The sequence below is a fragment of the Rhodococcus sp. 06-462-5 genome, from assembly GCF_002258315.1.
GTDB lineage: Bacteria > Actinomycetota > Actinomycetes > Mycobacteriales > Mycobacteriaceae > Rhodococcoides.
Genome location: NZ_NOYD01000013.1, coordinates 459,263 through 516,933, shown reverse-complemented (window position 1 = coordinate 516,933; position 57,671 = coordinate 459,263). Strand labels below are relative to the sequence as shown.

50 protein-coding genes, 2 tRNA genes and 1 pseudogene (2 of these 53 running past the window's edge) are annotated in these 57,671 nt (G+C 64.0%); 26 read left to right on the top strand and 27 right to left on the bottom strand.

Features of this window, described 5'->3' with window-relative positions; genetic code table 11:
* On the bottom strand, window positions 1-440 hold the 5' portion of the coding sequence (locus tag CH251_RS09730; protein WP_094612902.1) for a nicotinate phosphoribosyltransferase. It extends 910 nt beyond the left edge of the window; only the first 440 of its 1,350 coding nucleotides appear in the window; the start codon lies at window positions 438-440; the stop codon falls past the left edge of the window.
* 58 nt (window positions 441-498) lie between these two features.
* Here CH251_RS09730 and clpS point away from each other — a divergent pair, with 58 nt between their 5' ends.
* From clpS to CH251_RS09690, 8 genes are all read left to right on the top strand, one after another.
* Window positions 499-855: an ATP-dependent Clp protease adapter ClpS gene (clpS, locus tag CH251_RS09725; RefSeq protein WP_094612901.1), complete on the top strand. Its 357-nt coding sequence runs from the start codon at window positions 499-501 to the stop codon at window positions 853-855.
* A gap of 35 nt (window positions 856-890) precedes the next feature.
* A complete protein-coding gene (locus CH251_RS09720; protein ID WP_094612900.1) occupies window positions 891-1,460 on the top strand; it encodes a DUF2017 domain-containing protein in 570 nt (189 codons plus the stop codon).
* A 9-nt stretch (window positions 1,461-1,469) separates the two neighbouring features.
* A complete protein-coding gene (locus CH251_RS09715) occupies window positions 1,470-2,555 on the top strand; it encodes a P1 family peptidase (RefSeq protein WP_094612899.1) in 1,086 nt (361 codons plus the stop codon).
* A gap of 59 nt (window positions 2,556-2,614) precedes the next feature.
* A complete protein-coding gene (locus tag CH251_RS09710) occupies window positions 2,615-3,244 on the top strand; it encodes a rhomboid family intramembrane serine protease (RefSeq protein WP_094612898.1) in 630 nt (209 codons plus the stop codon).
* Between the two features lie 112 nt (window positions 3,245-3,356).
* Window positions 3,357-4,115, top strand: coding sequence for a cyclic nucleotide-degrading phosphodiesterase (locus CH251_RS09705; RefSeq protein ID WP_179273735.1), 759 nt, complete (start codon window positions 3,357-3,359; stop codon window positions 4,113-4,115).
* 21 nt (window positions 4,116-4,136) lie between these two features.
* Complete coding sequence (rph, locus tag CH251_RS09700) at window positions 4,137-4,922, top strand: ribonuclease PH (RefSeq protein ID WP_045194515.1); 786 nt, start codon at window positions 4,137-4,139, stop codon at window positions 4,920-4,922.
* Window positions 4,915-5,529: an RdgB/HAM1 family non-canonical purine NTP pyrophosphatase gene (gene rdgB, locus CH251_RS09695; protein ID WP_094612897.1), complete on the top strand. Its 615-nt coding sequence runs from the start codon at window positions 4,915-4,917 to the stop codon at window positions 5,527-5,529. Before rph ends, rdgB begins: the two co-directional genes overlap by 8 nt.
* Window positions 5,530-5,538: 9 nt before the next feature.
* Window positions 5,539-6,342 carry a triacylglycerol lipase gene (locus tag CH251_RS09690; protein WP_256978925.1) on the top strand — a complete coding sequence of 268 codons (804 nt, stop codon included), beginning with the start codon at window positions 5,539-5,541 and terminating at the stop codon, window positions 6,340-6,342.
* Between the two features lie 2 nt (window positions 6,343-6,344).
* On the opposite strand, the gene CH251_RS09685 is transcribed toward CH251_RS09690, so the two are convergent.
* From CH251_RS09685 to CH251_RS09670, 4 genes are all read right to left on the bottom strand, one after another.
* Complete coding sequence (locus CH251_RS09685; RefSeq protein WP_094612895.1) at window positions 6,345-6,698, bottom strand: DUF3817 domain-containing protein; 354 nt, start codon at window positions 6,696-6,698, stop codon at window positions 6,345-6,347.
* Window positions 6,695-7,096, bottom strand: a complete 402-nt coding sequence (locus CH251_RS09680; RefSeq protein ID WP_094612894.1) for a transcriptional regulator — start codon at window positions 7,094-7,096, stop codon at window positions 6,695-6,697. The genes CH251_RS09685 and CH251_RS09680 overlap by 4 nt, the downstream gene beginning before the upstream one ends.
* Before the next feature lie 89 nt (window positions 7,097-7,185).
* Window positions 7,186-7,845, bottom strand: a complete 660-nt coding sequence (locus CH251_RS09675; RefSeq protein WP_094612893.1) for a maleylpyruvate isomerase family mycothiol-dependent enzyme — start codon at window positions 7,843-7,845, stop codon at window positions 7,186-7,188.
* A gap of 63 nt (window positions 7,846-7,908) precedes the next feature.
* Window positions 7,909-7,993, bottom strand: a tRNA-Leu gene (locus CH251_RS09670).
* A gap of 92 nt (window positions 7,994-8,085) precedes the next feature.
* Between CH251_RS09670 and CH251_RS09665 the strand changes: the two genes are divergently transcribed.
* The gene (locus CH251_RS09665; RefSeq protein ID WP_094612892.1) at window positions 8,086-8,877 is read left to right on the top strand and encodes a TetR/AcrR family transcriptional regulator; all 792 of its coding nucleotides are present in this window, start codon (window positions 8,086-8,088) and stop codon (window positions 8,875-8,877) included.
* Here CH251_RS09665 and CH251_RS09660 read toward each other — a convergent pair.
* On the bottom strand, window positions 8,844-9,575 hold the full coding sequence (locus CH251_RS09660; protein ID WP_094612891.1) for a hypothetical protein: 732 nt from the start codon (window positions 9,573-9,575) through the stop codon (window positions 8,844-8,846). The genes CH251_RS09665 and CH251_RS09660 overlap by 34 nt on opposite strands.
* Window positions 9,576-10,011: 436 nt before the next feature.
* Here CH251_RS09660 and CH251_RS09655 point away from each other — a divergent pair, with 436 nt between their 5' ends.
* Complete coding sequence (locus CH251_RS09655; protein WP_094612890.1) at window positions 10,012-19,311, top strand: type I polyketide synthase; 9,300 nt, start codon at window positions 10,012-10,014, stop codon at window positions 19,309-19,311.
* Window positions 19,311-19,703: a holo-ACP synthase gene (locus CH251_RS09650; protein ID WP_008715184.1), complete on the top strand. Its 393-nt coding sequence runs from the start codon at window positions 19,311-19,313 to the stop codon at window positions 19,701-19,703. Before CH251_RS09655 ends, CH251_RS09650 begins: the two co-directional genes overlap by 1 nt.
* A gap of 76 nt (window positions 19,704-19,779) precedes the next feature.
* On the opposite strand, the gene CH251_RS09645 is transcribed toward CH251_RS09650, so the two are convergent.
* Window positions 19,780-20,421, bottom strand: a complete 642-nt coding sequence (locus CH251_RS09645) for a TetR/AcrR family transcriptional regulator (protein ID WP_373454935.1) — start codon at window positions 20,419-20,421, stop codon at window positions 19,780-19,782.
* 381 nt (window positions 20,422-20,802) lie between these two features.
* On the opposite strand from CH251_RS09645, the gene CH251_RS09640 reads away from it, so the two are divergent.
* Window positions 20,803-22,167 (top strand): hypothetical protein, encoded by a 1,365-nt coding sequence (locus CH251_RS09640; protein ID WP_143544963.1) that lies wholly within the window; start codon window positions 20,803-20,805, stop codon window positions 22,165-22,167.
* A gap of 74 nt (window positions 22,168-22,241) precedes the next feature.
* Window positions 22,242-23,606, top strand: a complete 1,365-nt coding sequence (locus tag CH251_RS09635) for a dipeptidase (RefSeq protein WP_094612887.1) — start codon at window positions 22,242-22,244, stop codon at window positions 23,604-23,606.
* Here the strand turns inward: CH251_RS09635 and bcp are convergent.
* Complete coding sequence (bcp, locus tag CH251_RS09630; RefSeq protein ID WP_032375973.1) at window positions 23,595-24,068, bottom strand: thioredoxin-dependent thiol peroxidase; 474 nt, start codon at window positions 24,066-24,068, stop codon at window positions 23,595-23,597. The two genes, CH251_RS09635 and bcp, sit on opposite strands and share 12 nt — an antisense overlap.
* A gap of 77 nt (window positions 24,069-24,145) precedes the next feature.
* Between bcp and CH251_RS09625 the strand changes: the two genes are divergently transcribed.
* On the top strand, window positions 24,146-24,367 hold the full coding sequence (locus tag CH251_RS09625; RefSeq protein ID WP_094612886.1) for a DUF3618 domain-containing protein: 222 nt from the start codon (window positions 24,146-24,148) through the stop codon (window positions 24,365-24,367).
* Window positions 24,368-24,460: 93 nt separating this feature from the next.
* Window positions 24,461-24,534: transfer RNA gene (locus CH251_RS09620), tRNA-Lys, on the top strand.
* A 686-nt stretch (window positions 24,535-25,220) separates the two neighbouring features.
* Here the strand turns inward: CH251_RS09620 and CH251_RS09615 are convergent.
* Window positions 25,221-25,575, bottom strand: a pseudogene (locus tag CH251_RS09615) (DDE-type integrase/transposase/recombinase); the annotation flags it as partial.
* Window positions 25,576-25,849: 274 nt separating this feature from the next.
* Between CH251_RS09615 and CH251_RS09610 the strand changes: the two are divergent.
* Together CH251_RS09610 and CH251_RS27200 are read left to right on the top strand one after the other, a co-directional pair.
* The gene (locus tag CH251_RS09610) at window positions 25,850-26,734 is read left to right on the top strand and encodes a hypothetical protein (protein ID WP_143537955.1); all 885 of its coding nucleotides are present in this window, start codon (window positions 25,850-25,852) and stop codon (window positions 26,732-26,734) included.
* Window positions 26,735-26,837: 103 nt separating this feature from the next.
* Window positions 26,838-28,418: a hypothetical protein gene (locus CH251_RS27200; RefSeq protein ID WP_143537954.1), complete on the top strand. Its 1,581-nt coding sequence runs from the start codon at window positions 26,838-26,840 to the stop codon at window positions 28,416-28,418.
* Between the two features lie 214 nt (window positions 28,419-28,632).
* On the opposite strand, the gene CH251_RS27195 is transcribed toward CH251_RS27200, so the two are convergent.
* Window positions 28,633-29,907: a pentapeptide repeat-containing protein gene (locus tag CH251_RS27195; protein WP_143537953.1), complete on the bottom strand. Its 1,275-nt coding sequence runs from the start codon at window positions 29,905-29,907 to the stop codon at window positions 28,633-28,635.
* A gap of 1,733 nt (window positions 29,908-31,640) precedes the next feature.
* Here CH251_RS27195 and CH251_RS09595 point away from each other — a divergent pair.
* The 6 genes from CH251_RS09595 to CH251_RS09570 all read left to right on the top strand — a co-directional run bounded on the left by CH251_RS09595 (window position 31,641) and on the right by CH251_RS09570 (window position 37,672).
* Window positions 31,641-32,132, top strand: coding sequence for a TIR domain-containing protein (locus tag CH251_RS09595; protein WP_094612882.1), 492 nt, complete (start codon window positions 31,641-31,643; stop codon window positions 32,130-32,132).
* Window positions 32,099-33,073, top strand: coding sequence for an HIT family protein (locus CH251_RS09590; RefSeq protein WP_094612881.1), 975 nt, complete (start codon window positions 32,099-32,101; stop codon window positions 33,071-33,073). The genes CH251_RS09595 and CH251_RS09590 overlap by 34 nt, the downstream gene beginning before the upstream one ends.
* A gap of 782 nt (window positions 33,074-33,855) precedes the next feature.
* Window positions 33,856-35,037, top strand: a complete 1,182-nt coding sequence (locus CH251_RS09585) for an alpha/beta fold hydrolase (RefSeq protein ID WP_094612979.1) — start codon at window positions 33,856-33,858, stop codon at window positions 35,035-35,037.
* A gap of 342 nt (window positions 35,038-35,379) precedes the next feature.
* A complete protein-coding gene (locus CH251_RS27440; RefSeq protein ID WP_179273722.1) occupies window positions 35,380-35,550 on the top strand; it encodes a hypothetical protein in 171 nt (56 codons plus the stop codon).
* 84 nt (window positions 35,551-35,634) lie between these two features.
* The gene (locus CH251_RS09575; protein WP_094612879.1) at window positions 35,635-36,663 is read left to right on the top strand and encodes an LLM class flavin-dependent oxidoreductase; all 1,029 of its coding nucleotides are present in this window, start codon (window positions 35,635-35,637) and stop codon (window positions 36,661-36,663) included.
* Window positions 36,664-36,778: 115 nt separating this feature from the next.
* Window positions 36,779-37,672 (top strand): universal stress protein, encoded by an 894-nt coding sequence (locus CH251_RS09570; RefSeq protein ID WP_094612878.1) that lies wholly within the window; start codon window positions 36,779-36,781, stop codon window positions 37,670-37,672.
* A gap of 9 nt (window positions 37,673-37,681) precedes the next feature.
* Here CH251_RS09570 and CH251_RS09565 read toward each other — a convergent pair whose 3' ends face one another.
* Window positions 37,682-38,389: an enoyl-CoA hydratase-related protein gene (locus CH251_RS09565; protein WP_179273733.1), complete on the bottom strand. Its 708-nt coding sequence runs from the start codon at window positions 38,387-38,389 to the stop codon at window positions 37,682-37,684.
* A 116-nt stretch (window positions 38,390-38,505) separates the two neighbouring features.
* Here CH251_RS09565 and CH251_RS09560 point away from each other — a divergent pair, with 116 nt between their 5' ends.
* The gene (locus CH251_RS09560; protein WP_032394647.1) at window positions 38,506-38,775 is read left to right on the top strand and encodes a Rho termination factor N-terminal domain-containing protein; all 270 of its coding nucleotides are present in this window, start codon (window positions 38,506-38,508) and stop codon (window positions 38,773-38,775) included.
* A gap of 1 nt (window position 38,776) precedes the next feature.
* Here the strand turns inward: CH251_RS09560 and CH251_RS09555 are convergent, their stop codons facing one another.
* The 5 genes from CH251_RS09555 to CH251_RS09535 all read right to left on the bottom strand — a co-directional run bounded on the left by CH251_RS09555 (window position 38,777) and on the right by CH251_RS09535 (window position 44,081).
* Window positions 38,777-39,265 (bottom strand): SRPBCC domain-containing protein, encoded by a 489-nt coding sequence (locus tag CH251_RS09555; protein WP_094612877.1) that lies wholly within the window; start codon window positions 39,263-39,265, stop codon window positions 38,777-38,779.
* A gap of 7 nt (window positions 39,266-39,272) precedes the next feature.
* Window positions 39,273-40,322, bottom strand: coding sequence for a helix-turn-helix domain-containing protein (locus tag CH251_RS09550; protein ID WP_256978924.1), 1,050 nt, complete (start codon window positions 40,320-40,322; stop codon window positions 39,273-39,275).
* A 9-nt stretch (window positions 40,323-40,331) separates the two neighbouring features.
* Window positions 40,332-41,303, bottom strand: a complete 972-nt coding sequence (locus CH251_RS09545) for an alpha/beta hydrolase (protein WP_094612875.1) — start codon at window positions 41,301-41,303, stop codon at window positions 40,332-40,334.
* A 94-nt stretch (window positions 41,304-41,397) separates the two neighbouring features.
* Window positions 41,398-42,351 (bottom strand): ABC transporter substrate-binding protein, encoded by a 954-nt coding sequence (locus CH251_RS09540; RefSeq protein WP_256978923.1) that lies wholly within the window; start codon window positions 42,349-42,351, stop codon window positions 41,398-41,400.
* Between the two features lie 41 nt (window positions 42,352-42,392).
* Entirely contained in the window at window positions 42,393-44,081 is a 1,689-nt protein-coding gene (locus CH251_RS09535) for a nitroreductase family deazaflavin-dependent oxidoreductase (RefSeq protein ID WP_094612874.1), read from the bottom strand.
* 119 nt (window positions 44,082-44,200) lie between these two features.
* On the opposite strand from CH251_RS09535, the gene CH251_RS09530 reads away from it, so the two are divergent.
* Window positions 44,201-44,788: a TetR/AcrR family transcriptional regulator gene (locus CH251_RS09530; protein ID WP_256978922.1), complete on the top strand. Its 588-nt coding sequence runs from the start codon at window positions 44,201-44,203 to the stop codon at window positions 44,786-44,788.
* A gap of 98 nt (window positions 44,789-44,886) precedes the next feature.
* Window positions 44,887-46,506, top strand: coding sequence for an MFS transporter (locus CH251_RS09525; RefSeq protein ID WP_094612872.1), 1,620 nt, complete (start codon window positions 44,887-44,889; stop codon window positions 46,504-46,506).
* On the opposite strand, the gene CH251_RS09520 is transcribed toward CH251_RS09525, so the two are convergent.
* The 11 genes from CH251_RS09520 to CH251_RS09470 all read right to left on the bottom strand — a co-directional run.
* Entirely contained in the window at window positions 46,499-47,395 is an 897-nt protein-coding gene (locus tag CH251_RS09520) for an SDR family oxidoreductase (protein ID WP_094612871.1), read from the bottom strand. The genes CH251_RS09525 and CH251_RS09520 overlap by 8 nt on opposite strands.
* Window positions 47,396-47,549: 154 nt before the next feature.
* Window positions 47,550-47,909 carry an STAS domain-containing protein gene (locus CH251_RS09515; RefSeq protein WP_094612870.1) on the bottom strand — a complete coding sequence of 120 codons (360 nt, stop codon included), beginning with the start codon at window positions 47,907-47,909 and terminating at the stop codon, window positions 47,550-47,552.
* Window positions 47,910-48,102: 193 nt separating this feature from the next.
* Entirely contained in the window at window positions 48,103-49,032 is a 930-nt protein-coding gene (locus CH251_RS09510) for an aldo/keto reductase family oxidoreductase (protein WP_094612869.1), read from the bottom strand.
* Between the two features lie 5 nt (window positions 49,033-49,037).
* The gene (locus tag CH251_RS09505) at window positions 49,038-49,622 is read right to left on the bottom strand and encodes a giguanylate cyclase (RefSeq protein WP_179273732.1); all 585 of its coding nucleotides are present in this window, start codon (window positions 49,620-49,622) and stop codon (window positions 49,038-49,040) included.
* A 107-nt stretch (window positions 49,623-49,729) separates the two neighbouring features.
* Entirely contained in the window at window positions 49,730-50,815 is a 1,086-nt protein-coding gene (locus CH251_RS09500; protein ID WP_094612868.1) for a glycosyltransferase family 4 protein, read from the bottom strand.
* Window positions 50,816-50,869: 54 nt separating this feature from the next.
* Window positions 50,870-52,129 (bottom strand): hypothetical protein, encoded by a 1,260-nt coding sequence (locus tag CH251_RS09495; protein ID WP_094612867.1) that lies wholly within the window; start codon window positions 52,127-52,129, stop codon window positions 50,870-50,872.
* A complete protein-coding gene (locus CH251_RS09490) occupies window positions 52,116-53,225 on the bottom strand; it encodes a glycosyltransferase (RefSeq protein ID WP_094612866.1) in 1,110 nt (369 codons plus the stop codon). Before CH251_RS09490 ends, CH251_RS09495 begins: the two co-directional genes overlap by 14 nt.
* Window positions 53,215-54,447, bottom strand: a complete 1,233-nt coding sequence (locus CH251_RS09485; RefSeq protein WP_143537952.1) for a hypothetical protein — start codon at window positions 54,445-54,447, stop codon at window positions 53,215-53,217. The genes CH251_RS09490 and CH251_RS09485 overlap by 11 nt, the downstream gene beginning before the upstream one ends.
* Before the next feature lie 276 nt (window positions 54,448-54,723).
* Window positions 54,724-56,250 (bottom strand): flippase, encoded by a 1,527-nt coding sequence (locus CH251_RS09480; RefSeq protein WP_094612864.1) that lies wholly within the window; start codon window positions 56,248-56,250, stop codon window positions 54,724-54,726.
* A complete protein-coding gene (locus tag CH251_RS09475; RefSeq protein ID WP_094612863.1) occupies window positions 56,250-57,302 on the bottom strand; it encodes a glycosyltransferase family 1 protein in 1,053 nt (350 codons plus the stop codon). The genes CH251_RS09480 and CH251_RS09475 overlap by 1 nt, the downstream gene beginning before the upstream one ends.
* Window positions 57,212-57,671: the 3' portion of an O-antigen ligase gene (locus CH251_RS09470; RefSeq protein ID WP_094612862.1), read on the bottom strand. 914 nt of this gene lie beyond the right edge of the window; 460 of the gene's 1,374 nt are visible here — the last part of the coding sequence; the start codon falls outside the window, past its right edge; the stop codon is at window positions 57,212-57,214. The genes CH251_RS09475 and CH251_RS09470 overlap by 91 nt, the downstream gene beginning before the upstream one ends.

The following is a 57,671-nucleotide window of genomic DNA, read 5'->3' as shown; positions in this document are numbered from 1 at the left end:
TCGTGATTGAGGATGGAGAGCACGAGCGTTTCGAGGACCACGCACTCGGCGAAGGTGCCGCGGACCGTCAGAACGGGGGAGCCGGGGAAGTACAGCTCGCCCTCGCGGTAGCCGTCGATGTCGCCGGTGAAGCGGTAGCCGCGCAGCCACTCGACGGTGGCGTCGTCGAGGAATTCGGAAACGATGCGCAGCTCGTCCGGCCCGAACCGGAAGCGCGCGATCGCGTCGAGAATGCGTCCGGTGCCCGCGAGGACGCCGTATCGCCGACCGCCGGGCAGCCTGCGCGCGAACACCTCGAAACTGCAGATTCGATCGGCGTAGCCGCTGGCCAGAGCCGCCGACAGCATCGTGTACTCGTACTGATCGGTCAGCAGTGCAGTGCTCACGCCGTCGCTGGAACTCGCGTGATCGGTGGTCGCGTCGTTGCTCACCTCGCCCACACTACGAGCGAAGGGGCGAGCGTGGGACGCTGGCCCGATACGCCGTACCCTGTTGGGCATGCCTTGGTTGACGGTGGATGGATCTCTGCCAGTGGACGGCTTCTCGGCAGGGGACGTCGTCGCCGCGTCACCGCAGGCGGTCCCGGCGCAGACCGAGGCCGTTGCGGCCGACGAATCTCACGACACCCCCTGGGTCACCATCGTGTGGGACGACCCGGTCAACCTGATGCACTACGTCACCTACGTCTTCCAGAAGCTCTTCGGCTACAGCAAGGCCAAGGCGACCGAGCTGATGATGCAGGTGCACTCCGAGGGCAAGGCCGTGGTGTCGAGCGGAGAGCGCGACGCGATGGAGAACGACGTTCGACGGCTGCACGCGGCGGGTCTGTGGGCCACCATGCAGCAGGACAAGTAGTAGTTCACCCCTTCCCAGACAGGACATCAGCAACAGTGCGCACGTGGACGAGACGGAATTCGCTGTCCGGGGTCAAGATCAAATCCGAGATCGATGCTCGTGAGGCCGCCGTACTCCGCTCGCTGGTCGGCTCGGTTCTCGGATTGCTGCGCGACCGTTCCGCCGCTGCCCCCACCGACGAACTCGCGGCGCTGACCGGTCTGCGTACCGGGCACAACAGCCCGCCCGAGGATGCCGCACTGGCGCGGCTGCTGCCGGACTTCCACCGCGCCGACCCCGGCCGCGACGAGGAAGACCCCGCAGATCTCAACGGTGCACTGCGCGGACTTCACGAGCCCGAGATCATCGACGAGAAGATGGCCGCCGGATCGATGATCCTGTCCACCCTTCCCGAGTCCGGTGGCAAGATCGTGCTCACCCAGGAGCAGGCGGATGCATGGTTGACTGGCCTCAACGACGTGAGGTTGGCGCTCGGCACCACGCTGGGGATCAGCGCGGATACACCCGATGTCCTCGACGAAGGCGATCCCCGCGCTCCGCATCTCGACGTGTACCACTGGCTGACCTGGATGCAGGATTCACTCGTACAGGTCCTCATTCCCTAGGACGCACGCGTGACCGCTGCATTCCAGACTCCCGGACCGCGGGATTCCCTGACCGACGTGGCAGGTCTGCTCGTCGGTCACCATCACGAACGCGACGACGACGCCACCATGGGTTCCGGCTCGGCGACCGGCTGCACGGTGGTGCGTGCCCTCGGCGGTGCGACGGCGGCCGTCGATGTTCGCGGCGGCGGGCCGGGGACTCGCGAGACCGACCTGCTCGATCCCAGCCATTCCGTCCAGCACGTCAACGCGATCCTGTTGACCGCGGGCAGTGCGTACGGGCTCGCCGCAGCCGACGGCGTCATGCGATGGCTCGAAGAACACGGCCAGGGCATCCCGATGGGGAGCCCCGACCACGTCGTCCCGATCGTGCCTGCTGCGGTGATCTTCGATCTTCCGGTCGGCGACTGGGCGGCGCGTCCGACGGCGGAATTCGGTTACCTCGCTGCTGCCTCGGCAGCAACCGAATTCGCGACCGGATCGGTCGGAGCAGGTGTCGGTGCCCGAGCCGGAGTGCTCAAGGGCGGCGTCGGCACCGCCAGCACGGTGATCGCGGGCGGCCCTGCCGACGGGGTCACCGTCGCAGCGTTGATGGTCGCCAATCCGGTGGGCGCGGTGTTCGATCCGCGTACCGGCCTGCTGTGGGGAGTCGGCACGCTGGGGCCCGCAGCATTCGGCATGCGCAAGCCCGACGTGAACCAGCTGTGGGCCGCTCTCGCCCTCGAACCCAAGGGCACAGCGCTGAACACCACGATTGGGGTCGTCGCCACCGACGCAGCGATGTCGGCGGCGTCGTGCAAGCGGATTGCCGTCGCCGGCCACGACGGTCTGGCGCGGGCCGTTCGACCGGCACACTCGCCGCTCGACGGCGACACGATCTTCGCCGTGTCCACCGGCACCAGACCCGTCACCGCAGAGTCCTCGGTGCCCGCCGCGTTCTCGGCCGAACTCCCGGTACTGGCCGCCGTCACCGAGGCTGCGGCGATCGTCGTCGAGCGGGCCATCGTCGCGGCCCTGCTCGACGCCACCTCGGTGGCCGGCATCCCCACGTACCGGCAGATCTTCCCGTCCGCGTTCGGCGGATCGGGAGCCTGAGCGCAGCTCGCGCGATACCTCTGCCCGGTACCGTGGAGGGACCGAATTCGGAGGCGATCATGAGCGAGATCAGTAACCGTCCCGCCGAGCGTGAGCGGCCGGTCTGGATGCAGGCCGCCATGCTGGTGGGAGCATTCACCGTGCTGCTGTGGGTCATCGAGTTCATCGATGTGGCCAGCGGGTCGAGGCTCGAACGCAACGGGATTCAGGCCCGCTCGGTCGAGGGGCTGTGGGGCATTCTGTTCGCGCCCGTGCTGCACGACGACTGGCAGCATCTGATCGCGAACACCGTGCCGATCGTCGTGCTCGGGTTTCTGGTGTTGCTCTCCGGCCTGGCGCGTGGTCTGGCTGCCACTGGGATCATCTGGATGGTCGGCGGGTTCGGTACCTGGCTCACCGCCGGTTCGTACACGAACACGATCGGTGCGTCGATTCTGATCTTCGGCTTCATCGCCTACCTGTTGGTGCGCGGTTTCTTCACCCGCAAACTCGGTCAACTCGCGATCGGCGTGGTGGTGTTCGTGCTGTACGGCAGCGCACTGTGGGGAGTGCTGCCGAGCGAACCGAACGTCTCGTGGCAGGGGCATCTGTTCGGCGCGGTGGGCGGAGTGGTTGCCGCTCGCCTGTTGTCCGCCGACGCGCGAGCCGAGCGGGCACGGGCGAGATTGCTCGATCGCCCCACTCTGTAGCGCCGAGGTAACTGCAGACACACCTGTGCTCGGTGGTGAATTTCGCCGACTCGCGCTGTGAATACTGCCCGAACGTTTCGAGTGATGCGCTCGGCGTGGCAGCATGGCTTTCATGCGAATTACCGTCCTGGGATGTTCGGGCAGTGTGTCCGGACCCGATTCACCCGCGTCGGGCTACTTGTTGGAAGAAGTGGAGACCGCGCCGGTCGTCCTCGACTTCGGTCCCGGCATCCTCGGGGCGTTGCAGCGCTACGCCGATCCGGGCGATGTGAGCGTTCTGCTCTCGCATCTGCATGCCGACCACTGCCTCGACGTTCCGGGGCTGCTGGTGTGGCGTCGCTACCATCCCACTCCACCGGAGGGACGAGCGATCGTCTACGGCCCCAAGGACACGGCGTTCCGGCTCGGCGTCGCCTCGGCCGAGTGCGGTGGGCAGATCGACGACATGTCCGACACCATCGACCTGCGTCGTTGGCTGGACGGACGCACCGTCGAGTTCGGAAAGTTGTCGATTCTGGCTCGGCAGGTGTTCCATCCGCCGGAGTCGTACGGCATGCGCATCACCACGGCGGAAGGCCGCACGTTCGCCTACAGCGGAGACACGGGAATGTGCCAGGCGGTACGAGATCTGGCGCACGGAGCCGACATGTTCCTGTGCGAGGCGTCGTGGACCGACAGTCCCGAGCGGCCCGAGGGCGTGCACCTGTCCGGAACCGAGGCCGGCCGAATCGCGCGAGAGGCAGGGGTAGGGGAGCTGTTGCTGACCCATATCCCACCGTGGACCTCACGGGAGGATGTCATCGCCGAGGCGAAGGCAGAGTTCAGCGGACCGGTGCACGCGGTTCTGCCAGGGGACGTCTTCACCGTCTGACGACGCGCTAGGCTTCGAGTCGTGTCCAGACGAGAAGACGGCAGGGCGGACGACGAGCTCCGCACCATCAAGATCACCCGCGGATTCACCAGCCACCCGGCAGGGTCGGTGCTGGTCGAGTTCGGCAACACCAGGGTGATGTGTACGGCCAGCGTCGAGGAGGGCGTTCCGCGCTGGCGAAAGGGATCCGGTCTCGGTTGGCTCACCGCCGAGTACGCGATGCTCCCCGCTGCCACCCACACCCGCAACGGCCGCGAGTCCGTCAAGGGCAAGGTCGGTGGACGCACCCAGGAAATCTCTCGATTGGTCGGACGCTCACTGCGAGCATGCATCGACCTCGCTGCGATCGGCGAGAACACCATCGCCCTCGACTGCGATGTACTCCAGGCCGACGGTGGCACCCGCACTGCGGCCGTGACCGGCGCGTTCGTCGCTCTCAACGACGCGGTCACCTACCTGCGAGCGGCCGGGCGACTGGCCGATCCGCAGCCTATCTCGTGCATGATCGCCGCAGTCAGCGTCGGCGTCGTCGACGGCCGTGTGCGCCTCGATTTGCCCTACGAAGAAGATTCGCGCGCCGAGGTCGACATGAACGTCGTCGCCACCGACACCGGCACGTTGGTGGAAATCCAGGGAACCGGGGAGGGCGCGACGTTCCCGCGAACCACTCTCGACAAGTTGCTCGACTCCGCATTCGTCGGCATCGAGAAGTTGTTCGAGGTGCAGAAGGAAGCCCTGGCGTTGCCGTACCCCGGCGAACTGCCCGAGCCTGCAGCCGCGGAATCGAAGAAGAAGTTCGGTGCCTGACTCGAAGCTTCTGGTCGCGAGCCGGAACGCGAAGAAGTTGCGCGAACTCCGGCGGGTGCTCGACGCCGCCGGAGTGGCCGGAATCGAACTGGTGGGCCTGGACGAGGTGCCGCCGTTCCCGGAGGCTCCCGAGACCGGAGCGACCTTCGAGGAGAATGCGCTCGCCAAGGCGCGTGACGGCGCGGCCGCCACCGGATTGCCTTGTGTGGCCGACGATTCGGGAATCGAAATCGATGCCTTGAACGCGATGCCCGGAGTGCTCTCGGCGCGCTGGTCCGGTACGCACGGGCAGGACGGGGCCAATACCGCACTGGTTCTGGCGCAGCTGAGTGACACTCCCGACGAGCGTCGCGGAGCTGCATTCGTCTCTGCGTGCGCCCTGGTGATTCCCGGCGGCACCGAAACCGTGGTCCGCGGCGAATGGCGCGGTGCAGTGGGCCGAGAGCCGCAGGGGGAGAACGGCTTCGGCTACGACCCCATCTTCGTGCCCGAGGGCGACGGCCGCAGCGCCGCGCAGCTGAGCCCGGAGGAGAAAGACGCCGCCTCGCATCGCGGTCGCGCGCTGCGCATGCTCGTTCCGAGCCTCGGCGAGCTGGCGGGGCGGTAGCCCGTGGCGATGCGAACCGTTCTGACGCGAACGTCGGTTGTGTTCGCCGCCGCCGCACTGTGCCTGGCCGGCACCCCGGCCGCAGCGGCACCGGCTGCAGGCTCCTTCGCCGAGGCCCTCGCCTACTCGATCGCGCACCCGGGAGTGACTCCTCCGGGCTCGAACGACTTCTCGTGTGTTCCCAGTGCGCAGCATCCCGAGCCGGTGGTGCTGGTGCACGGATTCCTCGAGAACTCCTACGCCAACTGGGCGTCGCTGTCGCCGAAGCTGGCAGACGCCGGATACTGCGTGTTCGCGATCGACTACGGCAACACCGGGCCGGTGCAGGCGTTCGGTGCCCTCGAACCCATTCCCGAGAGTGCCGCGGAACTGTCGACGTTCGTCGATTCCGTGCTAGAGGCGACGGGTGCGCAGAAGGTGTCGATCGTCGGTCACTCGAAGGGCGGCACCGTGCCGCGCTACTACGCCCGCTTCCTCGGTGGGGATCGCACGGTGGCGCGGATCGTGGCGTTGTCGCCGCCGAACTACCCGACGGCGGGCCCGCCCGTGCAGGCCGACGTACTCGAGCGACTGAACGAGGGCAGCGACACCGTCTCGGGCATCGACTACACCACGATCGTCACTCGATACGACCAGGTCGTCGTTCCGTACACGGCCTCGCTGCTGACCGGGGCGGGAAACACGAACGTCGTGTTGCAGGACGTGTGCCCGGCCAACACCGTCGAGCACACGGGAATCTCGTACGACCCGCTGGCCCAGCGGCTGGTGCAGAACGCGCTGGATCCGGGGAACGCGCAGCCGATCGGCTGCTGACGTCAGACGGCGAAGTCGGCTTTGACCTGCTTGGTGCGCTTGTGCTCGATGTAGAACGACAGGAACGGGATAGTTCCGGCGAGCAGTGTGCCGATAGTGCGGGCGGCAGGCCACCGCACCTTGATGGCGAGATCCACCGTGAGCACGAGGTACACGAGGTAGACCCAACCATGCACGACAGCAATCCAATTGGGCACGTTCTCGACCTTGAAAATGTACTTCGCGACCATCTCGGCCACGAGAACGAGCAGCCAGATGCCCGTGGCATACGCCAGAACCCGGTAGCGCAGCAGCGCGGATGCGATCTTCTGGGTCTTGTTCGCAGACGCCTGCGTCTTCTCCGGTGCCGAACTCACGTGGTGCTCCTGTCGGTCCCGCGGGATTCGTTCAGCTCCGCGAGGTAGCTGTTGTATTCGAGTAGCTGCCTGGCCTCGGGATCGTCGAGGTCCGTGGCGTCGGCCGCCGGGGCATGCCGCTGGGGGAGCAGGTCGAGGGGCACCTCGGTGGGTCCGTCGGGCCGCGCCGCAGCCGCCTCCTCGGGGTCCTCGTCTTCGAGGCGGACGAACTTACGGTAGGCGTAGACGACGAAAACTGCGAACAGGGGCCACTGGAACGCGTACCCGAGGTTCTGGCCGTTGCCGCCGACTGCCTCGAAGCGTTCCCACTGCCACCAGCCGAGACCCAAGCACACCGCCGCGGACACGATGACCAGCGCGATCAGCGCTGGCCGACGGTTCGGGCGGGATGAAGTCACCCCTCGACGGTACCGGAGGTACTACTACTGGAGGTAGTCGCGTGCTGCGGCCCGGCGGTGATTCTCACCATGGACGGCTCGGATGCGGCTCACGCCCGACGGCGGTTGGCCCGTGCCCGGGCGAGTTGCTCGGCACCGGGCCCGGTGACGTCCACGAGAGCGCTGCTGCGTCCGGTCAGAACCAGTGCCAGGGTGCCGGCCGATCCTTCGATGACGGGGCCCTCGCCGCGGCTCCAGTCCAGATCGGTTGCGCGCCACTGCAGTCGGAGCTCAGGGCCTTTGAACGGTGCCGCGCCGGTCGCGGGCACCAGAAAGTCGAGCATCGTGATCATGCGGTGATCGGGAACGTGGTGCTCGATTCCCAGCGGCCTGCACACGTCCAGTCCGTGCACGATGACGTCGGACAAGGGTGCCAGCGGACCGTGGCCCGGTGGGGTGAACTTCTTTTCTGCGTGCGCGGTGAGCAAGGCGGGCAACTCGTTGCCGTGCTCGCGACGCACGCGCGTGGTCATCAGTTGATTGGCGCGGTCGAAGTTGCCTCGGGTGCGCACCATGACGAGTCCGAACTGCCAGAGCGGGACGATCAGGGGGACCACCAGATGGGCGGCGACGTCGCGGACAGTCCAGGCCTCGCACAGTGATGGGGTGTCCCATTGTTCGGGAGTGAGATTCTCGAGAGTTCTTGCGAGAGAACGCCTCTCGTCGGAAATCTCAGCGAAGATCGCGTCGTTGTCGGGGTTGCTGGACATTCGAGCCGCCTTCACACGTCGGAACCTGCAGAAGTCTCGAGACAAGCCGGGCCGATAAATCCATGGTGCGCGAGGGGGGACTTGAACCCCCACGTCCTGAGACACTGGAACCTAAATCCAGCGCGTCTGCCAATTCCGCCACTCGCGCGTGCCGATGAAGTCTACAACCTGGATGGTTGTTCTCAGTGGCGCGGTCGGCTCGCTGCGGTGTACACCGTACGGTGTCGCTACACTCGGCGAGTGGCAGCGAAAAAGGACGTCCCCTTCGACCCGGCCCGAACACTCGAGCTCCTGTGGCGAGTCGGTGCCAAGCCGAGTCGCACCGGACTGAGCGTGGATGCGATCGTCGACGCCGCCATCGAGCTGGCCGACGCGAACGGTCTCGAGTCTGTGTCGATGCGGAACGTGGCCGAGCATCTCGGTGTCGGCGCGATGTCGCTCTACACGCATGTGCCGGGCCGGGATGACCTCGCCGACCTGATGATCGATCGAGCGCTTGCCGGTCTCTACTCGCACGTCGACGAGCCGTCCTCCGTCGCCGGCGGATGGCGTCCCGCGATGCACTTCGTCGCCGAGCGCAATTGGGTTCTGTACCAACGGCATTCGTGGCTGCTCGAAGCGGAGGGTGCACGCCCCGTGCTCGGCCCGCACACCAACGACAAGTACGAGGCCGAGTTGCGTCCCCTTGTCGGCATCGGCCTGGGCGACGTCGAGATCGACTCCGTTCTCACGCTGGTTCTCACGCACGTTTCCGGTACCGCGCGAGCCCTCGCAGGCGTGACGCGTGTCAAGGAGCAGTCGGGCATGTCCGACGCCCAGTGGTGGGCGGCCACCGCGCCGGTCCTCGAACGGGTGATGGACCGCGCACGTTTTCCGGTGTCGTCTCGGGTCGGGACGGCCGCGGCGACGTCGTACGACGCCGCCAGCGACCCCGTGCACGCCTACCGGTTCGGGCTGGAGTGCATCCTCGACGGTGTGGAGGCGCTGATCTCTCGCGGTCAGCCTGCCGATCGCAGTTCCGCTTCGGAGTGACGCTGCTTCGCCCGGCGTGATTTGTGTTGGTAGCGCCAGACCGCGTGCTCGAGCGACGCGAGATCTGCTCCGAGTGCATTCGCCGCAGCTTCCAGGATCACAGGGGAGCGGTCCTCGGCGATCTCGGCGGCGAGGTCGTGGTGGAGCGGTTCGAGTGCGTCGGCGACGAACGAGCGCAGGTGTTCGGCCGCTCTGTCGGTACGCACGCCGAGGTGCATGAGCATGCACTCCCACGTGGTCTCGCCGAGGCCGGGAATTGCGCAGAACGCCTCGAATTGTTGCTCGGTGTGTTGCTCGAAGTCGCTCGATCGGCTCAGCCCCACCGACACCAGCGTCTGTGCCGCCACGGCGGCCGCTGCACCCTTGGTTCGGCTGTTTCCCGGAACCAGTTGACGGTTGGACAGAATTTCCACCGGTAGATCCGGAGTAGTGGTCAGTTCGGCGAGGGTTGTCAAGTCGTCGAGTCGGTTATCGCCGCGATGCGATCTCCATCGCTGGATCACCGCGCGGACCCCGCTGGTCGGGCCGCCGTAGGGAGCGCGTGCCGAGAAGATCGCATCCAACAACGCCACCTCGCTCTCGCCGCGCCATCCCGGCGTCCAGTGCGGCGAACGCGATTGCGGCACAAGCGATTCGATGTGTAGAAGTGTCGCGTCGAGTTCGTCCTCGGTGCAGATGTCCGTTACCGATGAATACATGAATTCCCCCCGGAGTTCGTCGACCGCTCGCGTCGATGAGCGGCTCGTTCGCACAAGGTAGAGGACTGCACCGACAAGGTCGGGAGCCGCTCATCTGTGTTCGAGATCACATCACGAAAAGATAACGAAAAATGCGAGGCTTTCCTCATGTTCTGACATCCCGCTCGATGCTCTCGCCAGCGTGGATACGGGTTACCGGCGAGTCGGGTAAACAAAAAGTAAAGCCGCTTCGAGTGACGTACTCGCTGGTAGCACTCGGACGTCCGAGCAAACCTGAGGATTTCCTCATGATTTTGTGTCAACCTTGAACAGCGCGGAGGAGACCTGTCGACGAGGACCGGCTCACCGCTTCGACCCTGTAGCCCACGACGCGCCAGGGCAGTCATCACAGCGAACGCCCCGACCCCCGAGGCGTCCACGAGAGGAATTTTCAGCCTTGACGATCAACGAGAGCACACCATCACACGGACGAGGCTCGCGAAGCACCGGCAACGCAGACAAATCCCCTAGAAGCAATGGCGGCTCTCGGACTCTGGCAGATCGTTTCGCCGCGGGCGAGCCGTATGCACTGGCCTTCGGTGGCCAGGGTGCACCGTGGCTCAGCTCCCTCGAAGAACTGGCTCGCGACTCCGCGCTCGAACCCGAACTGACCGATCTCGTCAACGAGGCTGCAGTCACTCTCGCACCCGTTGCCGACGAGCTGCTGGTCGTACGCTCGGTCGGCTTCGACCCGATCGGCTGGATGCTCGAACAAGACCTTGCCGACGACGACTCCGCAGGCTCGTACGGACCGTCCGAGGCTGCACTGACCTCCGCTGCCGTCTCGCTTCCCGGAGTGTTCCTCACCCAGGTCGCAGCACTGCGCGCGCTGAAGCTGCAGGGACTCGATCCCGCCCAGACCCCGCCGGTCAAGGTCGTCGGACACTCGCAGGGGCTCATCGCCGCCGAATCCGTCGCAGCCGACGGCGCACAGGACGCGAGCTTCCTCGCGATCGCCCAGCTCGTCGGTGCTGCTGCAGGTCTCGTCGGCCGTCGCCGCGGCATCATCGGAGCCGGAGACCGCGCGCCGATGGTCTCGGTTGCCAACGTCGAACCCGCACGACTGCAGTCGATCATCGCCGACCTCGCGATCGACGGAGCACCGGAGCGATCCGCCGCCCTCGCCATCCGCAACGGCCGTCGTCGCGTCGTACTCTCGGGACCGCCGGCCCAGCTGGCCCGCGTGCAGGAGAAGTGCGAGCAGATCGCTGCCGAGGAAGAGCGCGACCGTGACGCCAAGAAGCGCGGCGGTGCCGTGTTCGCCCCGGTCTTCGAGCAGCTTCCCGTCGAGATCGGCTTCCATCACCCCGCCCTGGCCGACGCTGTCGAACTCGTCAGCGCCTGGGCACAGCGTTGTGGACTCGATGTCGAGCTCGCACGCGACCTCGCACAGAAGATCCTCGTGGACTCCGTCGATTGGGTCGACGCCATCGACGGTGTCGTCGACGCCGGTGCCGACTGGATTCTCGATCTCGGTCCGGGCGACCTGCTCACTCGCATGACCACCCCGGCGCTGCGTGGACAAGGCGTCGGCATCATCGCCGCATCCTCGCGCGGCGGCCACCGCAATCTGCTCACCCCGGGAGCTGCTCCCGAGGTCCAGCCCGCATGGTCCGCCTATGCCCCCACGCCGGTCACGTTGCCCGACGGCCGCGTCGTGGTCGAGACCTCCTTCACCAAGATGACCGGACGTTCGCCGATTCTGCTCGCCGGCATGACGCCGACGACCGTCGACGCGAAGATCGTCGCGGCCGCAGCCAACGCAGGCCACTGGGCCGAGCTCGCCGGTGGCGGCCAGGTCACCGAAGACATCTTCACCGACCGCGTCGCCGAGCTCTCCACGTTGCTCGAGCCCGGCCGCGCCATCCAGTTCAACTCGCTCTTCCTCGACCCGTACCTGTGGAAGCTTCAGCTCGGCGGACGCCGCATCGTGCAGCGCGCTCGCGCAGCAGGCGCGGCCATCGACGGCGTCGTCGTCACCGCAGGCATCCCGGAACTCGAAGAGGCAGTGGCCCTCATCGAAGAGCTGTCCGAGGCCGGCATCAGCTACGTCTCGTTCAAGCCCGGCACCGTCGCGCAGATTCGCGCCGTCATCCGCATCGCCAACGAGGTCCCGTCCTACCAGGTCAACGTTCACATCGAGGGCGGCCGCGCAGGCGGACACCACTCGTGGGAGGACCTCGACGATCTGCTGCTGACCACCTACGCGGAGCTGCGGTCACGGCCCAACCTCGTCGTCTGCGTCGGCGGCGGCATCGGCACCCCCGAGCGGGCAGCGGAGTACCTCACCGGAACCTGGTCGGCCGTGCACGGTTACCCGAAGATGCCGCTCGACGGCATCCTCGTCGGCACCGCAGCGATGGCAACCCTCGAGGCCACGACGGCTCCCGAGGTCAAACAGCTTCTGGTCGACACACCGGGAACCCCCGACTGGGTCGGTGCCGGTACCGCGAACGGCGGAATGGCCTCGGGCCGAAGCCAGCTCGGTGCCGACATCCACGAAATCGACAACGCGGCATCGCGGTGCGGCCGACTGCTCGACGAGGTCGCCGGCAACGCCGACGCCGTGGCCGAGCGTCGCGACGAGATCATCGCCGCACTCGACGGCACTGCCAAGCCGTTCTTCGGCGACGTCGCCGACATGACATACCAGCAGTGGCTCGCTCGCTACCTGGACCTGGCCATCGGAACCGACTCGCGCAGCGACTTCGATTGCGGCGGAGAGTTCACCGACGCCGTGTCCGAGGCCCGCGAATCGGTGTGGCTCGACATCACCTGGCGCACCCGCTTCCTGGAGATGCTGCAGCGCGCCGAGGCCCGGCTGCACCCCGTCGATCGCGGACCCATCCCCACCCTGTTCGCCGACGCCGAGGTCCTCGAACGCCCGCGCGCAGCACTGAAGTCGCTGCTCGCACAGTTCCCCGACGCCGCAGACGTGGTTCTGCACCCGGCCGACATCACCTTCTTCACCTCGCTGTGCCGCATGCCCGGCAAGCCGGTCAACTTCGTCCCCGTCGTCGACGGTGACGTGCGCCGCTGGTGGCGCAGTGACTCGCTGTGGCAGGCACACGACGCCCGCTACTCGGCCGATCAGGTCTGCATCATCCCCGGCACCGTCGCCGTCGCAGGCATCACTCGCGTCGACGAGCCCGTGGGCGATCTGCTCGATCGCTTCGAGAAGGCCACCGCGGATCAGCTGCTCGCCGAGGGCGTCGAGCCCACGGCCATCGCGAGCCGTCGCCACGCCGAGATCGCACCCGGACTGCTGGGCATCGTGCTGGCTGCTCCCGACGTCACCTGGGCCTCGCGGATGACGCAGAACCCCGTTGCACGCCTGGGTGATCCGGCCGACTGGACCGTGGAATCCGAGACGGTCGCGGCGCACCCGCAGACCGGCTCCTCGCTGACCGTGCTCGATTCCGAGCACGTGGAGCTGCTGGTTCCGCTCGCTCCGGGCAAGGAAGTTCGCATCCGCCTGACGGTTCCGGCCTCCACGATCGACGGCGGCGCGCCCGTCGTCACCGCTCAGGACGCTCAGCAGGCCATGTCGGCTCTGCTCGGAGTTGCTGCAGGCCAAGAGCTTCCGACCGTCAAGGGCGGCGTTGCCCGGCTGAACATCGCGTGGATCCCCGATCTGATCGCCGACCACGCAGGCGTCACCGGTTCCGGACTCCCGGACACGCTCACCGTCAGCGGCAAGGCCGTTCCCGACGTTCTCGTCGGTGCCTGCTGGCCCGCCGTGTTCGCCGTCCTCGGCGCGACCCGTAACGCCGAGGGCATCGACGTCATCGAAGGCATGCTCGATCTGGTGCACCTCGATCACAGTGTGAACCTGGTCGGCGAATTGCCCACCGACACTTCGATTCTGGTGGTCAAGGCTGCGGCAGGAGAGGTGCTCGACACCGACCTCGGCCGTGTCGTCGAGGTCACCGTCGAGATCGGTGCCATGCTCGGTGAGGGGCTCGACGCTCCCGCCGTCGCAACTCTGGTGGAACGCTTCGCCATTCGTGGACGCACCGGCAGGGGCGAGCTCGTCGACCCGGCTCGTGCAGGCGGCTCGGTGAGCGCCGACGCACAGGACACCCCGCGTCGTCGCCGTCGTCAGGCCACCATCGTCGCCCCGCGCAACATGGCCGCGTTCGCTCAGGTCTCGGGCGACCACAACCCGATTCACACCTCGGACGCGGCGGCTCTGCTCGCCGGTCTCGGCAGCCCCATCGTGCACGGCATGTGGCTCTCGGCCGCTGCCCAGCAGACGGTCACCGCAGTCGATCACGCGGACACCAAGACTCCGCCGCGTCGCCTCACCGCCTGGACCGCACGCTTCCTCGGCATGGTTCGACCCGGAGCCGAAATCGACGTTCGCGTCGACCGCACCGGATTCGACCAGGGTGCCGAACTGATCGAGGTCTCCTGCCGTGTCGCAGGCGAACTGGTCATGGTCGCCACCGCTCGCACCGCGCCGCCGAAGACCGTCTACGCCTTCCCGGGCCAGGGCATCCAGCGTGCGGGCATGGGCCTGGACGCACGGTCTCGCTCGAAGGCCGCACGTGAGGTGTGGGAGCGTGCCGACAAGCACACCCGCAGCGCGCTCGGCTTCTCCATTCTCGCTGTGGTGCGCGACAACCCGACGTCGCTCAAGGCGCGGGGCGTCACGCACAAGCACCCCGACGGTGTGCTGCACCTGACCCAGTTCACCCAGGTCGCAATGGCCGTTCTCGGCGTGGCACAGGTTGCCGAACTGCGTGAATCCGGTGCGTTCGTGGAGAACTCGATTCTCGCCGGCCACTCCGTCGGTGAGTACAACGCCCTCGCAGCCGTTGCCGGTGTGCTCCCGCTCGAAGCCGTCCTCGAGGTCGTCTTCCAGCGTGGATCGGCGATGCACGCGCTCGTTCCGCGTGACGCCAGCGGCCGCAGTGACTACCGCATGGCAGCGATCCGCCCGTCGCAGATCGGCCTGGCCGACGAGGACGTACAGGGTTTCGTCGCCGGTGTCGCGGCAGAATCCGGTGAATTCCTCGAGATCGTCAACCTCAACCTGCGCGGCTCGCAGTACGCCATCGCAGGCACGGTTGCCGGCCTCGGCGAGCTGGAGAAGAAGATCGCGATCCGCCGTGCCGAGTTCGGTGGCAAGGCCGCCTACATCATGGTTCCCGGCATCGACGTGCCGTTCCACTCCACGGTGCTGCGCGGCGGAGTCGACGACTTCCGCAATCGCCTTCAGACTCTGCTCCCCGAGCAGATCGATCCGGCGATCCTGGTGGGGCGCTACATCCCGAACCTGGTGCCCAAGCCGTTCTCGCTCGAGCGCGACTTCGTCCAGGAGATCGCCGATCTGGTTCCGTCCGAGCCGCTGAACGCCGTTCTCGCGGAATTCGATTCGTGGGCCGCACGGCCGAGCGGTCTGTGCCGCGTGATCCTGACCGAGCTGCTCGCTTGGCAGTTCGCCAGCCCGGTGCGCTGGATCGAGACCCAGGACCTGCTGTTCGCAGACGAGTCCGACGGCGGCATGGGCGTCGAGCGCTTCGTCGAGATCGGCCTCGGTGCAACTCCGACCGTGGCGAACCTCGCGTCGCAGACCCTCAAGCTGCCGGGCCGCTTCGGCCACCCGGTCGAGGTTCTCAACCTCGAGCGCGAGGCTGCGATCATCTACGGCACCGACACCGACCCGGCTCCGGCCGACGAGGAAGAGTCGGCACCGGTGGAGGCCCCTGCTCCGGCAGTAGCTGCTGCTCCGGCTGCAGCACCCGCACCGGCGGCGGCACCGTCCGGCGGACCTCGTCCGGACGACATCGCATTCGTCGCGGCCGATGCGACCAAGATCCTCATCGGCCTGTGGACCAAGCTGCAGCTCGATCAGATCGGGCCTGCCGACACCATCGAGGCACTGTGCGACGGTGTGTCCTCGCGCCGTAACCAGTTGCTCGTCGACCTCGGTTCCGAGCTCTCGCTCGGTGCCATCGACGGCGCAGCCGATGCCGACATGGGCGCGCTCTCGGGCACGGTGAACAAGCTGGCCCGTACGTACAAGCCGTTCGGTCCGGTGCTCAGCGACTCCATCAACGATCACCTCCGCAAGGTCTTCGGCCCCTCGGGTCGACGCCCGGCCTCGATCGCCGATCGCGTCAAGAAGACCTGGGAACTGGGCGACGGCTGGGCGCACCACGTCACCGCCGAGGTCGCTCTCGGTACCCGTGACGGTGCCTCGGTTCGTGGCGGCGCACTCGGCGGCCTGGCCGACGGCTCTCTCGCCGACGGCAATGCAGTCGACAACGTCATCGACGCGGCTGTGGCCGCGGTGGCCGCACGCCGCGGCGTCGCAGTCTCGATGCCGCAGGCAGGCGGCGGAGCCGGTGGAACCGTCGACGCTGCTGCTCTCGGTGAGTTCACCGAGCACATCACCGGCCGCGACGGCGTCCTTGCCTCCGCTGCCCGGCTGGTGCTCGAGCAGCTCGGACTGGCGGATGCCCCCAACGCGCTGCTGGCCGACGATCCCGACGCCGCTCTGGTCGAGCTGGTCTCCGCCGAACTCGGATCCGACTGGCCTCGCCTGGTCGCTCCCGCGTTCGACGCCAAGCGCGCCGTCCTGATCGACGACCGGTGGGCCACTGCCCGTGAGGACCTGGCTCGGTTGTGGCTCGGTACCGCAGGCGAAATCTCGGTCGAGTCCTTCGCCGGCGCGGGCAATGCCGTTGCGTCGCAGGCACAGTGGTGGAAGGCCAAGGCCGACTACGAGAACAAGACAGTGCTCGCCGAAACCTTCGGACGCATCGCGGATATAGCGGTCGCATCCGAGGACAAGGGCCAATGGTCCGACGAGGTCGCAGTGGTCACCGGCGGCAGCAAGGGCTCCATCGCAGCTGCGGTGACGGCCAAGCTGCTGGCCGGGGGAGCGACGGTCTTCGTCACCACCTCCAGGCTCGACGACGAGCGACTCGGCTTCTACCGCTCGCTCTACCGCGACAACGCACGCAGCGGAGCGTCGCTCTGGGTGGTTCCGGCGAACATCGCGTCGTACACCGACGTCGATGCGCTCATCGAGTGGATCGGCAGCGACTTCATCGACACTGCCGGTGGCGCAAAGACTCTGGTCAAGGCCGGTGCCACGCCGACGATGCTGTTCCCGTTCGCCGCACCTCGGGTCGTCGGCGAGATGTCCGACGCCGGAGCTCGCGCCGAGATGGAGATGCGCGTGCTGCTCTGGTCGGTCGAGCGTCTGATCGGCGGACTGTCCAAGGTCGGCTACGACAACGACATCGACACGCACCTGCACGTGGTGCTGCCGGGATCGCCGAACCGCGGAATGTTCGGTGGCGACGGTGCCTACGGCGAGTCCAAGGCTGCACTCGATGCGGTTGTCGCCAAGTGGGGTTCGGAGAAGAACTGGGCCGAGCGGGTGTCCATCGCCCACGCTCACATCGGTTGGGTCCGCGGAACCGGCCTGATGGGCGGCAACGACCCCATCGTCGAGGCGGTCGAAGCCGAGGGTGTGCGCACCTGGTCGACCGACGAGATGGCAACCGAGTTGCTGCAGCTGTGCACGCCTGACGCTCGTCGTCAGGCCGCTCAGGAGCCGATCGTGGCCGATCTCACCGGCGGATTGGCCAGCACCAAGCTCAACCTCGTCGAACTCGCTCGGGACGCGGCTGCGGCCGCTGCCGAGAAGACCGAAGAGGCAGTGGATGATTCGGTGATCGCGGCACTGCCCGCTCCGCCGCGGCTGTCGACGACGACCACCGCTCCGGCGTGGCCGACACTCGATGTAGACCCGAAGGATCTGGTCGTCATCGTCGGTGCAGGCGAGCTCGGACCGTACGGTTCGGCACGCACCCGCTTCGAGATGGAGGTCGACGAGCAGCTCTCGGCCGCAGGCGTACTCGAACTCGCGTGGAACACCGGCCTGATCGCCTGGGAGAACGATCCCAAGCCGGGTTGGTACGACATCGAGTCCGGTGACCTGGTGCCCGAGGAGGACATCGCCGACAAGTACCACGACATCGTGGTCGAGAAGTGCGGTATCCGCACCTACGGCGACGACGGCGCGATGGTCGGCAACACCGCTCCGCTGATGACCTCGATCTTCCTCGACAACGACCTGACGTTCGTGGTCGGAACCGAGATCGATGCACGGTCGTTCGCAGCAGCGGATCCCGAGCACACACTGATCACGCCGGTCCCGGATTCGAGCGACTGGCAGGTCACCCGCAAGGCGGGCACCGAAATTCGCGTCCCGCGCAAGATGAAGCTCACCCGCACCGTCGGTGGGCAGATTCCGACCGGATTCGATCCGACCAAGTGGGGCATCTCGCCCGACATGGCCAGCTCGGTCGACCGTGTCGCACTGTGGAACATCGTCACCACGGTCGACGCGTTCATCTCCTCGGGCTTCAACCCGTCGGAACTGATGCGCTGGGTGCACCCCACGCTGGTGGCCAACACACAGGGCACCGGCATGGGCGGCATGGAGTCCATGCGCTCGCTGTACATCGACACCCTGCTCGGTGATGCTCGTGCGAACGACATCCTGCAGGAGGCTCTGCCGAACGTCGTTGCCGCGCATGTGGTCCAGTCCTACATCGGTAGCTACGGCGCGATGGTTCACCCCGTCGCCGCCTGCGCCACCGCGGCCGTCTCCGTCGAGGAAGGCGTCGACAAGATCAAGCTGGGCAAGGCGCAGCTCGTGGTCGCCGGCGGCTTCGACGACCTGAGCAACGAAGGCATCATCGGCTTCGGTGACATGTCGGCCACCGCGGACTCGGCAGCGATGACCGCCAAGGGCATCAGCGATCGGCGGTTCTCGCGGGCGAACGACCGCAGGCGCGGTGGATTCGTCGAATCCCACGGCGGCGGAACGATTCTGCTCGCTCGCGGAGACCTGGCACTCGAGATGGGCCTGCCGGTCCTCGGAGTGGTGGCCTACGCACAGTCGTACGGCGACGGAGTGCACACCTCCATCCCGGCTCCGGGACTCGGCGCGCTCAGTGCCGGTCGCGGCGGCAAGGATTCGGCGCTCGCGCTCTCGCTCAACGCGCTCGGCGTCAGTGCAGACGACGTGGCCGTGATCTCCAAGCACGACACCTCCACTGCAGCCAACGACCCGAACGAGGCGGAACTGCACACCCGCCTCGCCAAGGCCATCGGTCGTTCGGACGGCGCTCCGCTCTTCGTCGTCTCGCAGAAGAGCCTCACCGGACACTCGAAGGGTGGAGCGGCTGCCTGGCAGTTGATCGGTCTGTGCCAGGTACTGGCCAACGGCGTCATCCCGCCGAACCGCAGCCTCGACTGCGTCGACGACAAGATGACCCCGTTCGAGCATCTGGTGTGGGCACGGGAGCCGCTGCGCTTCGGTGACTCGGTGCCGCTCAAGGCAGGTCTGCTCACCTCACTCGGATTCGGCCACGTGTCCGGACTCATCGCGCTGGTGCACCCGCAGGCGTTCGTCGAGGCCGTTCCGGCGGACCGGCGTGCCGAGTACATCGCGAAGGCGAACGAGCGCCGTATCGCCGGTCAGCGCAGGCTGATCTCCGCGATGGTGGGAGGAGACTCCCTCTACGAGCGGCCCGACGATCGACGGCTCGGACATGACGGGACGCCGGCCAAGGCGTCACGCGAACTGGAGGCAAACGTGTTGCTCAACGAGTCCGCTCGCCTCGGCGAGGACGACGTCTACTCCTCCGGTCTGCCGGGTGCCATCTGATGGCGATTCTGGGAGTGGGTTTCGACCTGGTGACGGTGTCCGACTTCGCCGAGCAGATGGAGAAGGTCGGCACGACGATGATCCGCGACAGCTTCACCGCGGGCGAGCGCCGTCATGCCGCGACGAAGAGTTCCGACCCGACCCGCCACTACGCAGCACGGTGGGCGGCCAAGGAAGCAGTGCTGAAGGCATGGGCCACATCGCGATTCGCTCGGCCGCCGCAGATCGGTGACAACCCGTATCCGCTGATCGAGGTCGTCAACGATGCGTGGGGCCGTCCGTCCATCAAATTGCACGGGATGGCGCAGGAGTTCCTGCCGACGGTCAAGATCCATCTGTCGCTGACGCACGACGGCGACATCGCCGCCGCGGTGGCGATTCTGGAGGAGTGACTCCACGCTGAACGACGAAAGGCCCGTCCGATCCAGGTGATCGGGCGGGCCTTTCGTCGGTGCGGGCTCGGGTTGTTCAGGCTTGCTCGTTGTCACTCGCCGAGCCGCCGGAACGTCTGCTCTCCTTCTCGGCGACGAGCAGATACGCCATCATGATGCGTTTGAGCTCGGCGACGGCGTCCTCGTGGCTCTGGCCGTCCTGCACGGAGAAGTTGAGCATCGAGTAGACGATGTGTACCAACACCTGCGCCATGAGGTTGCGGCGATGCCGAGGCGTGCGCGGAGTGAGCGGCCCGAGCATGCGCGAGACCTGCTCGGCGAACTCCCGCTCGTGGATCACCCCGGTTGCGCGCGTCGACGGTGTCGACTGCATGGCGAGCCACACTTCACGGCGCGATGGATCGGTCATCCACATGCCTGCCATGTGGTCGACGAAGTTGTTGAGGAACCGCACCCAGTCCAGGGACGGGACTTCGCCGTCGAACTCGGCGAGTTCCTGCTGCACCCCCACGAGGTCCTGGCGGTTGAGCTCGCAGACGATGACGTACTTGTTGGCGAAGAACTGATACAGCGTGCCGATGGGGAGTTCTGCGCGCGACGCGACTTCCTCGCAGGTGAACGACTCGAAACCGACGTCACTGAGCAACTCGCGTGAGGCCTGCAGCAACGCGTCGAACTTGCGCTGGCTACGTTCCTGGGTGGGTCGCCGGCGCGGCATGAGCTCCTGAGTCTGTGCCGTCGACTCGAGCGCGGCGTCGAGACGGCGCGAGGACTGGGCACGAGCAGAGGATTCCACCCGGTCAGGCTATCCGGCGCGGGGGCTCGTTATCCACAACGGTCCGGTAGGTCACGCCGGCAGACTGCGCTTTCGGCTCGGATTCGCGGGTTCCAGCCGAGGGCTTCGAATCAATCCTGGGGTCGACGACAAAGGCTGGATCCTCATACTGTGACAAACTCCAAGACCGATCTGGTCCAATTTAACCGTCAACAGGTATGGTTTAGGGAACTGAATCAAATTCCGTGCAGGGTGATCGTCATTCGAAACAACTGGATGACGTTCATGGTCGGGAGCCTTCACCCTGAGCACAGGGAGACTGCCATGACAACTATTGGTATAGCGATCGAATCTGGCTCTATGCAGACAGTGCTGTTGGAGCCGACCTCAGGCGAGGTACTCGCCGATCGGACGACCCCGCTCGATCCCGACGCCGCCTCGGTTCTGACCACAGCGATCGAGACGATGCGCACCGAGGCGGCGACGCTCGACGCACACGTGGACGCAGTGGGTGTGGTGTATCGAACCCAGGACGAGCGCGCCGAGTTCGCCGCTGCCCTGGGCGACGAACCCGCAGTGCTGTCGTCGGCATCCGAGTCGTTCCTCGGCTGGTTGGCAACATCGAAGGAATTCGCCGACGCGAAGACCGTCCTTCTGTACTACATGGGCGCCGCGGGCGTCTCCATCTCGCTCGCCGACGCAACCGACGCCTCGATCACCCTGGCCAAGACTGCGGCGTTGGACTCGATGTCGCCCGAGCGCATCGGCAGCACCATCCCACTGGCATGGGAAGTGGTGGATCAGTCCGGCAAGAAGCCCGAGTTCGTGGCCTTGTTCGGTGATTCGTCGAGCAATCGAGACCTGGTCGACATCCTGTCGCTCGGACTCGGCGTTCCTGTCGTACGCGTGGGCGATGCGGACCAGGTCGCAGCGCGAGGAGCAGCGCTGCTGGCGCATCAGGAGAAGACGGCCGCAGTAGCCGCTGCGCCGGTGGCGACCGAGGACTCGGATCCGGTCGAGGCTGCCGACACCGAGGTCGTGGAAGCGGACGAGGTCGACGCCGAGATTGCCGGCTTCGAGCCCGAGGAGACCGTCGAGGTAGCGAAGGCCGCGGATTCCGACACGGTGGTAGCGCCGCTTCCGGTGCCTGCCGTGCTGTCGGTTGTCGAGGCGAAATCGGCCCGGTCGGGAGGCTCCGGACGCAAGCTCGTGTTCGCCGCAGTGCTGCTGGCCGGGGTGCTCTCTGCAGGTGTCGCGGTCGCTGCGACGTTGCCGGACGAATCCGAGACGACTGCCGAACAGAGCGTCGATCGACGCGACGCCGGTACCGATCTGGTGGGGGCGACTCGGCAGGCGGACCCGACGACGTCCGACCCGGTTGCGGCCGTGGTTCCGCCGGCACAGGAGATTGCACCCCCGCCCGAGACGATTCCCCCGACAGTGGACCCATGGACGGTTGTCGAGCCTGCACCGACCACGCAGCCTCGGGTGACACAGGACCCGCCACGCCAGGCTGTGGCGGCCCCGCAGCCGGCACCGGCACCGACCACGGTGGCCCCTCCGCAGTTCACCGTTCCTGTTCCCATTCCGGAGCCGGGCAAGTCGCCCGAACAGCTCGAGCAGGAAGCGTGGGATCGGCACTGGCAGCAAACGGGTGAGTGGATTCATCAGGAGTTCTCCGGCGGCTGACGGTGAATCGTTCTCGAGACGAGTGATGACAGACTGGCTAGGGCCCGTCTGTCATTTTCTCGTTTGGAGGATTCATGCCCGCCGATCCGCGCCCCGTCGACGTTCGATCTGCAATCGCATCGCAGATGCCCCGAGCGAAATCGGAGTTGGCAGAGCTGATCCGGTTCACCTCGGTGCACGATCCCCGGCAGTTTCCGGTCGAGCAGTGCACCGGTGCGGCGCAGTGGGTGCAACGGGCCTTTGTCGACGCGGGCATTCCCGACGTCCAACTGATCGAGACGGTCGACGGGTCACTGGCCGTGGTCGGTTCGCGGCCGGCTCGCGCGGGAGCGCCGACCGTTCTGCTGTACTCGCACTACGACGTTCAACCTCCAGGTGACGGAAAGCTCTGGGACAGTGAACCTTTCGATCTGACCGAACGGGACGGCCGTTGGTACGGGCGGGGTTCGGCGGACTGCAAGGGCAACGTCATAATGCATCTGCTGGCGCTACGGGCACTGGGGGAGTCGCTCGACGTCGGCGTGCGGATCGTCTGCGAGGGTTCGGAAGAGATGGGCACCGGCGGATTGGAAGCGCTCGTGGAGCAGCGACCGGAATTGTTTGCCGCAGACATGGTGGTCATTGCCGACACCGGTAACGCGAAGGTCGGCTTGCCGACGGTCACCACCACACTCCGCGGTATCGCCAACGTGGTGGTGCATGTGGAAACCCTTGCCGGAGAGGTGCACTCGGGCATGTACGGCGGGCCCGCGCCGGATGCCCTCGCAGCGTTGGTGCACGTGCTCTCCACGTTGCGCAACGAGCAGGGCGACACCGTGGTCGACGGCCTGGACGGAACGCAGACCTGGGACGGGGTTCAGTACGACCCGGAGCAGTTCCGTTCCGATGCCGGGGTGCTCGACGGCGTCGGGCTGGCGGGCTCGGGCTCTGTGGCCGATGCTGTGTGGGCGCGGCCGGCTCTGACGATTCTGGGGATCGACTGCCCACCGGTCGTGGGGTCGGCTGCTGCGATCTCGCCTCGTGCGTCGGCACGGCTCAATCTGCGGGTGCCGCCGGGAATGGATCCGCAGCGGGCTCAAGATGCGTTGGTCGCTCATCTGGAGGCGCGTACGCCATGGAATGCGCGCGTTACCGTCGAGCGAGAAGCGATCGGGTCGCCGTTTCGGGCCAGGACCGACGGGCCGGGCTACGCGGCTCTGTCCGAGGCGTTGGAGGAGGCATTTGGGCACCCGATGGGGACCGCCGGTCAGGGCGGATCGATTCCGCTGTGCAATGCGTTGGCTCAGGTGCTGCCGGACGCCGAGATCGTGCTGATGGGCGTCGAGGAACCTCGGTGCCGGATCCACGCTCCCAACGAGAGCGTGGACCCGACCGAAATCGAGAAGATGGCCGTCGCCGAGGCGTTGTTCCTGCAGCGACTGGCCGGGTCAGACGGCTAGATCGCGGCGGAGCTTGGCGACGTGTCCGGTGGCGCGGACGTTGTACTGCGCCACCTCGATCTTGCCTGCCTCGTCGACGAGGAACGTGGAGCGGATGACGCCCTCGTAGACCTTGCCGTAGTTCTTCTTCTCCCCGAATGCGCCCCACGCCTGCAACGTCGTCTTCTCCTCATCGGAGAGCAGGGGGAACGTCAGCTCTTCCTTGTCGCGGAACTTGGCGAGCTTGGCGGGCTTGTCGGGGGAGATGCCGATGACTTCCAGACCTTCGCCGTTGAGTTCGGCGAGACTGTCGCGGAAGTCGCAGGCCTGCTTGGTGCAGCCCGGGGTGCTCGCGGCGGGGTAGAAGTACACGATCACCTTCTTGCCTGCGTAGTCGGCGAGAGAGACGTCGTTGCCGTCGGCATCGGGCAGGGTGAACGCCGGAGCGGTGTCGCCCGGCTCGAGCTTGCTGTATTCGGTCACCGCACGAGAGTATCGAAATGTCGTCGTGCTCTAGGCTCGACTGCGACCGAGACTATTTGCAACAAGTTGGAGGACACGTGGCCAAGGACACCGACCGGATCGAGCGCGAGATCGAGGCCGCTCGCAATCAGCTCGCCAGCACCCTGGACGAGCTGAGCGTCCGTGCCAGCCCCAAGAACATCGTCGCCAACACCAAGCAGTCCGTGGTGGCCAAGCTCAACGAGCCGGCAGTGAAGTTCACCCTCCTCGGAGTGGGCGCAGTGGTGGCAGTTCTCATGGTTCGCCGGATCTTCAACTGACGTATGCACGTGCTCCGACCAGCCGATTTCACATCTGGCGGCATCTGCTGTTAATGTTTCTCCCGCACCGCAGAGAACACGCGGTGCGGATCGGCGCCATTAGCTCAGTTGGTTAGAGCAGCTGACTCTTAATCAGCGGGTCCGGGGTTCGAATCCCTGATGGCGCACAACGAGTGCCCCTGAACAGCGTATTCGCTGGTCGGGGGCACTTTTTGTTGTCCGGGTACGTGTAGGCGATCGCAAGCTTCGCGAAAATCGACAACTCCCTGACCTGCGGGTTTCAAGCGGCGGAGGGCGTTTCGGAGACTTGACTCCCAATCGCTTTTACTGGGAGTCAAGTCTCGGTAGCCACGCCGGTGACCTGCGAGTTGTGTCCGGAGCCGCACCGCCGGGTAGCTGATGGACGCCTATGGACGCTCCGGTCATCACTTACTCATCTTTTTCAGCCCTGACAATCCCAAGCGGCCAGTTTCCGTCGGTATCCGCTGCAATCGCGGCAATCGCGTGAGCCGATCCAAATCATGGTCGCGTTGCAGATGCCTCGGGGCGCAATCTAGCTCGGTCTGGTATCGCGGAATGACCGACCGGAAGGTCAATCACTCGGTGACCCGCTTGATGTTCTGGACGCGTTGTTGGCCGCCGCGGGTGAGTATCCCGGTGTCTGGGTGTGGGCGCGACTCGGCAATGAACCTCGTGCATGTAAAGCAATGCGAACCGCAACGCATCAAAGGCTGGTTCTATCTACCCGAGGCGAGCGATGACCATGTATCAGGCATATTGACGGCAGCCGGACGTCGGCGCGACGCTTGAGCCGATCGGAGGGTCCTCGCTTCGACCGCAGTACAAGTTGATAGCGGAACGTATGAAAGAACTTTCGAGAACGAAACTGCCTACCTCGGTCGGAGTGGAAAATGGTGCCGGTTGCCCCCGCGTTGTTCAACGCGGACACGGCCAGTGACGCTTTCATCCGGGAGTCGATCGAGTAGCCGACGATCCTGTTCGACCACACGTCCTTGATCGCGCAGAGACGAAGTTTGCCCTCGTCAGTGCGGTGTTCGGTGATGTCCGTCAACCACAGCTCGTCCGCGGCCTGTGCGGTGAACTGCCGGTGCACGAGATCATCGTGGACCCGGCGGTCCCGCTTTTTGGTTCAGGCCGCGCTTCCCTGGAGAAACAGGAGTAGATGCGTTGTTTGACCACAACCGCGCGTCCCAGCGCTGTATTCGGTGGTGGGGCGCGGGGCGGCGACAAGCCTTTAACGCTTAGCCTGGGGCGGTCCCCGCCCTATATTATCCGAAGTGATGCCAAGCTGAGAAGTTGGACTCGCGCAGGGCGCATCCAGCCGTCGAAGGCACAGTAGCTTTAGGCACCGACGGAATAGCGCAAGCTCTGCTGCCGGGACTGCTGGCCCGACGAGGTGGCAACGACTGTGCGTACCTCTCAAGTAGGTTGTTGGGATGATTGCATCAAGAATGGATTGAAATGAAAAAAGGGCTGAGGCGCTCAGTTGTCGAGCGCGAAAAAGATCCTGTGCCAACAGTCTTGACGATCTGCGGATCGGTGATTAGCTGCGCGGCGTTTGTCGGCGGTGTCGCACTAGCCACCGAGAGTTTCTTGGTGAGCATCCTTGCGAGCCTCACGATCGCGGGACCAGCGTTAATAATCTCCAATATCTTGGTTCGAAATTTTCAGGATCAACGGACAGACAGTCGACTCGTGCCCATGATCGTCATTGCAGCTCATCTTCTGGCGGAAGCGGTCGAGACCGCTTCCGACGCAGCGCGGTTGATAGGGGACGCAAAAACGTTTAGCAAACCGTCTTTAGGCGAGATCCGAGGGGTGCCGGGCTTGCTCGGGCTGGTCCTGGTCGTCGCGTCGCTGAACGACGCCGAACGTCAACTACGCGCCGCGATCGAGGTGCCGAGAGTAGATAAACCCTCATCGCTGAAATTGGACGATCGAAAGTTGGTATTTCCAGCCTTTTCGGTAATCTCAAAACTAATTGAGCAGGCGGACCGCGGGTTTGCTATGCCGTGGGCGGTAGTCAGCTCATCGATAGCCCAAAACTGGGCCGATCAATGCGGAGTTGATTTCGTGTACGGCATGCACCTCGGCGACAATTGTCTAGTCGAACGGAGGGTAGGGGTTCCGGTTATTGTGCAATGGTCAGAGTTCGCGATCGCCAGCGAGACGACAGGTGTTGGGTCGATCAGCTATCTACGGTGTGTCGAAGATTGCCTACGACACGCGAAGGCGGTGGCGGCTGCGATCTTGAAAGACGGCCCTAGCCGTTTGACGGTCCAGGCAAGCAAGGCTCTCTCGGGTGATCAAGCTGCGTTACTTCAGGATATTCTAAAGAATGATTGAGTATTGTCTACGTCGAACGTAACCATCTTCTTCTGCATAATCGAGTTTGAAAATCGACGCAACATTTTCTCGCAGTCTATGCCGTTGATGGTAGAATTAGGATGTGAAAACTGACGATTCGGAACCGGCATTAGAAGATCCTGGCCCGTCGTTCAAAGTCTGGTCATGGTTTATTCCGCTTGAGGATCCACTGGACATACCTGCAGGGTCCGTTTCGATGTTCAGTGAGGCGCGGAGCTCCATGGACTCAGGGCGACGGGTGTATTCGCACCCTCAGTTCGCTGCCAATAAATTCGTCATTTCCTTGAAGGTCTGGCACCAAGTATCGGATTCCTTCGCAGAAAAACTACGGAGTAGGGCCGCATTTGACGCTTGCAATTTGGCGTTTCCGAGATACTTTCAAGAAAGCAAAGAGGGTGGCGACTTAGATCCACCTTTTGATTTTCACTTGGTCACTACTGTCATAGAAGCAAGCTGTTCTATCTACGAGATCGAAGTAACTGATGACGATGTTTCGCATCTATTATCTCAGGCAATTGACCGGATTCGGGATTTGCAAAGGGCGAACTCCTACGTGTCTGGTCAGCCCAAACGACTGATTTCCTTCGAGACGCTACCGATTAACATTCCGCTTGCAACTGGAACGGTGTCGATGGATGGATTTGTCGCAAATGGAGGTGTTAGCATTTACAGCATTTTCGACAATATCTCTCAAATCCCAACGCGCATAGACCTAGACCAAATGCAGATGAGCACTATGCATTCATTCTTGCAGAGAAGAGATGGCTTCATGGCTGGGTACCTAGCTTCTGCCAATGAGGCTTCGGTTGCCGCCAAATTCCGGGGCGACAATCGTGCTGCCGTGTTGTCAACGGCCACCGGTTGTGAAATATTTCTTGATGATCTTTTAAAACACATTCTTTGGGAAGTCGGTAGAAGGCCAGAAGAATGTGTACAAATGTCCGTGGAAAATAATACAGTCACCACAGTCCAGTATCGAACGCGCCGATACATGGGCGAGCTAGTCGGGGGTAATTGGAATCCAGATAGTCAACCCGCGTTAAGGCGGTGGATTCTAAAGGTAGCGCACATTCGGAATCGAACGATCCACGTTGGACATCAACCCAGCAGGATTGAAGTGCAAGAGGCAAAAAAATCTGCTGCAGATTTGGAACAGTATGCATTTGATGCGATACGAAAAAAGGTGCATCGACTTCCTCGGACATGTTTACTGCTGATTGGGGAGAATGCAATGTGCGAGGAAAGGCTTCTCACTAGGGCTGTGAGGAATATCTTGAAATCGGAAGATCCTGCAGATTGGGTAGCGAAATTCATTCGCTGGAGGCTGTGTCTTGAGCGTGCGATCGAACGTCAATTCGATTCGATCACCGGCGATGTTTCGAAAGCATTTGTGGTTGCAGTGATTGTTAGCAAGAGTGCGTTCGATATTGTGCTGCACGACCGGGAGTCCGGTCTAGCTGCGAGGGCTCAGCCGGTAGAGGATTTGCCTTCTGGGCTACGCCAAAGAATTGTAGATGTGATGCAAGTGGTATCGGAGGAGATGTTGCCGGTTTCCATTGCATTCCAAGAACCCATCAGTGCCACTCCGTTGGAAGAATGGGTTCCAGAACACCGTCGGCTTCCGCTGTGCGAGGTTATGGTCGACGGTACCGACTTCTACTAAGAAAACCATCTTTCGTGCCGCTCGCGGTTCGGCCGTCGAACCCAAAACCGGGTCTGGACCTCGTTATCGGCCTTGAGGTGGACTGGATCCGACCGCCTGTCTGACGATGCCCACCGCCTTTGTGCCGATCTGCACGCTGTACTCGTCGGCATACCCTACCTCCGCTTCTTCGGGGGGGGGATTGCGAGACGGGCCGCACCAAGGCGCGAAGAGGTTACTCCGGAGGTAAGTCGATCGCACCTTGCAGGCGCAGTGTACGGCAGTCTGGCACTGCATTTGTCAGATTTGTGCCGAGGAAGCTTACGCCTGTGAGAATGGCATCTCTAAGAATCGCGCCACTCAAATCTGCAGATGCGAAGGTAGCCTCGGTAAGATCTGAACCTGTAAAATTCACTCCTGAAATACGTGAATTTTTCAAATCCAGGCCAGCAAGTGCTGCTCCTGACAGATCGACTTTTAACTCAGGCGGCGCGCCCTGAAATGCACCCGCTAGATGGTCCTGAATTTGCTTTATCATGGTTGCAAAGGATCCAGTCTTGGGAGGGTTTGCCATTGAACTAAGTGCTTCGAGTGCGGCGCGGCGTACATCGCGTTCGACGCCGGAGGCACGCCGGGATCCTTTGTCGGAACTAGAAACACTATTAGTATCGGTTTGGGGTGACGTGCGTAAGTATGAACATAGCAAGTCGGCGCAGCTCTGTACGTGGACATATTGCCTTCTTAGTCTCCAATCTGTGGCAATTCCCGTGATGGCGTAAACTGCTCCAAGGCGTATGGGGAGTTTGGAATCTGCGAGTTGTCCCACTGCTTTTGAGAATCGATCGTGTAAGGCCGAAATTTCGAGGGCTCGTTGTTTAGCGTTTTCCAGTTCGACGTGCTTCGACTGCTTCTCTCGTTCATGTTGCAGATCTTCGCGGGCCTGCTGCAGCGTATCGGTATGCTTTATCCTGTCGAGCTCAAGTGCCGACTCGACTGCATGTTGTTTTCGGTAGTTGACCAATAGTAGCGCCACTGCACCCAGAGCTCCCAGGCCGAAGGCGGAGGACCTAGCAACATCTAGTAGTTCTCCGCTGGATATCGATGAAATTGAATCACCAGGCGGGGTTAGAAGTTCAATCTGAACGTAGACTAAGGCTGTAAGTAGCAAGATTGCGGAAATTACACCGAGTATCACCAGCGCCAATAATGGGGTTGCGCTTTGGGTATCTCTCTTGCCGTGCGAATGACGGTTCTTGAGATAATATTTAGTTGTAAGAAAACCGGCGACAGCAGCGGCTGCGACCAGTAGTACTCCGAAGAATTGCCAACCTTCCCACCAAAGATTTGTTCCGTCTGGTGTGAAAACTTCGGCGCTGATCCACCAAATTGCAGCAACGGTCGCTGCGAATAGGGCAGCGATGAAATTTGCAAAGAAGTTAGTCTGAGCCCCTTTCTTTATTTCGGTGGCTGATCCGTCTCCGTTAATAGTTGTATCATTTTTAGACGTCAATGTAACTCCAGATAGAGAGAATTATAAAATTAATTTACTACTGGTCTCGTATGTTTATATCAAATCTATTCCAATCAATCTGTAGGGTGTTCTATCGAACTATAGCTGCTCTCGTCAACGATTTCCAAGATCCAAATCGTGCCAGGGTCCGTACATGACGCTCTGAGGCCCATCTCGGTGAACAATTGGTTTGATGCGCCGCTGGCGAGCTGTTCGGGCAAACGAACTACAGCGACTGGTGTAACGGCGAATCCTCTACGGGGCATTAGAAACTTCCGATCAGAAGCGAATCGACACGTGGTAAAAAGGTCGATCGGGGCAGCTGGGTTGGCTGTTCAACGATGGATCGATGAGTGGGTTCCGTGTGCCTGGTCATACTGAAGCCTTAGCATTACCTTTAGCAGCGTGTACTACGCAAGGCGTTGCCCTACAGGGAGCGAATACGGAGTATCAACACTGAAACTACCCGCTGTCGCGTTGTCGGTGGCTCGGTTGAGTAGACGCCGTGAACTCTGGTGTTGGCGCTGGAGGGTTTGGTGGGCTGACAAGCCGAGGATGTGGGCTCGTTCGCGTGTGGTTCAGCCGAAGCAGGGGGCTGTCGCGCGTGTTGAGGAGGTGTCCGGAAGACTCCCTTTCCTGCACCGTCGTGAGTCTGGTCGAGACGGGATGCTGCTGGTGAGATCGCAGTGTGTCGGCAAAGGTGACGAGCTGCACGTCCGGGTGGCACTACGTGCATTGGTGCAAAACTCAGCGGTACGTGGTTCCATACCTGCTGAAATTGGTGTGCAACGTATTCCGAGCTGTTCTCGATGTGCCGGATAAAAACTGATCCACTCCGAAGACTCTCACGGTGCCCGACAGTTGGTACGCATTGGCAACCGTGTTGGAGACTTCCGCCCATGCGAGAAGGACCATGCCGACAGGTATTAGGTCTGCCCACAGCGACGCCCGCTTTCTGAACCGTTTCGCGTCTGCATCGCCGAGCAGGTTGCGGCGAACCCCGTTTGCGCCGACTGGCACATGCCGATCGTCTCTCATCCCGATGCGGGCATCTAGGATTGCGCTGTGACGCGCAAGGGTTCAACTCATCTGTGACGGATCGTCAGAGAGACGTCCGTGACGCGTCAGGTTTCGACCCTCGGCCCGGTGTCGGCAAGGAGAATCGTTCGGCGATAAATTGGGCGAAGCTTTTTCGACCGACTCGGTCCTCGTCGACTAAGGATTTGGAGCTGTCAGTGTGAGCGCTCGAAACGGTCATGACGGGAAATGGAACCACACAGCCTGGTATTTACATCTGACCGACGTCCCTCATCGAGGCCGTCCGCACATTCGAAGGCGTCGTCGTGCAGCCACCGAGCCGCATGCCGGCGCGTTCTTCCGAGCCGGCGTATAAAACCCGCCCCCGATCCCTGCGCCGAACAGTCTGTTCGATGGTTCGGTGTCGTAGATCAGTGGGCACTTGGTAGGTGGCAGACCTGAGTGCAGATTAGTCTGCGACGGTCGAGGGTCGACTACTTCGGAAAGGTCGGCTCCAGACGTCACGTTGAATCCCGATTTTCGCGCCACATATAGGCCGATTCCGACAAAAGTGTCTACGTGAAGTGAGACATGACAGCAGGGACGTCATTTCGACGGGCGCTCACGTGTTTGTGGAGTGGGCGTGGCCATACTGTCGGTGATGCGTGGCACCATCGTGGACATCGACCCGGCCGAAACAATCAGGAGTAACCGACATGGCCAAGAAAGTCTTCCTAAGCTTCCATTACGACGGCGACGTGATGCGCTGCCAGCGGATCCGGAACATTGGCGCTATTGAGGAGGATCGCGAGGAGGTCAGCGCTCAGAAGTGGGAGACCATCAAGGCAGACGGTGATCAGGCGATTAAGAACTGGATCGCGAAGGAGATGGCGGGTAAAGACGCTGTCGTCGTGCTCGTCGGCGGCGAGACAGCTTCGCGCAAGTGGGTCAAGCACGAGATTGAAAAGGCGTGGAAGGACAAGGTGCCGCTGGTCGGCATCCGTGTCCACGGCATGCTCGATCTAAACGGCGACAAGGGCTCGTACGGCGAAGATCCTTTCAGTAAAGTCTTCGACACCGACGGCAAGCCGCTGAGCACGTACATCATGCTGCACAACCCCTGCGGACCAGACAGTAAGGCCGTCTATGCGAGCATTCGGGACAATTTCGAGTCGTGGGTCGGCGACGCCGTGAAGCGTTCCTGGTGAGCTCAACCAGGCAGTCCGGCTGCGCCTTCTGCGACATTGTCGCGGGTGATGACTTGGCGGCTCGCATTGTGGCCAGGGGCCACGGTGTCACCGTCTTCCTACCGGACCATCCGGCAACGCGAGGGCACGTGCTGTTAGTCCCTGATGAACACGTTGCCGACGTCTGGGGGCTGTCCCAGGGTGCGGCACGCACATTGGCCTCGGAGGTTCTTCGCGTGGCCGGCGCTGCGCGCGATGCGTTGCAGCCAGACGGGCTCAACGTGATTCAGTCGAATGGCGCTGCGGCCACCCAGTCCATCGACCATGTCCATGTGCATGTCGTGCCTCGCTGGACAGCTGACGACATGGGCGAGATCTGGCCATCTCCGGACCCGTCCTGGTCTCCAGCGCAACTCGATGCAATGCAGGGTGATCTTAGGGTCGCTGTTGAAGCTTCGAAGCCCAACGGCTACGACATGACGAACGAACAGGATCGGGAGGACCGACGCAAGCACCTTGATCTCATTTCGGGTGCCATCGGCCGGATGGCGGGATCTTCATCTGCGGCCAAGGGCTGGTCGATCACGCTAGCTGGCGCGGCGTTCGGTGTCGCTTTGGTTCGTCACAGTTGGCCGCTCATCGCCCTCGGCATCGTAATACTCGCTGCTTTTGCTGCCCTTGATGTCAGGTATCTCGGCAACGAGCGTCGCGCGCGCAGTGTCTACGACCAGGTTGCCGACGACAACTCTGTGGTTCCGCTGTCGCTCAAGGGGTTGGCCAATACGTCTGGATCCTCTTCGACTTGGCAGCCGAGCTGGTACACAACCTGGTCAATCCTCTACTTCTATGGTCCACTCGCCCTGGTCGGCGGCGCTCTCCTGGTTCTTGCGTTGCTCGCAGGTCCAGCCGAGGAGTCGGGCACCTCAAGTCCATGCGGAGAAACCTCCAGCCAGCAGCGGTAACCGGGGGGCATCCTGTCAAACCTCTTATTCGGGTCAGGTAGGCGTTGGTGCGAGGGGTATGTGTTGCACTAAGAGCTGGGCCGACGGGCTGGGATACGTGCCCGGGTTCGGTGGCGAGTTCGATTTTCAGTCCACCTTTCCCTCGGCTGACATGGTCCGCGCACAAGGCCGCGATCTTGACCATCGGCTAGTCACTTCGCGAGGAGTGTCGACAGCGATCCGGCATACCTTCTTGGCCGTGATATTTCGTGAACGTCGGTCATCGGCATTGGTGGCTACGGATCCCAGTCCCACTGCACGGGCAAGTTCCCCTCGCTCCGGCGTGTCCGCATCGTATCCTTGTCCCGATGCTGGGTTCCAAGCATTCGAGGGAGCTCATCACTTTGCACGGTGGTGGAGTCGAGTGTCCATGGCGGCCCGTTTCGACGATGGGGGACTATGCGGGACGTCGATGGACTGGGAGCAGGTCGGCGGAGGTCATCTTTTACTCATCACTTTGGGGCGCACCCGGGTGGATTCACGCGGACACTGATGGTCATTCGATTCGCCGAACACCCAGCTCAACGGGCCGGTGATGGACGCGAGTGCATCCACGTGAATTGTTATCTTTCGTACAGCGGGTCCGGGGTTCGAATCCCTGATGGCGCACAACGAATGCCCTTGCCAGTGGAAACACCGGCAAGGGCATTTTTTGCAGTGGTACTCCGACCACGACGTCGGTGTTGCACATCCACGGACACAGACTGCGGATCCTCGTTCCGGGCCGCATACTTGCTCGCGAGATGAAACTCCCACGGGTCACCTTCGCTTCGTTCGCCCTTGCCGGGGCGCTCGTCACGTCGGCCGCACCCGTCTCGGCGGCTCCCGTCGCTGCCGACTTCTACGGTGCTCCCGTCGCGGACCTGGAGGCATACGCCCCCGGGTCCATCGTGCGCCGAGAACCCGTGCCGCAACTCGACGTTCTGGGATCGCACACCGAGCGCATCCTGTACCGATCGGCCGATCCTCGTGATCGTGCGGTGGCGGTGTCGGGGCTGCTGGTCACACCGATCCGTGCGTGGCCAGGCCTCGGACCGCGGCCCGTGATCGCTTACGCGCCAGGCAGTTACGGGGTGGCCGACCGCTGCTCGGGTTCGTCCCAGCAAGGACTGGCAACCACGATGCCGGCATTGCTGCCACTACTGGCCCAGGGGTACCAGGTGGTCACGACGGACTATCAAGGGCTGGGAACCCCTGGCGAATACGAGTTTCTGGGGCGGACCGCCAGTGCCCGTGCCGTGCTGGACGCGGCACGGGCGGCGGCACGGGAGACCGACGCGCCCGTCGTGCTCTACGGATACTCGGCGGGCGGCGTCGCGTCGGCCGCTGCCGCAGAGCTCGCGTCCACCTACGCGCCCGACCTGTCCGTGGTCGGGGCCTTCGTCGGTGCCGCGCCGGCCGATCCGGTGGTCCGCGTCGACGGCCAGGACGGCTCCGCATGGGCCGCGACGATGCTGTACACGATCGACGGTCTGATCGGCGCGCACCCCGAGCGGGCCGACCGGATCCGCGCGCTCTTCAACGATCGCGGACGGGCGGCTCTCGATGCGGCACAGGACTTCTGCACGACCGACGCACTCGCGTACGGATCACTGCGGTCCGAGGACCTGACTGCCGATGGCTCGTCCCTGAGCACACTCATGACCGGGCCCGTGCTGGGTCCTCTTGCGGAGGAGAACACCATCGGGTTCACCGCGCCCATCGCACCCGTGATGATCGTGCACGGCGTCCACGACACCTCCGTCGAGATCGAGCAGAGCCGGCTCCTCGAGCAGCGTTGGCGTGCTGCAGGTGCCGTGGACATCACCGTCCGCGAGTTCGATTTCGGAACCGAGCTCGTTCCCGAGATCGACCACACGGCCACGAATGTCGCTGCCTACCCCGAGGTGGTCGGGTGGATGGATCGACTTGTCGCACGGGCGTGACTCCATGCGCAGCAGCTGAGTAGTGACATAGATCACCCGCGACCGATGTGCGTTTGCTCCTCCTCGATTCGACTCACAATGCGCAGCCAACAGGTACATCGTCGTACCGAAAGCCCTGCTGCATCAGAGAAAGGATCAGGCCGATATGAACAGCACTGAGAATGGGGTCACCGCATGAGTAGCCGCAGGAGCATTTCCAGCCGACTCTTCGAGGGTCTGGGCCGCATCACGTGGGGTTACGGAAAGCGGAAACTCGACGAACGGCGCGCACGCAAGCGCGGACAGCGATAAGCCGAACGGTGGGTGTCCGATTTCGGCACCCTCGATCGGTACCGTGCAAGGATGGACGGATTCGAGGTAGGCGACGGAGTCACACCGGTGAGCGGGCCCATGACAGGTATGTATGGAACCGTGGTCTGGTTCTACGAGGAGAAGCAGCAGTTGCTGGTTCGTTTCGGTGCGTCTCAGCAGATGTACTACGCGGCGGACGAGCTGAAACGATGGGGAGAGTAGTCGCTCGCTCGGCCCCCCCATCGGAATAATTGAATCTTCACCGATGCTGATGGAATCGACCAACCCGAATCGAAAGGTCCCACCATGCACCTGGGCGTAGACAGCTTCGTCTCTTCCGTGACCGATCCGACCGACGGCCGGGTGATCGCTCCCGAGGAGCGAATGGGTCACCTGCTGGAAGAGATCGCCCTCGCGGATCAGGTCGGGCTCTACTCGTTCGGAATCGGCGAGCATCACCGCAGCGAGTACTACGACTCGGCTCCGTCGATCATTCTCGCCGCGGCAGCCGCGCGTACCGAGAACATCCGACTCGGCAGCGCAGTCAAGGTGCTCAGCGCAGACGATCCGGTACGGGTGTTCCAGGAGTTCGCCACCCTCGATCTGATCTCCAAGGGACGCATCGATCTGGTCGTGGGACGCGGGTCCTTCACCGAGTCGTTCCCGCTGTTCGGCCTCGACCTGGCCGATTACGACTCGCTCTTCGCCGAGAAGCTCGACCTCCTGCTGCAGATCCGGGACAACGTCGAGGTCACCTGGTCCGGTCGGCACCGCCCGGCACTGAACCGTCAGGGCATCTACCCACGTCCGCTGCAGGATCCGTTGCCGATCTGGGTCGGCGTCGGTGGAACACCCGAATCCTTCGCTCGCGCAGGGCTTCTGGGGCTCCCTCTGATGATTGCCATCATCGGCGGAGAACCACGACAGTTCGCCCCGCTCGTCGATCTGTACCGTCGCGCGGGAGCGCAGGCGGGCCATCCGCCGGAGCAGCTGAAGGTGGGCCTGCACGTGTTCGGCTTCGTCGCCGAGACCACGACGGCCGCTGCAGACACCATCTACCCCGGCTGGAACGAGATGTTCACCAAGATCTCTCGGGAGCGTGGATTCGCCCGGCCCAGCCGGCAGCAGTTCGACGCCACCTCCGGTCCCAACGGTGCGTTCTTCATGGGAGATCCGAAGACGGTGGCCGACAAGATCCTGCGAGTGAGTGAACAACTGGGCGGTGTGGACCGGCTGTCGTTGCAGATGACCAACCCGCGGCTGGCGCACAGCGACCTGCTGCGCGGCATCGAGCTACTCGGCACCGAAGTGGCACCCCTGGTTGCTCGGGCATAGCCGTTCCGACCCGAAATACCCGTCACACCGGTGGCCAAATGCCCTAGTGGCGCGTCGATGCGGTCAGCGATCGTAGGAGACGACGTAGAAACCGTCTTCGGCCAACGGAGGAACGATGGACCACACGATCGCGGCAACCACATTCGACGGACCGCTCGCGGTCGTGGTCGACGGCTCGCCTACGGACAAGGGGGTGGCCGAATGGGCAGCGCATTTTGCTGGGGCGGCATCGACACCGGTGCACCTCGTCCACGGCGCACCGAAAGACGAGTGGAGTGCGGCTGTCGCCGCCGAGCTGAACCCCACCGACTTTCCGACGCGGCTGCGGCAGGAGAGTGAAGGCGTACTCGCCCGCGCCGTCGACGTAGTGCACGGAGTCGATCCCCAGGTGACGGTGGAATCGGAGGTATCCGAGCTGTCGGCAGCACGTATGGCGAAGGCACTCTCCGCGGATGCGGCGATGCTCGTCGTGGGCGCGTGCGAGTCGGGTCCTGTGCGCGACATCGTCTTCGGGTACTCGACGACGGCAATCGTCAACGCCGCGACCTGCCCGGTGCTGGTCTGGCACGAGCGTGGCGACCACGGATCCGAGCCGGGGCCGGTAGCGGTGGGGGTCGATGGATCCGAGCCGTCGAAGCGCGCACTGTCGGCGGCATTCGAGCTGGCGAGCATCCTGGGTGCAGAGCTGCTCGCCGTCCACGTCGGCGCTGTGCACGAAACCGACCAACTCGACTACGGCACCTCGGTCGACTGGCAGCACCTTCGTGAAGCGGAGCGAAAGTGGTTACAGGCCAACGTCGATACCTATGGGGACAAATATCCGTCGGTGCCGGTTCGGGCAGTGTCCGTCGGTGCTTCGGCGGCACACGAGCTTCGGTCGATCTCCGCCACGTCCCAGGTGTTGGTAGTGGGCAGCCGCGGCCGAAATCGTTTCACCGCAGCGATATTGGGATCGGTGAGCCAGAACTTGGTGCATCATGCCGAATGCCCGGTCCTGGTGGTGCACTGACAGCGACGCCTAGTTCGAGACCCATTCCATTTCGTCGACGCCTGCGACAGGTGTCAGCAGGGAACGGATCTCAGCGGCGTACATGGTGCGTTTGATCTCGCCCAGCACCTCACCGCGGGTGCCGGCCAACTCGGCTGCGCGGGCGATGGCGTCCTGGCGCAAATGCTCCTGCGTCGAGACCGCGTCGACCAGGCCGAGCGCCATCGCGTGGTCACCGCCGTACCGGCGGCCGGTCGTCAGAGCCTCGTGAAACGCATGTGGAGCCAACCTCGCTCGCACCATGTCGACGGTTCCCGGGCTGTACGTTGCGCCGATGTTCACACCGGGGAAGCAGAGAAATCCGCGATCGGATCGCATGATTCGGTAATCGTGCGCCATCACGAAGAACGCGGCACCACCGTACGTGTGTCCCTGCATAGCAGCGACGGTCTGCATCGGAAATGTCAGGAAGCGGACCAACATCTCCTGCACCGTCCCGATGAATCGGTTTATCTGGTCGAGGTTCTCGGCGCCCCACGACAGATCGACTCCCGTGGAGAAGAACTTCCCTGTGGCCGTCGTGACCAGCGCAGCAGGGCCGGATCCGGCCTCGACCTCGTCCAGAAGTGCGTTGATCTCGGCAACCCAGTTCGGGCTGATGCGGTTCTCGGTATCGTCCGTACCCCGACTACCGAGGTTGAGCACGAATACGTCATCGAACCGTTCCAGATATGGCATATCCCGAACGTACCCATTTTCTGTTGTTCTAGCTCACAACGCGGGGAAGCGCCCGTGTTTGCCCGAGGGCACAGCGGGTAGCTGTACGAGCACTATCGACGGAACGGAGGGCCGGCATGCCGACCAACGACGATCAACCACAGCTCAAAGACCAGGATCTGTACGAGAAACTGCGCGAGGACGGCAATTCCAAGGAGAAAGCCGCCCGCATCTCGAATGCCGCAGCGAAGAAGGGTCGAGACCAAGTCGGCAAGAAGGGCGGAGAATCCGGATCCTACGAGGACTGGACGGTCGATGAATTGACCGACCGGGCCAGGGAACTCGGCCTCGAAGGCTATTCGAAACTGAACAAGGAAGAGCTGATCGACGCGCTACGTAGTCACTGATTCACTGCGGGCGAAGCGATGCGTAGTACTCCTGCTGCGACGGGTAGTAGTCGTCGAAACTCGGCAGCGGGGTGCCCTCCCTGGATGCGATGAGCATGTCCAGGTAGTACTCCCAGCCTGGGCCGATGTCTCCCAGACCGTCGGTGCGCTCGCAACTGTGCACGAGAACGACGACAGTCGAGCCGTCTTTCTCGTCGAGGCGAACCTCGATCGGCCACTGCATGTCGTCGATCGTTCGCACGGCCAGCCGGCTCGGTGGCTCGCACGCTTCTATGGCCATATCCGATGCCGGCTGGCCCTCCTCGAACCGCATCACGACACGAACGGTGTTCTCCAAGATGCGTTCCCACGGCCCGAACCACAGTGCCGTTCGCGGCGATTCGGTGAGGCTGGCCCAGACGTCCTCGCGCGAAGCGGCAATCGTCCTGGTCAGTTCGAGAGCGAAGCCGGTGTCGGTGCTGCGCAGTGTGCCCGTGGGTGTCGGTTTCATCGAGTGATTATGCGACTCCGGTGTCGCTACCGTCGAGCACCAGCATCATTGCGGTCGCACGGGCGCGGTGCTCGACCGAATCGACCGGGTACCCCACCGCTTCGGAGACCTTCGCGAGTCGGTGCGCAACGCTGCTGTGGTGCAGATGCGTTCGGTCTGCGGTCGCCCGAAGACTTCCGGATCCCAGGTACGCGCGCAGCGTGCCCAGCAACTGCCGGCCGTGAGGCGTGGCGCTCAGTTCGTTCGCGCGCACCAGGTCGGGAACGTCGCTGATTGCCAACGTACTTCCCCTGTCCAGCAGGTTCAGTGCGCCGAGACGATCGGCGATCACGACAGGTAAGTGCTCACTTGCCTGCGCCAAGGCGAACCGAGCATTTCCGAGGTGTCGGTGGAGCTCGTCGGCGCGCAGGGCAAGGGACACACCCAGATGGCAGCGGCCGACCGACGGTCCGGGCGGTTCGTCCGTCAGCAGGTACAGGACGTGGTCGTCGACCGTGATCGGCACCGACCGACCGGCCGTCGGCCAGGCAGGCCCCGGCGGCGAGTCCGCGGCTGCCATGGCAACTCTCACTCGCGCGGCAGGTTCGATGTGCAGGGCGGTCAGCGAGCTGAGCAGAGCGATGTCGTCGACAGGAAACAACACTGCTCGGGTGTGTTCGGCAGCGGACGGAATGTGCCGCGGTACCAGAATGACGGATGCGGTCAGAGCCATTCGATCGACGAGCATGTCGTCGAGAGCGAGCGCGGGGCCTGCGCGCTCGATCCACACCGAGCCGATCACGACGTCGTCGACGACGACGTCCTTGATTGCCGTCCGCTCACCCGCAGCCTGAGTCAGCCAGCGGCCTTTCGGATCGCAGCGCGCATGCCGGCGGTGTCCGCCGGACGTGCCGACGACGTCTATTCCGACGACGCAGTCGGCCAGAGCAGCGCTGGCGCGCAGCATCGCCGTGGTGTCGGCACCGTGCCTGATCAGTGCGTCGAAATAGTCGATCACGCGCACCAGGCCCGCGGAGTCGGCGTCGAGCTCCGCGAGCCGGTACATCAGTCCTTGCATGAAGCGACGCTACGAGGCGGGTACGCGAAGGCGCAAGCCCCTACGCAGGGCGTCCAACGCCTCCGCGTGTCCGCGCTTGCTCACCTCTGCCGTCGCCAGTAGCGCGGATCCGTGGAAAGTGCCGGGGAACGAATGCAATTCGACGCTCACACCCGCCTGCAGCAACCGCACCGCGTAGTCGATTCCCTCGTCACGAAGCGGATCGAGCTCCATGGTCGAGACGTACGTCGGTGGTAGACCGGCGAGATCGGTGGCGCGGGCGGGAGCGGCGTAGATCGAGACGTTCGGGTCGTCCGGACCGCCGTACGAGTCGCCGAGGTAGTACTGCCACGACAGAATCGCGTTGGGCCGGTGCCACATCGGTGTGTCCACGAACTCGGTCATCGACACGGTGGTGAGGCGGTCGTCGAGTTCGGGAATCTCGAGCAATTGGAACGCCACCGGCACGACGCCTTCGTCGCGCGCCCGTAGAACCGTTCCTGCCGCCAGGCCTCCACCGGCGCTCTGGCCGCCCACCGCGATTCTGTCCGGGTCGATTCCCAATTCGTCCGCGTGCGAATGGATGTACGCCAGCGCCGCGTAGCAATCGTCGAGCGGCCCGGGAAACGGCGTCTCGGGGGCGAGCCGGTACTCGACGTTGGCCACTGCGAAACCGAGTTCACGGACGACATCCACGCAGTAGGGATCGCTGGAGGCGGCTGTCCCGATGGCGAATCCGCCTCCGTGGATCCACACCAGCACGGGCAACGGTCCGTCGGAGTGCTCCGGTGCGAAGAAGCGCACGGTGACGTCCGGCGCGCTTTGCGTCCCCGGAACGGTGATCTCGCGCAGTGAGACTCCGTCCATCGAGAGGTCGGCGAGCATGGCGTCGACAAGTGCGGTGAACGTCGATCGTGCGGCGGGGAGGTCACCGAAGTCGACACTCGGAAGCATCGTGACGGCAGCGGCGAGTTCGGGGTCGAGTGTGGGGAAATTGGTCATGAACCCATAGTCGGCACAATTGTGTCCTGTGTCACTTGTCGTATGGAGGAAGTGCAGGCGGTGCCGTCCGACGGGTGTCGGACGGCGCCGTCGATCAACTCCGGTCGTAGAGCCTCTCGACCAAGCCGAGGGTCCACAGTGCGGTCAGCGGACCCCCGTCGTTGGTGAACTTGTCCGTCCGGACGATGCGGTCGCTGCGCACCGCCGGCAATCCGGTCCAGAGCGGGTTGGCGTTCATCGCCTGCAGGTCCTCTTCGGACGTGATGGCGGCAATCATTGCCACTGCGTCGGATGCGGCGGTGACGTTCTCCGGTCCGTACTCGATCTCCGGAGTGGCTGCGCTCCATGCGGAGCCGAAGCGGGCTCCCACATCCTCTAGCGCGATGGACGTCACCCGGTCACGTCCTATCGAGATCCCACCTTCCTCCGATGTACTGATCGGCAGGACGGTGGTGTCGGCGATGGCATCGGCGTACTGCGTCGTGAGTTCGTCTACGCGAGTGGTGTATTCGTCGACAACTGCTCTGGCTCGGTCCTGCAGATTCAGTGCCGCGCCGATCGTTGTCACGTCCTGCTGCCAGCTGACTCCGGTTCCGGTGGAGCCCACCGGCAACACCGGCGCGATCGCACTCAACTGGTCGTAGATCTCTTCGATCACCTCGTCGCGGCCGATGATCAGGTCGGGATCGACGCGTGCGACGGCTTCGAGGTCGACGGTGTTTCGCGGATACAGCTCGGGCACTCCGTCTGCGAGCAGCATCCTGGTGGGCTCGGTCAGCGGGCCGGGAATTTCCGGCGGAGCCTCGGTTTCCACCGGCATCCCGACAATGGGCAGGTCGAACGCCAGGGCGATGTCCAGGTCGCGTCGTCCGTCGATCACGACGACCGACTCGATTCGATCCGGTACCTCGACGGTGCCGAACTGCGTGGTGACCGAATGGGTCGCCGAGTCCGACGTCGCCGGTTCGGTGTCGACACCGCAGGACGAGAGCAGGGATGCAACAAGGACGGCGCCGAGGACGACGTGCAAGCGGGGGAGTGTCTTCACAACTTAAGTAAACCAAACCTAAGTCAATGGTGAAGAGTCGGTCAATCGTCGTACTCGACTCGCACCGACACCGGGTCGGTCTGCAACGCACGGAAGCCTGCGCCGATGAGGCGTCCGAGCACGGGATTGACGGAGAAGGATCGCGCACGGCGGGCGACGTCGTCGTCGGGTACGAACGTTGCTGTGCCGGTGCGCCATCGGCTGCCCACTCGGATTCGGATTCCGGGCTCGTCGGTGATGTTGGCTCCCCAGCCGGATCGTGTTCCGTGCTGGGAGATCAGCCAGGCTCCGGTGTCGTCGAACACTGCCGACACCGGTACCTGCCTGCGCAGACCGGACTTACGGCCGACGGTCTCGATATCGGTGACCAGGGAGGTTCGGACGCCGATCGACTTGAGTCCGTTGACGACCGGATTCGCGATGTGCTTGCCGATCCAGCGCTCGCGGCGAAACTTCGTCACGGCGGCAGATGTGTCCACCCGAGCCGATCCTCGGCGGTTGCGGAACGCGTCCCAGCCGTTGCGCTGCATCATCGTGGCCGCAGTCTTCCACGCCGGACGGCTCGAATTCGGTTGCCGCCCAGCGCCGATGAGTTGCAACTGGTCGGTGTGCCACTGCAGATCGAGAGCGCCGTTGATCTGCTTGAACGCACTGGATTTCGACGGCACGCGCAGAGCCACACGCGGCGATTCGACCCGATCCAGAGTGCCGTCGACCAGAGAGTTCGCCACGGCCGGGGCGAGGGCGGTCGGACGGCCGAGGCCCACCATGTCGCACTCACCCGATTGCACTGCCGCGTTCATCACCGAGCGGGTGCGGAAGCCGCCGGTGACCGCCAGTGGCACGGTTCCGGCCGCGTCGCGTACCGTCCGTGCGTACTCCAGGAAGTACGCCTCGCGATCGCGGGTGCTTGCGGTGCCCATCATCGCGGGTGATTCGTAACTGCCACCGCTGATTTCGATCAGATCGATCGATTCCCGAACCAGATGCTCGACGGTGATGCGTGATTCCTCCTCGCTGAACCCGCCGCGTTGGAAATCCGCCGAATTCAGTTTTATTCCTACTGCGAAACTCGGAGACACCGCTGACCTGATGGCACGGACGACTTCGAGTACGAATCGCATCCGTCCGTCGAGGTCGCCGCCCCAGGCGTCGTCGCGCCGATTGGACAGCGGCGACAGGAACTGCGACACCAGGTAGCCGTGCGCCCCGTGGATCTGGACGCCGTCGAAACCGGCCGTCTCGGCCACGGCCGCTGCGGTGGCGAATCGGCCGATGATGTCGTGAATCTCGTTCTCGCTCAACGCTCGAGGTGCTGGAATTCCAGGGATGTTGGGTGCGATGGCGGACGGTGCAACGGGCTTGGTGCGGGTGACGAGCGGATTGGCTTGTCGACCGGGGTGATTGAGCTGCATCCAGATGGGGGCACCGCCGTCGGACGTCGCTTTCGCCCAACGAGCCAGCGCATCGCGGTCGCGGTCGTCCTCGATGACGACATTGCCCGGTTCGCCCAGATGGGACCGGTCGACCATCACGTTCCCTGTCACCACCAGTCCGTAGCCGCCAGCGCCCCACTGGCGGTACAGCGTCTCGAGGCGGGAGTCCGGGCCGTGCTCGGCGGTGGACAGTCCTTCGCTGAGAGCTGCCTTCATCACACGATTCGGCAAGATCTGCCCGCAGGCGAGGGTGAGCGGGCTGCTCAGGTCGATCACGTCGGTGTCAGGGGACATGGCGTTGCTCCGGTTCCTGGACTGCGGCTCCAGCTATGATGGTCAACATAGCTACAGAGGGACTGTAGATGTAACGAGTCGTCACGTCAATCATTGTGGCGTCCACGGGAGGGGTTCGGATGGCGAATCGAAGCAGTGCGCGCGACGACATGTTGCGCAGCGCCGCGCACCTGTTCCGTCGACGCGGAGTGGAAGCCACGTCGCTGGCCGACGTCATCGATCACGCGGGCGCACCGCGCGGTTCGATCTATCACCATTTCCCCCGCGGCAAAACTCAGTTGGTGGAGGAGGCGACCCGTACTGCGGGTGCCGCGATGAGTGCCATGATTTCGGCCGGCCTGGCCTCGGCCGGTCCGTCTGCGACCGTGCGGGCCATTCTTGAGGGATTCCGCAGCGAACTGCTGGCCACGGATTTCGTGGCGGGTTGTCCTGTCGCGCCTGCCGCGCTCGAGGTGCTGCATGCACCGCAGGCGGTGGCCGCGGCAGGTGAGTCCTTCTCGTCCTGGGAGGACGTGATAGCGGCGTCGCTGTGGCAGCGCGGATTGACTCGCGAGCGGTCGTACGCGTTGGCGACTTTCGCGATTGCCGCCATCGAAGGTGCGCTGATCATGGCCAAGGCGCAGCGCTCCACTACGGCTCTGGATCGGACCGAGGGGGAGTTGTCGACCCTGCTCGAGGCGGTACTGGAGGCCTCGGCCGGCCGCTGACGCCGAACGGGATGGGGCGGCAGATGTTGCTATAACTAGCAGTTACAGCTAACTTCCCTTCAGGAACTATGCCGATCGTCATAGTCGAAGGGATTCTCATGTCGCTACCCACCACCACCCGTCACACAGAACCCGTCCCGCATTTCCGTCGGCGATATCTCGCGCTGATCGTGATCTGCGCAGCCGAGCTGCTCGTCGTGTTGGACAACACCGTCGTCAACGTCGCGTTGCCCTCGATGGGACTGCAGTTGCGTGCCGACATGAGCGGATTGCAGTGGGTGGTCGATGCCTACACGTTGACGTTCGCGGGACTGCTGTTGGCCTTCGGTCACCTCGGCGATCGCTACGGCCGTAAGAAGGTCATGATTTTCGGACTGGCGGGTATCGCGGTGATGTCGGTCGGCGGCGCTGTCGCCGCCGATCTGGGACAGGTGATCGCGGCCCGAGCGGCGATGGGAGTGTGTGCGGCCGCAGTGTTTCCGGCGACCCTCGCCCTGATCATCAACATCTTCACCGACGCCAAGGAACGAGCGCTGGCCATCGCGGCCTGGACCGCCATGGCCGGGTTCGCCATCGCGATCGGCCCGACGGCCGGTGGATTCCTCCTCGAGCATTTCTCGTGGCACTCGGTGTTCTGGATCAATGTTCCAGTGGCACTGCTCGTTCTGGTGGCCGCGCTGGCCTGCATACCGGAGTCGAAAGCAGAGCACGTCGGCAGGTACGACCCCCTGGGTATCGCGCTGTCCTTGGTCGGCATCACCGTATTGGTCTGGGCGATCATCGAAGCGCCACACAACGGTTGGATGTCCGTACAGAGCATCGGAGCGTACGCGGCAGGATCGGCGGCCATCGTCGCTTTCGTCTGGTGGGAGCTGCGAACACCGTCTCCGGTACTGGACCTGAACCTGTTTCGAAACCGACGATTCTCACTGCCCGCCTTGGCCATTGCCGTGGCGTACTTCAGTATGTTCGGATTCCTGTTCATGATCACCCAGTACTTCCAGGGTGTGATGGAGTTGACCCCACTGCAATTCGGCGTTCACTCGCTGCCCTTCGCACTGTCCATCGCAGTAGGTGCGCCGCTGGCGACGATCGTCGCGCAACGCATCGGAACCACGGCCGTGATCGTTTTCGGTTTGGTGGTGATGAGCATCGGCATGTACATCGCAGGTCAGGTGAAGGTCGAAACACCCTATCTGGGGCCGGTTCTGGTCTCGATGATTCTGATGGGCCTCGGCCTGGCGATCGTGCAGGGCCCTGCCACCGAGTCGATCATGTCCTCGGTGACGCTCGACGAAGCAGGTGCGGGCTCCGCGGTGAACGACACCACCCGGGAGGTCGGCGGAACGCTCGGAGTTGCCGTTCTCGGATCGATCGTCGCATCGATCTACACCGCACAGGTGAGTCCGAAGATCGACGCGATTCCCGACGCGATCATGGAGCCGTACCAAAAAGCGTTCGCGCGTGAAACCGTCGTCAGCGTCATCGAGATCGTGAAAGCGCCCACCAACCCGATCTTTGCGACGCAGAAAGCCGACCTGATCCACGCGATGAAGGCGGCCTCGTTGGAGGGCTTCCAGCTCGCTTCGTTTGTCACCGTCGCGGCTGCCATGACGTGCGCGATCGCTGTTGCGCTGTTCCTGCCGTGGCGACGCCCCGAGGGGAGCGGTGTGCTTCTGGCGTGGCGTGAATCCAAGGACGCCGACGAAGTCAGTTGAAGGGCGTTCCGCCGGTGACGGCGATGGTCTCGCCGGTGATGTAGCTCGACTCGTTCGATGCCAGGAAGACATATGCCGGTGCCAGCTCTGCGGGTTGACCCGGCCGCCCCAACGGGACGGTCTCGCCGAACTTCTCGTACTTCTCCGCCGGCATCGTGGCCGGGATCAGTGGTGTCCAGATCGGGCCAGGCGCAACGGCATTGACGCGAATGCCGCGCTCTGCGAGATCGCCGGCGAGGCCTTTGGTGAAGGCCACGATGCCGGCCTTGGTCGTGGCGTAATCCATCAATTCCGGAGAAGGATTAGACGCCTGAATCGAGGTGGTGTTGATGATCGTCGATCCTGCGTCCATGATTTCGGCTGCGCGTTTCGAGATCCAGAACAAGGCGTACAGGTTGGTCTTGAGCACCCGATCGAACTGCTCGGTGGTGATATCGGCGATCCCGCCCATCTGGGCCATCTGGAAAGCGGCATTGTTGACGACGATGTCGAGCCCGCCGAGGACCTCGGAGGCGGTGTCGACCAGTTGCACGCACTGGGACTCGTCGGTGAGATCGCAGGCAATGGCTCTACCGGCGCGCCCCGCTCCTTCGATGAGGTCGACAGTGGTCTGCGCGTCCGGACCTTCGGATTCGAGGTGTGCGATGACGACGTCGGCACCTTCGCGTGCGAATGCAAGTGCAACAGCACGGCCGATACCCGAGTCGCCGCCGGTGATCAGTGCTTTGCGGCCGTGCAGTCGATCCGATCCACGGTAGGAATTCTCGCCGTGATCGGGAGTGGAGACCATGTCGCGGGTCAGTCCCGGGTGCTCGAGGCGCCCCTGCTCGGCCCGGTCGGGCAACGGAAATGCGGTGGTCGGGTCGGATTTGCTGAACTGGTCGGACATTGTCGATCCTTGCCTCGGTGTGCGTGAAATGCTCCACGCGGCAAGTCGAACGAGCCGCTTCGGTTCAGTGGAGACGACTCACGGCGGACGTGCCGTCCGGAGTCGCTGTCCTACTGGGGTTTGCCGAATCGGACGGACCGCAAACCTTCACCGATCATGCAGCGCGTGGATCCGCCCCAACCGCCACGCCCAACGCGTCGAGAACGACGCGCGCCGGCCGCGTCGGAGCGAAGACCTCGAGCCGGCCTGCACAGCGCGAGGCTGCGTCGAGGATCGCGCATGCCGACCCCGAATACATGAACGTGACCGCCGACAAGTCCAGCAGCACAACAGTTTCACCGCGCAAGGCCGCGTCGAGCGCCTGTGCCAGATCGGTACGAGCCCGCAGGTCGAGATCGCCCGTCGCGCGGACGACGGTCAGGCGGGGCGAGTAGAGCTCGGTGCCGATGGAGTAGTGAGCATTGCCGCGCTCGACGGGTGCGAGGCGAGAATCGGAGTGGTCGGTGACAGTCACGGTGCGAACCTCTCAGTTCGGATGGCCTAGCGACCGACACGCGCTGGGTGAAACCCGAGGGCTACAGGTTCCGATGCATGCCGTGCGGTAATCCTGACAGCGCAACGTCACCGTATCGAAGACTCACCATCACGGAGCGATAGCGAGTCGGTAACGATGAGGTAACGGCAGATGTGACGCGGCTGAGTGTCCCTCAGGGCAGCGTGTGGCCTGCACTACGGAACAGTCGGTACCACTCCTGCCTGGTCAGACGGATATCCGACCCGCTGGCGGCCTCGACCACCCGATCGGGATTCGTGGTGCCGAGCACCACCTGGATGTTCGCCGGGTGCCTGGTGATCCAGGCCGTTGCCACCGCCGACGGGGTCGAGCCGTGCATCTCGGCGATCACGTCCAGCGCGTCGTTGAGTTCGGGATAGTTCTGCCGGTCGCCCACGAACACACCGGAGGACGTCCCGCTCTGGAACGGTGACCACGCCTGCAGGGTGATGTTGCGCGTTCTCGCGTAGTCCAGCAAACCGTTGTCGCGGTCGACCGACTGATCCTCGGTGCCCATGTTGGCGGTCAGGCCTGCCGCGATCAAAGGCGAGTGCACAATGCTCAGCTGCACTTGATCGAACAGAATAGGTTGTTTCACAGCGGTTTTCAGCAACTCGATCTGGCCGGGTGTGTGATTGGAGACGCCGAAGCCCAGGACCTTGCCCGACGCGTGCAGGTGATCGAACGCTGCTGCGACCTCCTCCGGCTCGACGAGGGTGTCCGGTCGGTGCAGCAGAAGTGTGTCCAGGTGATCGACACCGAGGGCCGCGAGTGACGCCTCGACCGTGGTGACGATGTGTTCTTCGGAGAAGTCGAACCAGCCGTCGCGGATACCGACCTTGCTCTGAATGCTGATGCGCTCACGCTGCGACGGGGTCAGAGTCACCGCATCGCCGAATCGCTTCTCGCACGTGTGCGGGGCTCCGCCGTAGATATCCGCATGGTCGAACACAGTGACGCCCACGTCGAGGGCTGTGTCCACCAGTCTCCTGATCCGATCGTCGTCCAGATCGGTGATGCGCATGAACCCCAGCACGATGCTCGAGACGTCTGTCCCGGTGTGGGGGAGGGGGAATGTGTGCATGGCGGTTACTCGAACTCGAGTCGCATGGACTGGCTCGTCATCTGCAAGATCAGCACGAAGCCGGTGAGAGTCACCACGATCGGTGCCCACAGGACGACAGCGACGAACGTGTCAACACCTCTGTCCACCACGATGTACACCGCGACGATGGAGGTACCCAGCACGCACAGTGCTATGTGTGCGGCCAGCCTCCACTTGTCGAAGAGGAAACCGGCCAGCATGCCCAGAGGTATCAGAAACGTGCACTTGCCGAGTGTTACCTCGGGCTCGAAGTCCGCGGTGATGGTGGCCCCGAAAATTGCGATGTCGGCGATGACGACGAACGCGAAGGCCTGCCGGAGCGTCGGCCATGGACCGAACCACCAGAATGCGCCCATGATGTACGCGGCGATCATGCACGTCCACTGCACAATCGACGGGATCGCGGTGGTGGCGCCGTAACCGAATGCCATCTCGAGGGTCACCACGACGGCCATGGCCAGACTGGCAGCCGAGACAACGCGTTTGACCCCCGTGGTCAGCGCGAGGGAGGCCATCACTCCGACACCCCAGTGATAGTGCTCGTTCGGCCGGTACGAAGCGCGTGTCACGTGTGTCCCCTTCCGTCGACCGCTTCAGGATTCAATCACACGCGACCGTGACGAGGATCATGTTTCTGCACTTCACCAGCTGATGCGTCCAGCGATCGAAGCGGCGTTCAGCCGATCAGCCGGTGTAACAGTTCGGGAAGCGTTTCGCCGATGTCGTGGCGACTGGCCACGCGGTAGCGCGCACTGTCACCGAGTCGGCGCCGTCGATCCGCGTCACCGATGACGGTCGAGATCGCCTCGGCCAGCGCTGCGGAGTCACCTGGTTCGACCAGTATCCCCGCACCGTCGGAGAGGAATTCGTGGGTACCGCCGTGATCCGTTCCGATCACCGGCAGCCCGTGCGACATTGCTTCGAGTACCGACAGCGGGCCGGCCTCCGGAGACGTACTGGCCGAAATCACGACGTCCCACCTGCGCAGTGCGGACTCTGCGTCGGTGTGCCCGAGAAACTCCACCCTGCCGGCGAGGTCCGATCCGGCGGCACGGTCGTGGAGCTCCGACACATAGTCTCGATCGCCCGGAAAGCTTCCGCCGGCCAGCTCGACTCGGATGTCGGGAAGAGTGGCGACGGCATCGAGGAGAACTCGGTGCCCCTTCCAGGGTGTCAGCAGGGCCAACATACCGACGACCGGCGGGGTGTGGAGTTCGCCGCCGAAACGGGGCACCGGCCACGGCACTCCGTTGTGTGACACCACCACCGGAAGGCCGGCCGCGCGGAGCGGAACGGCCGTTGCTTCCGACACCGACACCGCGACACGAACGGCGGGGCGGGAGAATCGAACCACCACCCGCTGCTTGAGGGAGTTCATGGTGTCGTGAACGAGCCACGACGCACCGCGGGTGGGCCGGCACAACCGTGCGACGGGAAGCGCGAACAGCGAGTTGACGACGGTCGCGGTTCCGGGCGCACGCGCGACGGAGCGCACCGCGCGCGCAGCTCCGATCCACCTGCCGAGCAGGCGTACCGCGGCGATGCCGCGTGCGGCGCCGTGCTCACCCCCGAGTCCGAGCTCGTCGATCCGAAGGTGCTGGGTTCCGCTCGGCAGGCTCTGCGCCAGCGGACCGGCGGGGCAGGCGACCACAGTTCTGTGGCCGCGGCGCTCGGCCTCGTCGATCAAATTCAGCAGCACCTTCTCGGCACCGGAAACCTGTCCGGTGTGGGCGAGAAAAAGCACGGTCGACTCGTCGGTCATGTGGAGGCCCGTCTGTGTGGCAAGGGTGGTTCGAGAGATCGAGCTCGTGACTCCTCAGGCATGGTGCAGCAGAGCGACGGGGTCTTCGCACATCCTCTGCAGCGCTGAATCCATGACCGCGACGTCGATCATCTTGCTGCAGAACGATGCCGTGTAGGTTCGCCCACCGGCGATCTCGGCGATGAGCATCGTGCAGCCGTCCGGGCCGTCGGGTTCGAGTGATGCGGCCATCTGCGGCGGCCTGCCGTCGTCGGCCCATTCGAGGTGGTCGAAGACCCGCAATCGCCCGAGATCGCTGACGGCCAGCCGCAATTTCTCGGGAACCTCGACGACCGAAGTGTGCTGCGGGCGAACCGAAGACCGAATGCGCGACGCAGCATCGCGCAGTAGCGACATTCCCAATACCGCTATCGGCCATCCCGATTCGATCACCTCACGCATTGCCCCAGCGATAGCGACCGGTGTCGTACCAGCAGGGAGGTGAAGTGGAATGCCGACGGCGAAGTTGCCGTGCGAATTCTGTTGCGCCGGATCGAGGTAGCGTCGACTGTTGAACAAGACCATGATGTGCTCGGCGACGTCGACGCCCTCTGCGCGCAGAGCCGCACTCCACAGCGCGATCGAGATCGACGCGGCTGTCGCACCCGGCATGTACTCGGCCGTCCATTGCTTGAGTTCGTCCACCCGATCTCGGCTCATGTACCCGGCGCGGCTGACTTTCGCAGTTTCCCAGTTCTCGATTCGGCGGCGGGGAGCAGACCCGCCGTCGGCCTCGGCTCGGTGGCGACCGCGTAGCTTCCGGAAATCCGACACGGTCTTGGGGTTCCGAGAATAGTGACGCCACAAAGCCTTCCACGTCGAACTCGCGGGCAATCCTGCCGTGAGCCCGGGCACGAGCATCCCGTCGGCATCGTCGCAGAACGCCGCCAGCATCATCACGCCGATCTGGCCGTCTCCGATTCCATGTGAGTAGTCGATCGCGAGATGGTCGTCGAACACGATCACCTCGAGAGGGCTGCGCGTGCCGTCTCGGGATCGAATCTCGGTGAGCATCCGACCGAGGTCGTCGGTGGGGCCGGTACCGGTGGTGACGTTGTCACCTGCGATGTCGGTGCGGTAGCGCCATTGCCGAGTGTCCGACCGCGGTTCCACGGCGAGGTGTGCCTCGGCGTCGGCCTGTGCGGCGGCCGTGAGCGTTCGTCTCGTGCGTCCGACATCGAGACCACGAACCGGACCGACCGCGGTGACTATTCGGGTGTCGGCGAAGACGCGATCCAGCGCGGTCGAGCGGTAGCTGCGCTCAGCGGACGGCATCGACGACCTCCTGCATTCGACTGCGGAAGTTGGCGCGTGAAAAGCCCTCCGCCCACGTACGGATGGCGGCGCGGTCGTAGTCTGCGGGGTCGAATGAGCGCATGGCCTCGGCGAATCCGGCGATCACCGCATCGTCGGAGCCTGGGGGTACATGCACCCCGGTCTTTCCGGGTACCACCGAGTCCATGGCACCGCCGTCGCCCAAGGCGATGACTGGTGTTCCGGTTGCCATGGACTCGACGGGGACGATGCCGAAGTCCTCCACTCCCGGCATCAGCAGGGCACGCGTCGTTCGGTGCAGTTCGAGGAGCTTCTCGTGTGAAACTCGTCCCAAGAAGGTCGTTTTGGGTCCGGCCAGTTCCCGGCAGGCGTTCATCGCACGACCGTCTCCGGCCACAACGAGGGGAACGTCGGCCTCGGCGGCAGCGCGTACCGCGATGTCCGGACGCTTGTAGGGGACCAGGCGTCCGGCGAGCAGGAAGAAGTTCTCTCGCTCGACGGACGGATCCGGTGTGAAACCTTCGGTGTCGACGGGAGGATGAACCACCACTGCATCGTCACGGTCCCACCAGTCCTCGATGCGACGTGCAACCGCAGTCGAATTGGCAACCACGGTGGTCAGTTTCGGTGCGGCAGCGATCTCGCATCGACGGGCAACGGCCGACAGTGCCGTCAGTATCACCGCTCCGGCTCGACCGCCGCCCTCGCCCGCGCGCAGTTCGGGGTCCCATGCCCATCGTGCGGGGCTGTGAACATAGGCGATCACCGGGGAATCGGTCGCGAACACGGCCTGGGTAGCGAAGGCATGGTGGCTCACGACGACTGCATCGAAACCGCTGAGCGGCATGCGGCGAAAGGCCAGCGGCATCATCGGAAGGACAGGCGCGTACGACCGTTGACCCAATGCGTTGTACACCCGATTGAGGCCGGTCGTGTGCGGCTCACGGATGATTCCTGGCGGTACTCCGGCCGGCCGAGAGATCGGCGCGAACACCTCGGCAGCGGGCCAGTGCAGCGCGAGCTGTTCGATGACGTGCTCGGATCCGGCTATCTCGGTGAATCGTTCGTGTACGACGGCAATTCTGTCAGCTGGCATGTCTCTGGCCTTCCGGCGCGATCGTCTGTGCGGTCTGTTCCACCTGTCGCGTCGATTTGCCGCTTTGCAGAACCAGATGCACGGGAATGTCGAAGTCGTCGAGCCGTCGCAGCGCGGCGGTTGCTGCCTTCTTGTCCCGTCCACGTCTCGACACCAGCACCACGACGGTCTCGACGTCGCTCACCTCCGTGTGTTGCCACCACTGCTCCGACACGCCGAATTCTGCGGTGGCTCGGCGGTGTTCGGTTGTCCGGTCCTGATCGGGGACCGACTCGGATACGGCACCCTCGCCGACCAGTAGGACGATCACGCTCTCGCTCTTGGGAGCAGCGTGTCGAGCACCCCTGGAGGCGGGGCGATCGCCGCGTTCGAGCGCAGAAATCCGCGCAGCAACGGCCGGCGGCATCGTGTCACCCGCTGTCGAGTCGAAGTGAGCTCCGTATTTGCGGGAGACCCGACGTGCCCAGGAGCGAGAAGGCCTGCGTCCGAAGCGTCCTCGGAGCAACACGATCAGCTCGGCCGCGACGATGAGGGCGGCGAGCGCTGCGACGAGTGCCTCCGAGACCGGTTTCGGCGATACCGGAGTGGTGCTCTGCTCGGGGTTCGACAGCACGACGAGTCGATCTCCGCCCGCGGTGGCCTGAACCTCGCTCAGGCGGGCGCGCAGATCGGCCAGCTCGGAGACGGCCGCGGGCCGGCTCGGATCGTCGGGTGCCAAGGCGTCGATTCGAGCCTGTTGCGCGTCGACTGCAGACTGTGCATCGCCCGTACGATCGCCGGAGTCGCGAATTGCATTGGCAGTGCTGGTGCTTGCCATGGTCGACACCATCGCCTCGGCCAGATCCCCGGCGAGTTCGGGAGATCGGGTTGTCACCGTCACGGTGAGCAGTGCAGGCGAGGTGCCGGGGGAGAGCTCCACGCTCGAGGCGAGTTCTGCTGCGTCCATACCGGCGTCGACCTGTGAGAGTACTTCGTCGAGCACGCCGCGATCGGTTGCCAATTCGATGAACGGTGCGCGCATCTGCTCGATGAACGCATCACCGGGGACAAGAGTTTGGGCGGGTTCGATCTCGGCGACGATCGACGCAGCGTACTGCTTGTCGGTGAGTTCGCTCCTGAGGTAGAACACGCCCGCCCCCACCAGCACAGCGACGATCACGGCCGGCAACAGTGCCCGGCCGAGCTCACGCATGTGCCCCGCGAGGTCGATGGGTGGGGGCACGTCTCCCCGGTGTACGGCATCGTGGACGGACATCAACCGCGTACCCTTCCGTCGTTGATGCGAGCGGATGTACCGCTTCGGCGATTCGTGGAGCCGACGGGCTCGATGATAGCCGGGCTCCGATGGTGTCCGCGTAGCCGTGCCGCACGTGAATGAAATTGAACTTCAACAACATTGGAATAACAAGCACATTGCTGTGTTAACGTCGCGAAACCGAACTTCGACTCCGGTCGGCACCGCCCGAATCGGGCGATGTGTCCGTTGTGTCTGTGGTTTTCACTCGGTGCGCGCACGGTGTCGTCCTTTCTCTGCCGGTCCCGGCAGTGGTGACTCGACGAGTCCGATGGCAACGAGCGCGCAGAGCAGGGTCGCGACCAGCAACGCTGCCGCAGCGGAGACGAGCAGCCACAGGCCGGGGTAGTACTGCACCAGGAACCAGCCGCCGACCGTCGTAGCTGCCGTGATCACGAAGACGATCGAAATCGACTGCATCGGAAACAGTTTGGAAATCGGAATACTCCGCGCGATCACGATCCACAGCAGAACGAGTGTGGTTCCGATCGTCACCACCGTGGAGATTGCAGCTCCGTCGTACGACATTCGCGGGATCAGAACGAGGTTCGATCCGACGTTCAGGGCAAGACCGACCAACGCCACCACGGGGTAGTGGCGTTGCATTCCGGCCGATGCGAGCAGAAATATGCCCAGCATCACCAACGACATCAGCGCAGCGCCGATCACGAGCAGACGGGCCGCGTGAGCTCCGTCGACGAATCTCTCGCCGTACAGCAATCCGATCAGCGGCTCGGCGGATGGTACGAACGCCGCGACAGCCATCGCGCCGAACAGTGCGAACAGCAGTGCAGCCGAACGTGTGCGCGCTCGAAACGCTGCGGTGTCGTGGGGCCACGACGCGACGAGCAAGGTGCTGATCGGTGCCACCGCCGCCAACACGAAGGTGTCGATCATGTCCGAGAATTTGTAGCCGATGGAATACAGTCCCACGGCCTCGAACGTGTCGAGCAGGCTGAGCATCAACATGTCGATCTTGAGCATGGCGATGGTGAGAGCGAAGCCGATCGCGAGGGGCACGGCCTCTTTCAGGTAGGGCCCCCAGCGACGGATTTCGATGTGCCGCGACGGTCGCAGGCCCATGGAACGGTTGCCGATGCCGAAGCCCTTGGTCACCAACTTGAACACTTCGTTGGCCACGGCCGGGAGAACGAAGATCAGCAGGGTGGGGGCCAGCACGGCCGCCAACACGGTCAAGGCCAATTGGATTGCCTGGCCCGCGCTTTCGGCGACGGCCACGAGGACCAGGCGGTGACGGCTCTGGAAGAGGACGCTCAAGGCGTGGCCCGGCGTGGCGAACACGACCACCAGTCCGCCCACGACCGTCGCGAGAACCACTTCGCTCGGATACTGCAGCAGGAGAACGTATGCGACGGCCAGCACGTACCCCACCAACCCGAGGACGGTACGCAGAGCCAGGAACGACGATGCCGTTCTCCCGATTTCCTCGGGATCGTCGTCCATCAACTTCGCCAGCACGACGCGTCCGACTCCCAGATCGGTGACGACGGACATCAAGCCGAGCAGCGCGAAGACGAAGCTGAACTGGCCCCAGTCGTCCGGTCCGAGGGACCGCGCGACCACGACGCTGCCTGCCCATCCCAGCGCTGCGATGATCACTCGGCTGATCAGGACCGCAATAGTGGCCTTGGCCGCGGCCTTCGGATCCGCGGCGACTGCGCGGTAGTCGGGGGGCTGCTCGGTGCCGTCGAGCGCGAGGTCCTCGGCCATCAGACCACGCCTGCGGCTCGATATGCATCGGCGGTGAGCTCGGCCGTTCGACGCCAGCTGATCTCGCGGATTGCCACGGCTGCCGCGTCGACGAGGGCTGCGCGGGCATCCCCGTCGAAAACGATGGGTTTCATCGCCTGTACCCAGTCGTCCACGTTCTCCGATCGGACGAGAACGGCACCGTCGCCGACGACATCGGGGAGGGCACCGACGGCACTGGCGACGACCGCGCCGCCCGAGGCCATCGCCTCGACGGGTGGGAGCCCGTAGCCCTCGTATCGAGAGGCGTACGCAGTGATCGTCGCAGCAGCGTAGAGGCCGGGCAGATCCTCGACATCGACGTACCCGAGCCCCTGGGAATTGCGGGGGGCTTGGGGGCCGGTGGACCCGGCCCCGGCCAACAGGCACGGTAGTCCGAGACTCTCCGCTGCGTCCGCCACCAGCTGAACGTTCTTGCGAGGCTCCACCGTTCCGACCTGCATGACGAAGCGCTCCGGCAAGTCGTACTTGCGTCGAACGGCGTCCACCCGGCCCTCGGTGGGGACGCAGGCCCATGCGGCGGGTGCCAGGCCGACCACCGTGGCGTCGCGCCCGCTGACCGCCTTGATTCGATCGGCGGTGAACTGAGAGACCGCGATGAGCAGATCTGCGCGGCGCAGTGCGCGCCGTACCAGTCTCTGCTCACCCAGTGCGCGAAATCGACTGGAAGCCGACGGCATGTCGATGACCGAGAGGTCGTGCACCGTCGCAACGGTGAAGGCCTTGGTGAGGAACGGCAGGTCGACGTCGAGGCCGTGCACCACATCGCAACGACCGACAGGGAGGGCACCGAGCACAGCGCGAGCCGCACCGCTGGTGACCGGCCTCTCCATCGCCGCGACCGAGGGTGGAAGATCGCCGACGGCGTCGCGCTGCACGCACGCGGCGAGATCGGTACCCGGTAGGCAATGCGGGAGCTCGTTCAGGAGTTCGCGAATGTAGGTCTGTACGCCGCTTCCGCCCGGTCGGAGGGCGAGCGCCCCGAAAACGATTCGTATTGCGCTGCTGCGCATCCCACCACTCCTAACAAGAGCCAGAAATAGACATCGATCGGAAAGATCTCGAAATACGTGGAGACGAGACTGGCGAACATCGCGGCGACGATCGAGGCACCGACTCCGAGGGCGAGCGCACCGTCGCTACCCGGTAGTGCCCGGGACAGGCGGGTGCACCACAGCAACGACGTCACCAACAGCGCCACGACGGCCCAGAGGCCGATCGGCCCCAATTCGAGCAGCGCCTTGACGTAGTAGTTGTCGGGCTGGTAATTGGTCGAGAGCCCCGATTGCGTGAACGCGACGCCCTCGGCGGTGGAAATGCGGTCTGCTGCAGACCCACTCGATCCCAGCCCCGTCCCGACTGGATGAACCAGAATGCTGGCG

Excerpts from the sequence above, each read along its gene's own strand:
- CH251_RS09550 (WP_256978924.1), bottom strand. The coding sequence starts at position 40,322 with ATGCAAGGACTGATGTACCGGCTCGCGGAGCTCGACGCCGACTCCGCG.
- CH251_RS09585 (WP_094612979.1), top strand. The coding sequence starts at position 33,856 with ATGAAACTCCCACGGGTCACCTTCGCTTCGTTCGCCCTTGCCGGGGCG.
- CH251_RS09495 (WP_094612867.1), bottom strand. The coding sequence starts at position 52,129 with ATGCCGTCCGCTGAGCGCAGCTACCGCTCGACCGCGCTGGATCGCGTC.
- CH251_RS09645 (WP_373454935.1), bottom strand. The coding sequence starts at position 20,421 with ATGCCGCGCCGGCGACCCACCCAGGAACGTAGCCAGCGCAAGTTCGAC.
- CH251_RS09530 (WP_256978922.1), top strand. The coding sequence starts at position 44,201 with ATGGCGAATCGAAGCAGTGCGCGCGACGACATGTTGCGCAGCGCCGCG.
- CH251_RS27440 (WP_179273722.1), top strand. The coding sequence starts at position 35,380 with ATGGACGGATTCGAGGTAGGCGACGGAGTCACACCGGTGAGCGGGCCC.
- CH251_RS09575 (WP_094612879.1), top strand. The coding sequence starts at position 35,635 with ATGCACCTGGGCGTAGACAGCTTCGTCTCTTCCGTGACCGATCCGACC.
- CH251_RS09570 (WP_094612878.1), top strand. The coding sequence starts at position 36,779 with ATGGACCACACGATCGCGGCAACCACATTCGACGGACCGCTCGCGGTC.
- CH251_RS09640 (WP_143544963.1), top strand. The coding sequence starts at position 20,803 with ATGACAACTATTGGTATAGCGATCGAATCTGGCTCTATGCAGACAGTG.
- CH251_RS09520 (WP_094612871.1), bottom strand. The coding sequence starts at position 47,395 with ATGTCCGACCAGTTCAGCAAATCCGACCCGACCACCGCATTTCCGTTG.
- CH251_RS09475 (WP_094612863.1), bottom strand. The coding sequence starts at position 57,302 with ATGCGCAGCAGCGCAATACGAATCGTTTTCGGGGCGCTCGCCCTCCGA.
- CH251_RS09650 (WP_008715184.1), top strand. The coding sequence starts at position 19,311 with ATGGCGATTCTGGGAGTGGGTTTCGACCTGGTGACGGTGTCCGACTTC.
- CH251_RS09635 (WP_094612887.1), top strand. The coding sequence starts at position 22,242 with ATGCCCGCCGATCCGCGCCCCGTCGACGTTCGATCTGCAATCGCATCG.
- CH251_RS09610 (WP_143537955.1), top strand. The coding sequence starts at position 25,850 with ATGAAAAAAGGGCTGAGGCGCTCAGTTGTCGAGCGCGAAAAAGATCCT.
- CH251_RS09690 (WP_256978925.1), top strand. The coding sequence starts at position 5,539 with ATGCGAACCGTTCTGACGCGAACGTCGGTTGTGTTCGCCGCCGCCGCA.
- CH251_RS09560 (WP_032394647.1), top strand. The coding sequence starts at position 38,506 with ATGCCGACCAACGACGATCAACCACAGCTCAAAGACCAGGATCTGTAC.
- clpS (WP_094612901.1), top strand. The coding sequence starts at position 499 with ATGCCTTGGTTGACGGTGGATGGATCTCTGCCAGTGGACGGCTTCTCG.
- CH251_RS09510 (WP_094612869.1), bottom strand. The coding sequence starts at position 49,032 with ATGCACACATTCCCCCTCCCCCACACCGGGACAGACGTCTCGAGCATC.
- CH251_RS09595 (WP_094612882.1), top strand. The coding sequence starts at position 31,641 with ATGGCCAAGAAAGTCTTCCTAAGCTTCCATTACGACGGCGACGTGATG.
- CH251_RS09490 (WP_094612866.1), bottom strand. The coding sequence starts at position 53,225 with ATGCCAGCTGACAGAATTGCCGTCGTACACGAACGATTCACCGAGATA.
- CH251_RS09525 (WP_094612872.1), top strand. The coding sequence starts at position 44,887 with ATGTCGCTACCCACCACCACCCGTCACACAGAACCCGTCCCGCATTTC.
- CH251_RS09705 (WP_179273735.1), top strand. The coding sequence starts at position 3,357 with ATGCGAATTACCGTCCTGGGATGTTCGGGCAGTGTGTCCGGACCCGAT.
- CH251_RS09480 (WP_094612864.1), bottom strand. The coding sequence starts at position 56,250 with ATGGCCGAGGACCTCGCGCTCGACGGCACCGAGCAGCCCCCCGACTAC.
- CH251_RS09555 (WP_094612877.1), bottom strand. The coding sequence starts at position 39,265 with ATGAAACCGACACCCACGGGCACACTGCGCAGCACCGACACCGGCTTC.
- CH251_RS09675 (WP_094612893.1), bottom strand. The coding sequence starts at position 7,845 with ATGTCCAGCAACCCCGACAACGACGCGATCTTCGCTGAGATTTCCGAC.
- CH251_RS09565 (WP_179273733.1), bottom strand. The coding sequence starts at position 38,389 with ATGCCATATCTGGAACGGTTCGATGACGTATTCGTGCTCAACCTCGGT.
- CH251_RS09660 (WP_094612891.1), bottom strand. The coding sequence starts at position 9,575 with ATGTATTCATCGGTAACGGACATCTGCACCGAGGACGAACTCGACGCG.
- CH251_RS09710 (WP_094612898.1), top strand. The coding sequence starts at position 2,615 with ATGAGCGAGATCAGTAACCGTCCCGCCGAGCGTGAGCGGCCGGTCTGG.
- CH251_RS09535 (WP_094612874.1), bottom strand. The coding sequence starts at position 44,081 with ATGTCCCCTGACACCGACGTGATCGACCTGAGCAGCCCGCTCACCCTC.
- CH251_RS09545 (WP_094612875.1), bottom strand. The coding sequence starts at position 41,303 with ATGACCAATTTCCCCACACTCGACCCCGAACTCGCCGCTGCCGTCACG.
- CH251_RS09500 (WP_094612868.1), bottom strand. The coding sequence starts at position 50,815 with ATGACCGACGAGTCGACCGTGCTTTTTCTCGCCCACACCGGACAGGTT.